Raw genomic sequence first — 57,671 nt, forward strand, 5'->3', positions numbered from 1 at the left:
CTCTACGTGAGGTGAAAAGCGATGCAGCTCTTCAATGAAGCGGCGGCTCATATCGGCATACAAGGAATAATTCGAGCTTCGCACTACCACGCCCTGCTTTTTCATTTCCCGCTCGATTTTAAACCAAGGAGCACCACGCTGAATGCCCAATGCTTTGGCCTGCTCTGATAAAGCGACACAACAGCCGTCGTTATTAGAAAGCACGACTACCGGCTTATTCGCCAGCTTTGGATCGAACAATTGCTCACAACTGCAATAAAAGCTTTTGGCATCAACCAGAGCCCATACCTGATCTCGGTACCCCTCTAACGCTTTACTCACTTCTTTGCCTGCTAATTCAACAAATCATGAATATTGCGGGTTACCACACCGAAAATTTCAGAGTCTTCCGGCAAAGGAAAAGGGGTGAATCCCGGATTTTCTGCTTTAAGCCACCAGGCATTGTTATGCCTTACCAGACGCTTGCAGGTAAATTCATCATAAATACGGACAATAACAACTCGCCCCGGAACAACGGGTTCTGCACGATCGACAACCAGCAGATCGCCATCATAAATACCAGCACCAACCATCGACTCTCCAGAGGCTCGTAATAAAAAAGTGGCATTCGGATGACGGATCAGGAAATCATCCAAATCCAACGACTCTTCATATCCATCAGCCGGAGATGGAAAACCGCATTTTACTGACTCAAGAAAAACAGGTAGGACCGTCATACTCTTACTCACAACAAATACTGTATGTATATACAGTTTAATCGAGAAGCGTTAAAATAGTCACTATTGATGTGTATTTTCCCCGTATGAATGCACAGAATTCAGACAAGCTTCAGGAAATGATGCTAATTCATACCAAAAGCGATGGAAAAATCAGCAAACGGCTTCGTTCAACTCTTTTTGTGATTCATTTATCTGTCAGCTTGTTAGACTTGCACATGAGCACTATTCCCGGTCACCCGGGACCAAATAGGGAGACATTGGATGCATAAGATTTATGCCATTATCGCGCTACTGTTTCTTGCCGGCTGTTCAACAACAGAAAGCACTTATACTAACAGTCAGTGTGTTGGCGCAATGACCACCCAGGAAGCCTACGGCCACCTCGACCCGAACCGTTACACTATTCAGGTTCTGGCGTTGAGCGAAGAGCGTGACATCCGCGACTATATTCGCGAAATCAAAGGCCAGGCTCCTATCTGGGTAAACTGGAAACACAGCCTTGGTAATCGCTGGTATGCGGTAATCTACGGTGATTTTGCAACGAAAGCTGAAGCTAAACGCGCCATTGATACATTACCGGTTCGAATTCGCCAACAAGGACCATTTGTTCGCAGTTTTGCCGAAGTGCAAAATGACAAACAGACTGATGTTTTCCGTATGCGATAACACTTTTGTATGTACTAAAATCTGACGGAATACGCAGATCAAAAAAGCCGGAGTTCGCTCCGGCTTTTTTATCTTCCCTTTTCTTCTTGGCTATATCAATCTGCCTGACAGCTAAATCGATAATGCAGAACCACTTGAGTTACCTGATTCCATCCCATTCCCGGCGAATTGTTTTTTGAGTTTCGCCAGATGTCTGAATAGCAGGATCACCAACATAACTCCGGTTGCCGCCAGACCGATTCCAAGTCCAGCCCAAACACCTCTTAGCCCCATGATATTCATCAGTGCCCAGGACGACGGTAAACCAATCAACCAATAACCGATCACAGTTGAAATTGTCGGCGCCGTTACCACCTTCATTCCGCGCAGAATACTAATGGCCGCCAGTTGCCATGCATCAACCACAAAACACATCGCCACAATAACCATGACCCCCGGTAACGCAGCAACAAGCTCAGAGGCAAGCACATCACCTTCGACGCTGAATACTGTTGTCAGAAATTCAGGCCAGATACTCACCAGAAAGCCGATTACAGCGCTGGTTGCTGTCACTGTCACCAGTCCTTGAATCGCATAACGACGAACTAAATCCGATTCTTTACTGCCGACATGCTGACTGACCAGAATCGAAGCGGCCTGAGAAAAACCAAATGCGATGTTCCATGAAAAGTTAAGGCATTGCAGCGCGATCTGGTGAATAGCCAATGATACTGCACCCAATGTTCCTGCCAGCAATGCAGCACCGGAAATCAAAGCATATTCAAGCAAGGTTGCAATCATGATTGGCACACCAATCTTCAGCAGTGGAATCATGGCACTGAGTTGATACTCTTCCAGCTTCTCGAACGGATTGTACTTTCTGTATTTAGCGTGATTAAACACCCAGTAACCATAACCCAGCATCACCAGAAAAGCCGCCAGAGCGGTTCCGTAACCAAGGCCGGCCAGACCCATACCCCAATGAAAAGCCAACAGATAATTTAGCGGCACATTCAGTACAACAGTCACAATCGACATAATCATCACTGAACGGGTATCGCCAAATGCACTGACCAGACTACGCAATACCAACAGCATCAAGCTCGGCAGCATTGACCATTTAAGTGCATCAAGATATTCGACAGCCAAAGTTACCGCTTGTGGATCCTGATCGGCTACCAGCAGAAGATCGTGCATCATCAAAAAGACGGGCTGGAGCAACAGAGTCAAAATAACAGCAAGCAAAATACCGCCCTTAAGTGATGAGCGGACTTCAGTATCACCTTTTTCCGGATGAGTAATTCGCTTACCAAACGCAATCGCAATCAAATTCGCCACACAGCCGACTGTACTGCCTGCAATAATAAACACGATCGAGTAAACCGCAGCACCTAAGCCACCTCCGGCAATGGCTAAGATACTTAATTGAGCCATCATCCAGACATCGGTAAACACAAGTAATTGTGCAACCAGCTGCGAAATAATCAGCGGAACAGCCAGGCTGATCAGTTTTTTCATATATTCCCCTTTTGTTATTAGGGTAATTTATGAATTATCCCATTGAGTTTCAAACAACTTTTATGGCACCCTTGCATTCCAAAAACTCATGCAAAAAGGGAAATGACTCATGAAATACCGACACTCTCTGCTGCCATCATCCCTGAACGGACTTCGGGTATTTGAAGCTGCTGCCCGGCATTTGAGTTTTACCCAGGCTGCTACCGAGTTGAATGTGACGCAAAGTGCTGTCAGCCGACAAATCCGTCAGCTAGAAGATCACCTTGGTTTTCCGTTATTTATCCGTCAGCACAGAAGCCTGACCCTAACTGGCGAAGGCAAGGAAATTGCTCTGCTGTTAACTCGCCAATACAGCGACTTAAACGGCATGATTCGCCAATTGAAAACAAAAGAAAATGCTCCGTTGCGGGTTAAAGTGGCAATGAGTTTCGGTGTGAGATGGCTGATCCCTCGCTTGCATTCCTTTAAGGAACAGTACCCGTCACTGGATATCGTACTGACTTCCGTTCTGGGTTTTGAGGACACGGCACTAAGGCTGGATGATGACGACTATGACGTTGCTATTTACGGTTTACATCGCGATCCCAAAAGCCAGTACCATAAGAATATGCTGCGAAAAGAGTACCTGGCTCCGGTATATTCCGAACTGCTGACCAAAACCGACAAAGCTATCAGTGTCGATGAATTACTGACTTATCCGCGACTACACCCGACCCCAGATCGTTCAGACTGGCGCGAATGGTTAAAGCGAAACCATAAGTCGGAGTTAATGAATAACTCAGGGCTTACGTTCGATACGCTGGACATGGCACTGACATCCTGTTTTGCCGGACAAGGCGTGACCATAACCGACCTGATGTTAGTCGTGCATGAACTGAAACAGGGCTATCTCAAGCTTCCCCGCTCGGCGACAATTATCGACAGCCCGTGGCAGTACTACTATCACTGCCAGCTTGAAAGTGACGCTGTCACTAATTTTATCACTTGGTTGACTGAACAGCTTGAAACCGAACAGGCTGAAATGTTCGAAATGGCAAAACAGCAAGGCTGGCAGATCATCGAGAATCAGAACTAAACTGACGAATTTGCTGATTCAATCAAGAGATTTAATCAGCTCAGGCACTAATTCAAACAAGTCGCCCACCAAGCCATAGTCTGTAATCTGGAAAATGGGCGCATCTGGATCACTGTTAATTGCCACAATGACTTTTGAATCTTTCATGCCCGCCAAATGTTGAATCGCGCCTGATATCCCGATGGCAATATAAAGCTCAGGCGCGACAATCTTACCCGTCTGACCAACTTGCAAATCATTGGAAACAAATCCTGCATCGACGGCTGCCCGCGATGCGCCAATAGCTCCACCGAGTTTATCGGCAAGCGTTTCTACCATCGAAAACCCTTCCTTACTACCAAGCCCACGGCCTCCGGACACCACAACCCGCGCCGCAGCCAGCTCAGGTCTTTCACTTTCTGATGTCTGCCTGCTGACAAACTCCGATAAATCTGATGGAATCACCTTATTCAGCTCAAGAATTTCAGCCTGACTGTCTCCAGTTTGTGCGGCATCAAAAGCGGCACTACGAATGGTGATCACCTTTATCGAATCTTCCGACTTCACCTGCGCTAATGCATTTCCCGCATAGATCGGCCGGATAACTGTATCTGGGCTCTGAATCTCAATCACATCTGATAACTGACCGACATCCAATAGTGCTGCTACTCGGGGCATCAGATTCTTACCGAATGTGGTGGCAGCCGCAAGAATATGGCTGTAAGGCGCTGCAATTTCCACAATAAGCTCAGCCATGTTTTCTGCCAATTGATATTCATAAACCGGCTCATCTGCCAACAAAACTTTATCAACACCTTTTACTTGGCTCAGCTCATCCGCTACAAAACGGCAGTTCTTTCCAACGATCAGAACAGTCACGGTTGAATCAATCGACAGCCCCGCCTGAATCGCCTTTAACGTCTCCTGAGCGACAACCTGATTATTGTGCTCTGCAATAATTAACGTCGCCATCAGATCACCTTTGCTTCGTTTTTCAGCTTATCAACCAGCTCAGCAACCGAGCCGACCCGCATTCCCGCCTGACGCTGAGGGGGCGGCGTTATCGCCAGTATTTGCTGGCGATGACTAATCCCGACACCCAGCTCATCAGGGGTGATAACCTGCATAGATTTCTTCTTGGCTTTCATGATGTTAGGCAAAGAGGCATAGCGAGGTTCATTGAGGCGCAAATCTGTGCTGATAATAGCTGGAAGTGTTAGTTTTAATGTCTCCAGGCCGCCATCAACCTCACGGGTTACCGTGACACCGTCACCTTCAGTACTGAGCATTGACGCAAATGTACCCTGCGAACACCGGGTTAGCGCAGCTAACATTTGGGCAACCTGATTATTATCAGAATCAATGGATTGCTTACCGAGAAGAACCAGTGATGGCTGTTCCTGTTTCATCACAGCACGAAGCAATTTTGCAACAGTCAGCGGTTCAAGATGGGATTCTGTATCTATGTGAATGGCTCTGTCTGCTCCCAAAGCCAGTGCTGTTCTCAATTGCTCCTGACAGCTTGTCTCTCCGGCAGAAAGGACAATAACTTCGTCTGCAAAACCGGCTTCTTTCAGCCGAACAGCCTCTTCAACCGCGATTTCACAAAAAGGGTTCATGGCCATTTTGACATTGTTGGTTTCAACGCCGGAACCATCACTTTTTACGCGGATTTTGACATAAGGATCGATGACCCGTTTTATAGCTACCAATACTTTCACAATGCATTCCTTTTTAAACAGAGATGCAGCCCGGGCAACTACACTTTGAGCCTAGTTGAATTTACGTTTACGTCAACTGGACTATATTTAGCTGTATCTGTCATGGCTCGATAATTGTTTTCGGGAAGGTAGGCATGGAAAGAGAAAGCATGGAGTTTGATGTGGTGATCGTGGGTGCCGGCCCTGCGGGACTCTCTGCAGCGTGTCGGCTCATGCAATTGGCTCAGGAGCAGAATCAGGCCTTGTCAGTTTGTGTGGTAGAAAAAGGGGCTCAGGTCGGAGCGCATATTTTATCCGGTGCCCTCTTCGAGCATCGTTCGCTGGATGAGCTGTTTCCAGACTGGGAAAGACTGAATGCTCCGCTCCATACCGCAGTATCAGAAGAAAAGTTCTGCATGCTGACCAATCAGAGTAACTATCTGAGTATTCCCGAAGAAATCACGCCAAAGCCAATGCTAAATGACGGTAATTTTGTTATCAGCCTTGGGAATTTTTGCCGTTGGCTTGGCGAGCGGACCGAAGAGCTGGGAGTGGAAATATTCCCCGGCTTTGCCGCCGCTGAAATCCTTTATACCAAACAGGGGGCTGTCGCCGGGATCGCTACCGCTGATATGGGACTCGACAAAGACGGCAACCCGAAAAGCACCTATGAACCCGGTATCGACCTTAAAGCAAAGTACACCATTTTTGCCGAAGGTGCCCGTGGCCATCTGGGCAAACAGCTTATCAGGAGATTCCAGCTTGATCATGATAAAGATCCCCAGCACTACGCTCTCGGAATCAAAGAGTTGTGGGAAATCCCGCCGGAGCAACACAAGCCCGGCTATGTTATTCACGGTATCGGCTGGCCGTTGAGCCAGTCAGATACAACTGGCGGCAGTTTTCTGTATCACCTTGAGAACAACCAGGTCGCAGTCGGACTGATTGTCGACCTCAATTATCACAATCCGTATCTCAGCCCTTTTGACGAATTTCAGCGCATGAAACACCACCCGCTCTACCAGCAATATCTTCAGGGCGGACACCGAATTTCTTATGGTGCCAGAGCGATAACCAAAGGCGGATATTCCTCTTTACCCCGACAACAATTCCCGGGCGGTGTTTTAGCCGGATGCGGTGCCGGAACACTCAATTTTGCCAAAATCAAAGGTAGCCATACCGCAATGAAATCCGGCATGCTGGCCGCCGAAGCGGTTTTTGCCGAAATCAAACAGGGATTTCATCAGACCATACCAGGCTATGAGCGTCTTTATGCAGAATCATGGCTCTATGATGAACTGTATGACTCCCGGAATTTCGGCTCTCAAATTCATAAGTTCGGCAATCTGATTGGCGGCGCACTGGCCTCTCTCGAACATAACCTGTTCAACCACCATGTAAACTGGACAGTCAAAGACGAAAAAGTAGATCATGAATGCTTAAAGCCAGTAGAGAAATGTAAGCCAATCCCCTATCCCAAACCTGACGGCCAACTGAGTTTCGATAAAGCATCGTCTGTTTACCTGTCTGCTACTCAGCATGAGGAAAACCAGCCCTGCCACCTGAAACTCAAAAATCCGGCTGTACCAATTGCTTCTCACTTACCGCTATACGACGAGCCAAGCCAGAGATACTGCCCAGCAGGTGTGTATGAAATCGTCACCATTGATGAGCAACCGGTATTTCAAATCAACGCCAGTAACTGCATCCATTGCAAAGCATGTGACATCAAAGATCCGTCGCAGAACATCGACTGGGTGCCACCAGAAGGTGGCGGCGGGCCGAACTATCCGAATATGTAGTTATACCAAACTGAATTTCATAAAAAACACCACCGCTGTTTACAAATAAACACTGCGATGGCGTTTCGTTTTTATTTTGGGTAAAGAAGTTAAATCAGCGAACGAGATTTTTCAGCCAGAGACCACGCCTCATCCGGCGGATAAACAATCCGGCCTTGAACACTTCTTCCAGAGATATACCGATAAAAGCACCAATCAGGCCCCAGTCGCACCAGATACCAAGGATGAAACTGGCCGGAGCGCCAACTACGATAAAACTTATCAGAGTGATGTTCATTACTGCTTTGGCATCACCTCCTGCTCTCAGTAACCCCGGAATTACTGAGTTGACAGAAGTGAAATACAGCGAGAACGCCAGAACCCAAATACAGACATAAGCCAGCTCGTAAGTTTCAGCCTGAATCTTATACAGCCCCAACAGCGGATGCGCCAACAACAGCAATAGCACAACCGGAATAGTCATAATCACCAATCCAGCCATAATGGCACTGTTCGCACAAGCCTGCGCCTGACGGAACTTGCCTGCTCCCAGTAACTTACCGATATGAATCGCCGTTGCCTGCTGCAAGCCGCCGACCGGCAACATAAACAGTCCCTTAAAGGTTCGGATAATGGCATACCCGGCATAAGCGACAGCACCGACAGAGTTCATCAGCACGGTGTAAAACACACGAGCCCCCTGCCAATAAAAGCCATCAATCGTATTCGGATACCCGAGCTCAATGATTTTCTTCAGGTATTCCCGGTTCGGCGTTAATAAGTTCGCAATGCTGTACCGGCGCATAAGAAAGACCAGTAGAACAAAACTTTGCCCCGCACTGGCAATCAAAGTTGCAAAGGCGGCACCTCGCAAACCTAAAGGGGTAAACAATGGCTCAGCAATACCCGGTAGCTTCAGGCCGAAAATCAGAATGTAGTTACCGGCGAAATTGACCACATTGAAAAAGACAGAGACCTTAACCGGTGTTTTCGTATCACCAGATGCATTAAATACCGCAGAAACCATCTGTGAAAGTAACATGCAAGGTACTGCAAAAGCGACAATGCGCAGATAACTCCCTGCAATTTCAGGCACGGCGGACCACTCTTCCCGCGGTTGAAAGATGTCCGTAGTCAGAATCGCAATCAGCTCTTCAGCAAAAAAGTAGAAGATTCCCCCCAGTAATAATCCGCACAGCCAGCCTGTTGAGATCATACTCTGTGCGACATGCACCAGCTTATGCGATTGATTCGCCCCAGAATACTGGGAAATCAAAATACTGCCCCCAGTCGACAGCGCAGCAAACAACAGGAAGCTGAATGAGAGAAGCTGACTCGAGTTACCCAAACCTGAAATTGCACCTTCTCCCAGCTGGCCGATCATCAGAGAATCCACAAACCCCATCAGAGTGAACAGAATTCCCTGAATCATAATTGGCAATGCCAGCCGGATAATAGGAAGCGCCAGATTTGGCCTTACATGCCGGATACTATTTTGAATCAAGTTCATCGACTACTCGCTTGATAACTGATTGCAAACCTTGCGCATCCTTGTCGCCTCGGGATAGCTCCCATTCAAACCACTCTAAATGTTCAAGGCACTCTTCTTCGCTGTTGGTTAACTCGAAGAAGCGAACAATATAAAGCGGTACTGCCTTAACAAAGAGATGAACAAAAGAAAGTTCCTGCGCCGAAAGTGAAGTTGATTTCCGATATTCACTAATTACCATCCGCCAGATCTTAGATAATATCTCGACAGCTTCATCTTCAGCTAACTCAAAATCATCAGAGTCCAACTCTTTACGGCTATATCTTTTCTTCAATTCACGGAAAAAGAATATCCGGCTACTCCAGAAAATATCAGCCAAGCGATAGTCATAACGGGAAAAATCGAAATCTATTACCTGAGTGAAATTTCCTTCCTGATCATAAAAAAGATTAAAGCAATGCAAATCACCATGGATATAGCACTTTTCAAGCACAGATAAATCCAGCGTCGATATTTCATCTTCAAGCTTATTAAGCAAGGAAAAATACTGTGGCAATAGCTCCGCCATTTTAGCCACAGAGGTTCTCGACTTATCTGCTACCTCAATTTGCTGTTGGAGGCCCAACAACCAATTGCGGCAAGCTTGCATATCAAGAAAGCCAACCCGTAATCCCGGATAAGGTTCATCAAAGTTTTTGGTGGCTTTGTGAAAATCAGCTAATGCTCGTACCGTCTCTTTATGTGCTTTGTCCGGAATATCACTTGACCAGTTATAAGTCATATCCGAAATAAATTCGGTCATCACATAAAACTGCCCGTCGAACTCTAGGAACGGGTTGCCGTGTTTATCTTTTATAATGGCTGGCGTCGGACAGCCATTACGATTCAAGTGATCAATCAAAGCCACTTCATTCGTAATTAATTTTCGGGTATTGCTTTTAAAGCAGTTCTTAAGAACGTATTTCCCCTCTTTGGTCGGCACAATAAACACTTCATTGGCCATACCGAAATAACACAGAGTGACATTGTCATTCGGGTATTTTTGATAGGCGTCTAATACAAATTGTAAACGCCGCTGTACTGGTTCTGCTGACATTATTGTTATTATTCCTGATATCAGATAAACGGGATTCAGCCCAAACAATTCACTTCTCTTCACTTAACACTAAGAAGTAAACAACGGGACAAATTAGAAGGTTAATGGTTAAAAAATAAGAGTTATTACTAGAGAATGGTGTCAGCTTGAACAATGAGGAACACTTTCAAACAGACCGAAGAAGAATAACAACAGCCCGGATCTACATAACGTGACTACTTTCACAGTTATGCCTGATTTATTTGATAAATCAGGCATTATTGTTTGTCAAAATGAGTATTAATGGAACCTGATGGCTAAATTGGCAATTTTATAGTTAATAACCTACTTACACTCATCCTTAATCCAGTTCAGATAATCCGTAAATCCAGCTGTTACTGGCATCTGAATAATCTCAGGGGTGTCATAATCATGGTTAGCGAGGATATCGGCTTCAACCTGATCATAAAGTGATGTTTTGGTTTTAATCATCACTAATTTTTCATGATCAAAATTCACCTTTCCTTCCCAGTGGTAGTAACTCTCAACAGCTTGTACCTGAACACAAGCGGCAAGGCGTTTTTCAATCAGAGAATTAATAATTTTCTTACCAATTGCTTCGTTCGCAAAGGTCGTCATGACCACACAGTATTCATGTTCCATTGTCATTGTTATATCTCTTATCTACCCGTAACCGTCTAACTATAAACCAAAAAGGGAGCCATAAAGCTCCCTTGATTCAGATTTGTTATGATTTTACTGGCACTTAGAGACCATAATCTTCTGTGGCTGACCGTCAGAACTGAACTCCAGACTCCAGACATAACGCCCGGCCTCAGGAATGGTTACTGCGGTATCTTTGCCGTAACCACCACGTGCTAACTTCCCTTTTTCACCCGGTTTCAGCGACAGGCCATCAGCGGTGAACTGAGGAGACCAGTCTTTACTCGCATACTGCATTCGGTAAGCGCCGGCTTTTTCTTCTTTCACTACCTGATAGACATTGCTGCCTTTATATTCGAAAGCCCGGGCTGACTTATGCTTCCAGCCTGAATCAGCGAAGTCACCAACAACATACAAGGTTTCGTTTACCGGACCTACGCCTTCAACGGTCGGATTATCGCACTGAGCCATGAAACCTTCTCCAGCCAGAGAAACCGCTGCAGCTTCTTTCACTTTCACTCCGGCGGCCGACGGGGTTTCAATTTTCAGGAAGCGAGCTTCAAACGCTGTCATCGGAATATAATATTTGCCGTCCTGCATTTTGAATTTATCGCCGGACATCAAATCGATTAACATGCCTTCAGAACCAATATCAGCACCATCTAACGGAATGATGTCAGCCCTTGACGTCGTGCTGACCATATACAGCAGCGCTTCATTGTCTGCTTGCTTGTGATCAACATAAATCGCATCCGTTGCCATCACATTAGTACGCTTGCCGCTTGATAATGCAGGATGACCCGCACGAAGCGTCATTAGCTCTGAAACATAATCCCGCAGCTCTGCCTGACGCTTATTCAGTGACGCTGTCACACCATCAATTTTAGCGCTTGAACGAGCCACATGATCATCACACAAACCTTTGACTGCACAGTCCTGCTCTACCTTCGCAGCATAGTTTTCTACCTGATCACCAATTTCTTCACCGTAATACATGGTAATCGGTCCGGTATAAGCAGCCAGGAATGAGATAGCAGCTTTGTTGCGTAACCAGTATTCAGCATCCTGTGGTGAAGCAATCCCACCTCGTTGAAGCAGATCCCCTAGTCTTACTAAGTCATGGTTACCCAACATCAGGTTTGGTTTGGCATGATCCGGATACAACTTATGTAAATCCATCCCTTCTGCCAGCCACTCACCGCCTTTACCACCAACAGCGTTCTCGTTAGCCGCAAATGTTTCTACAACACGGTAACGCATCGGGAAATCAAAAGCAGAGCACAGCGCCGGATCACCTTGTGGGCCATAACCAGTTTCATTGATGTAGTTTTGGTTATTCCAAATCTCTGCCACCATGTAACCCATCGGGTTCACTGTTTCACCTTTGGCATTGGTGTAAGTGACAGACTTAGAAGCTTCATCAACACTCTTACGGAGCTCTTTCCAAGCGTCAGTTGGCACCTGATACGCCTGATCCAGACGCCAGCCATCAATCTTCAGCTCTTTAATCCAATATGTCGCAACTTCTTTATAGAACTCAAGGCTTTCCGGGTAGCTCACCGGATTGTTTTCTCCCACTGGCAAACGTCCCTGTGGAGAAGGTACGACATTACCTTTATGGTGACCGAATACACCATCAAAGAAGACGTAAAGTCCTTTCTCATGTGCCTTTTCTACCAATTCGCGGGCTTTATCCATCGTACCGAAGCGCGGATCAATCGCAAAATAGTTACTGGCGAAATAACCGGTTGCATCTAAACGGTCTGCCCAGTGATCTTGACCTTCCACAGGAACAGAATCAAAAATCGGTGTCAGCCAGATTGCATTCATCCCCAATGACTGGATGTAATCCAGGGAATCAATCACACCCTGTAAGTCACCTTTATGGTGGCTTGTACCATAGCCGGTACCATGGCCAATGGCGTCATCACCATTTACAAAGCTTTCAACCATAATCTGATAAATACGCAAATCATCAGCCTGCGCAGTCATAGCGGCATCACAGACATAAGCCGGGGTTTCAGAAGAGGGTAATGAACCGGAACTGCCGCATGCCGAAAGCGATGCAGCAATAGCTAGGGCCAGACAGGATTTGATGTTCCTTGTAATCACGATGGTCTCCTTGAGTTTTCTTTTTATAAGGTACATTTGCGATTATTAATGACTTACAACTCAGAGAGACCATCCCCCGTCAGCAGCTTACCCGGCGTAGACGGGGGGAGTAGATACGATAGTTGATTTGAGTGACCAGAAATGACCATTCAGAGAAGTTCTGCCAGCCACAAAATGAGATTGGGCGCTGATTTTTGACCAGCCAACTAGCACAAACTAAATGAGCTGACTGTTATGCGCATCATAAATACATTGCAATAAAATCAGTCTGATACGTGTTCGTGAGGGTAACCACAAGTTAAGAAAAAACTGATAACTTCAAAAAAAACGGCTCCTGAAAAGCCGTACAACGTTTTAAACCCGACTTTGACTGACTGCAATTCTGGCAGCAAGACCAATCAACAGAAAACCGGAAGCACCTTCCATCACCCGGCTAAAGGCAGGAGCTTTAGCACTCTGGACTACCCAGTTACCAAGCAAGGCATAAGCAGCATTACAGCATGTTGCCAACGTACAGAACAACAAACCAAGAACCAATAGCTGATAAGATGCGGAAGCAGATGAAGTATCTACAAACTGTGGCAGAAAAGACAGGAAGAACATTGCGACTTTCGGATTCAACACACTAACGATGACCCCCTGCCGGAACACATTAGCGGGTGCATCGGATTCCTGCTCTGGCAGGTTCATTTTTGATTTGCCCCTGATGAAATTAAGCAGTGATGATATCCCCAGATACAGCAAGTATATCGCTCCCAGAAATTTCACCGCCAGAAAGGCATAGGCTGAGCTTAAAATCAGAGCTGACAGACCAAAAACAGCCGCAAGTGTATGGAAAATATATCCTACCCCCAATCCTAGTGCAGCCTGAGTGCCCGCAGAAGCTTTCCCTCTCATGGTGTTAGAGACTATATAAATCACATCCGGACCGGGAATCAGATTTATAGACAGAGAAGCTATCGCAAACAACACCAGAGTATGAATTTCCATTGAACCGTTTTCCATAAAAGTATTTCAGGCGGCTAATTATCAAACTAACAGCTCCAAATGAAAAGAATTCCGTCATGCTCTTTTTTCAAAACGAATTCTCACTGCTACAATAGCGTCATCTCAACTTTTGGTTATATAAAAATGGAACAAAAACAGTTCGAAACCCTGATCAAGTCGCTTTGTGAGAAGGAAAACCTGCCTCAGGTTTTAGATGCACTTAAAGCTTGTGAAGATAAAGATATCGCCGAAGCAGCTGAATCGCTGACAGGTCAGTTCCAACTGGCTGAAATCGAAGGCGAGCGTCGTATTTACCACGTTTCTATGCAAGAAAACGATGAAGGCGAAGAGCAGGAATACGCAGAGTGGATCATGAATGACGGTGACGATGTGATTAAATTCGTTGCTTGGTTCTTCTTCGATATGTTTGAAATCAAACAAAAAGATATCTACCAGACTGCGGGACGTACTTACCAGCAGCCAAAACGCAAATAAGCCTCACGGCTATAATAAATGCTCTGGTCATACAGCGCACTAAAGCAAAAAATGCCAGTTCTTAGCTGGCATTTTTTATGTGAACATCAAAACCATCATGAATCAAAAAATAAAGCGTTAAGGCTCTGACTGCCGGGTGGTTTGCTCAAAAGCAATGACCCTGTCTACAATCCAGCTTACTGCTAAATAAATTACGAAAAACACCCCTATCCCAACCACAGCTTTCATCGCATCAATTGGTGCAGATAGCCAACTATAATCTAAGCTGATGGCACTCCTTAAGGCCCAAGCCAGTACTGCGGTAATCAAAAGTATAACAACCTCTTTCACCGGTACCTCCTTCGTGGTCCGAACAATATGTTCTGTATATGCCTACGGGTAACGTTTGATTCCACTATAAGTAATAATCAAACCTCAAACTGTGAGAATACGGGGCATCTCAGATAATTTTCTTATCTTTCAAGCCAAGAGTTACATACAACAAGGCACAGCCTGCTAATTTATAACTATTATTTACTATGCAGTCGTTTGACACTTGTCACGCGCTTCGGCTCAGCAGCCATTGTTTGATAGCGGTAATTTTAGTCATACCAGCAGGAGACAAATGATGAAATACAAGATTGTCTGCGATAAACATGAGTTTGAGTTTGAAAAAAAAGTTAATGATTTGCTTGATGATGGGTGGAAACTCTACGGTGAGATCGTTGTTAACCTGGTCACCGCTGACGGGGATGTCACATGCTGGTATACCCAGTCGATGATGAAAGATGATTAAATAACCTCGGACTGCAAAGCTTGCATAGGCCAAGAAAAGCACAAGCATTGCAGTCCACATCAATCAGAAGGTTTTTATGTCTGTCTATACCATAATCCTGGAATACGACGGCGCTACTTACATAACACAGGTTGAGGCCTGTGATGTCCAGACCGCTATGCGGGCCTGGTCTGATGAACAGGATATTTATGCTATCGACGGATTCCCATTGAATGAGGCAGATAGAATTTTAACTAGCCTGGCCGAACAGACTCCCACTCCGGTGAATAAATTAACTAACGTGTGGAGCGTTACTTTCGTCGTCGGTCACGACCTGGCTATTCTGCACCTCATAAAGACTGAAGCTAAACTTGATAGCTAACCTTAAGCTCTCAGACTTCTTGTTCTGTCAGGATGCAACCTCAACCAAACGTTGCTTTAGGTGGTCATGAGCACTGTCAGAAATATCGTTGCCGTAAGGAACGCGGTTAAGGTTATGTGCCGCTACCATGGTTGAGCCAGAACCAAAGAACGGATCAGCAACCACTTCACCTTCGGTACTACTTTGCTCAATCAGGGTTTCCAGTAATGCAACCGGCTTTTCTGTCGGATAACCGCGATAAACCCGCTTCTCTTCAAGGATATCCGGGATACCAAGGTTATTGAGTTTCCGCTTGCCCTTTTCAAAGAACAGAATGAACTCATACCGGGCACGATAGTGATACCCCATGCCGATAGCCACTTTATCCCATACGATGGGTTTCCAGAATTTAAAGCCTACTTGTTCAGCAATCGGCTTAATGTAGAACATCGTTTCCTGATCGCAGAAAAGGTAAAAATGACTGTTTTTCTTCAGTACTCGGTAGACCTGAGTCAGTAATTCCTCAAAACGCTCATTGGGAAAAATTGAAAACCACTGGTTACTTGAACTTTTACTGTTCTTCAGGCGAGTTGTGGTACCAACCGCGCGGTGCTTTTCCAGAGATTCATATGGCGGATCCGTGATCAACAAATCCACACTTTCGTCAGGAAGGGATGACAACCAATCGACGGCATCTTGTTTATATAGCTGCATTGTTACCTAAATCTGCCAAATCCAATCCGGGCAGCTACGGGATCTGCCATCAAAATCGGTATCAAAGAATCGGGCTGAGAGTTGTATCAAATCTGATGTGAAATGGATAGTCGCATAGCAATTTAACGTTTCATAACCCTGCCACACCGACTATTTCGCGCAGAATATAACCTGTAAGGTATGCAAGCCCTGCCGCTGCTCCGCCAGTCAGTAAGGTACGTAACCCAGCCATAATTGCAGGCTGACCGAAAACGAGACTTTTTAAGACGCCGATCAGGAAAAACATCAATGCAGCAAGCCCGGCACTGATAAAGAACTGCTGAGATAAAGGCAGCGACATCATCAGAAACGGTAACAGAGGAACGGTTCCTATCACTACAAAAGCAGCGAAAGTAACGCCGGCAGAAACCCACGGATTGGTTAACGTTTTATGGATACCGTGCTCTTCCGTCAGCATGGTTTCAACCCAAAGCTTTTTGTCGTCGGTAAGAGTTTCTACAATTGCTTCAAGAATTTCTCCGTCAAACCCCTTCTGACGGAATATCTGCCGGATTTCTTCCCGCTCACCATCCGGCACTTCATCAATGTGGAACTCTTCCATTTGACGGAGGCTGTCAGCATATTCCTGCTGTGCTTTGTTTGATTCATAATTGCTGATTGCCATACTGAATCCGTCTGCCACCAGATTGGCAAAACCAAGGATCAGTGCTACTCCGGCAGGAAACCCTGCCCCTACCGCTCCGGATACAACAGCAAAGGTAGTCACACAACCGTCTATACCACCAAGAACCGCATCCGAGATGTTCTGTGATTTCGGAGACTGCTGAAGACGCTCTCTAATCGCTTCTGGCTGATGATCCCGGTGAAGCTCTTCAATCTTAACCTTCTTCATGCAAAGGCTCCGTTATTTAACTAGGGCACCCTTAAAAATGCCACGGTCATCACTGCTACTCTTTTCATTTTTAGCAATGTTATTTGCTAATGATAGACCACTTTAATAGTTGTTTGTTTTATGAATAAACAACCAAACCAACAAAAACTCTAAACCAAAGCTGGTAATCAGCCAATTTATTGACCTATTCACATAAAACACTGTGATTTTTAGGTAAAGTGGGTCTACTTCATTCCGACAGATAAAGATACTTATGACCATAATCAACGAAGAAAGATTGATCCAACATTTTATCGAACTGATTAAAATCAACAGTGAGTCACGCAATGAAAAAGTCATTGCTGAAACCCTTGCTGAACAATTAGGTCAGATGGGTTTTGAAGTGGCTAAACTGCCTGTACCGGAAGAGATTTCGAATGGCTTTAATATCTACGCTAAACTTCCGGGTGAGCTTGAAGGTAGCATTCTGATGAGCTGCCACATGGATACTGTAACTCCGGGCAATGATATTGAACCTGTTATCAATGACGGAATTATCAGCTCAAAAGGTAACACTATCCTGGGTGGTGATGACAAATCAGGCATCGCAGCCATTATGGAAGCGGTGCGTTGCATTAAAGCTCAGAACCAGCCTCACAAAACGCTTGAACTGGCTTTCACTGTCCATGAAGAAGGCGGCCTGCACGGTTCGCAGCACTTCGACATGTCTTTTGTCAAATCTCAAAACGCGATTGTTCTGGATTCAGGCGGCGATATCGGCACCATTATCACTGTGGCACCGGGCCAGCAGAACCTGAAAATCAACATTACTGGTAAACCTGCTCACGCAGGTCTAGCCCCTGAAGAAGGTATCAATGCCCTAACTGTGGCTGCTGATGCTATCAGCCAAATGAACCTATCACGTATCGACAGCGAAACAACAGCGAACATCGGTGTGGTTAAAGGCGGTCAGGCAACCAACATTGTAATGCCGGCTCTGTACCTTGAGGCTGAAGCTCGCTCTTTGGACGATGACAAGCTGGCAGCTCAGGTTGAGCACATGGTTAGCACATTCGAAACGGTTGCAGCTAAGCACGGTGCGGAAATCGACATCAAATCTACCCGCGCTTACAACGCTTACCGCATTGATGACGCTGATCCGTTCATCGAAAACGTCAAAGCAGCATTCATTGCTAACGGTGTTGAGCCTCAGACAAAATCAACCGGTGGCGGTAGTGATGCCAACATCTTCAACGGTAAGGGCCTGAAAACCGTCAATATCTCTACCGGTATGGCGAAAGTTCACACTACTGAAGAGTTCATCAAAATTGCTGATATGGTAGGCGTAACTGAATTCCTTTACACCTACCTGACTAAGTAACTCTCAGTAAAGTGTTATTCATAGCAAAAAAACCGAGGGTCAATACCTCGGTTTTTTCTTCTTTAAATTAGCCTTTGCAAACAATCAGACACATCACCGACTGTTATAAGTATCAGTCGTTTTCTGAGCATCTTCGCGACTGGTCAGTTTTCCGATCCACTTTTCAATCCGCTGATAATGCGAACCCTGCCAGTAGATTTTGTCACATCCGGAACAAACCCAGAATTTATCAAAATACTTCAGTGTATCTCTAGGAACATGTTGGGGATATCGCTCAATAAGCTCTTCTTTATCAATGGGCTGTAATTGCTGATTGCAGTGAGAACAGCGAGTAAAAGGGTGAAAACTGTTTTCCAGCTGTAACCGATTTATCACCTCAGTCAATTGCTTCCTGGTGTTGTGATTGCGAACCCAATAGCCATGAGTCACATTATTGAACTTAAAGATTCCCCTGTCCCTGGTCAAAATAATTCGTTTCTCTTTCAGGGAAATATCGACAATTTCATCATCCAAAAAATCATTTCTGTAGAGGGCATCAAATCCCAGTAAGCGCAGTTTCTGTGCCAGCCGTCCGAGGTTCACATCCACAATGAACTTTGTTTCCCTCAGAGGCTCCGCTCTCAAATGAATGACAGGTGAAATATCCAATGCTTCAAATACAGGATAAACAGAGATATGTTCACCACCACTGAGATTAAAATCGAAACCGACTGACTCACCATCGACTAATATAAGGTCAATTTCAGTATGGGGGACACCTATTGCTTCAACGGTATCTTTGACCGACGGCTTTCCGGTAAAAGAATAAGGAAAAAATACTTTTCGCTGCCCCTGTGGCAGAAAATCATTAAGCTCTTCGTAGAAACGAAAATAAGCGGTACGAAGAATTGGCGCGTGTTGATCGTCCTTCATCGGCTGACTCTTCATTCCGGGGATAGCCCCTGAAATTAATTATTGACCTCAGATCTTTGTAAGAGCCTAGTTCAGCGTTGGATAGCGGGCAAGATAGCCCAAATGAAAACAGCAGGGATTCAATACCCCCTGCTGTTTTTCTATTGTGTATTTAATTAACCTTTAATCGCCGTATAAAAACTGACATCAGCGACATTGGTTTCCGGATTATAGCTATGATAAAGCTCAAAACACGGGCGATCGTCACATTCAAAACCAGAAGCAACAACCTGATCCATCAGCTCTTGCCAAAACTGAGCATACTGACTTTTTTCAGTCACAGTCTCACGAATCGTCGCATAGCTTCCGCCCGGTAACCCCATCAGTTCAATACCATTTCCAACTTCCGTTCCTTCAGGAACAGTCAGGCAAATATCAGTGCGGCACTTATCGGCAGGCGTCACTTCAGGGTTATCATGATAAATAAACAGACATTGGCCATTCTGTAATCCATTCGCCCCGGCCCATTGGTACAGTTTGCCCGACGCTGGTTCATAATTTTCACCGTATGGCCCAGTCACACGGATATAAGCTAAATGGCGAGCGTTCAAGAGTTCTGTTTTCATCGTTTTCCTCCTATGTGGTTGTTGTCCAAAACTATAACCACCAGACGAATCCGTTGCGTGTCCTGTCTTGCGAAGCGTGTGTCCAATCTTGCTATTTTTAATCAGGTCAGAATATTCCGCGAGTGTGTTGCAGTTTCGGATGGCTGACGGTGTCACCCCGAAATAGATCCGAAAAGCCTTCGCCAAGCTCTGAGAACTTGAAAAACCATAATCAAGAGCAACTTCTGTAACACTGTGCTTTTTGTAAAACAAACACTGGGAGGCACTTGCAAGCTTAAGCCTACGAATATAATCAGCCAAAGTCTCTCCGGTTACTGCCTTAAAAACCCGGTGAAAATGGTAAGGAGAAAGGCTGGCCATTTCAGCCACTTGCTGCAGGTTAACCGGCTCAGCATAGTGTTGTTCCAAATGGCGAATAACCGGGGTAAGCTTTTGTAAATAATCCATTATTTTTTGTTTTTACCTTTTCAATGTAATGCCGCTCTGCCGATTCTCAAACTCACCGAACACAGACAACCTCATATTAACGACTAAGCTTATAGGGTGTTTTGCACTAATCCACAAACACTAAGGTTGGTCTATGTTCGATTGGCTAAAAAATATATTTTCTCACAAAACAGAAGAGACAGACGAAAATCTGACTGAGAAACAAAGAACTGAAGAAGAATCTATACGTGAAGGCAAACAAGAAAATATTGCAAGAGGGGCTTCCGACAAAGAAAATGAATGAGAAAACGAGCCAGCTCCGGCGACATCATGCCGCCGGAGTGAATATAACCAAACACATGAACTACGGTACCTATTACCTATTCCTTCACCCTACTCTGATTTAATCTCAACGTCATCTGCCTGATCTTCAATCGGTGCTGTACTCACAGGCTGTTTATCCGATTCATTTTTTGCATCAATGTTGGCTGGAGATGTTACCGGAACAGCTGGTTTCTCAGCTTCTGTTCCTTTAGGTTGCTCGAAAACCAATGTCTGTACCTGAAATGTATAAAGGTGATTGATCTGGGAATTATCAAAGACAGCCACACCAAAGTAATAAGGCTTCGTTAAGTCTTTAAACTGAACATCTTCTCTTTCTGCGTTTTCTCCCGTCGTAACCAGTTTACGCTTAAACTCAATTGACCATATACCCTCTTTCCAGACAGCTTTGGCACTGATATCACCACGGGAGCCGGTGAACGGCTCAACTAAAACCGCCGGAATTCGTTGACCGGGTTTAAACGTATCCAGGAAAGCCACCTGATCTTTAGGTAGTAATGCGTAGTTATCGACATCATTCCAAAGCCGGGTCCCCATTGCCGGCATTTCTTTTTCTTCCGCAATATTGGTGCTGTAACCGCCACTGGTTTTATGATCGTTTTTACGCCCCCAGTTCGCATGGTCTATCGGGTCAATGTTTGAATCCACATATTGATCATCAAACTGATCGGTTAGACCGGTTCGAACCGCCTTCCAGTGCCACATATCAATGGTTTCTTCAGCCAATCGGGTGAATTTCCGACCTGGGATTTGGTTTTCAATATCAGCCACTTTGCCTTCGGCATCAGCCATATGACAGGCAATATCGCAGCCCTGAATCGTGAACCCTTCTGCGTTGATATTCCAAAAAATGCTCGTCTTATCTTCGTAGAAAGTATTCTCGTGACCGGTCTTGTCCTTATTCATTAATCGCTTCCAGCTGTTATCTTGCTGCTTTTCCCACGGAAACCGTGTCACGCTTTTGGTCGGGTCTTTCCACTGCACAAAGAAATATACAAACTCATCATCATATAAAGAGCGAATCGAATAATTGGTACTAAGCACCCCTTCATACTGCTCTGGCTTATAGACGGTCTGATCCAGCACCAATTTTAATGGTGCGGCTTTTATCCATGCATCTTCTGCCACCGCATCCAATGTAATCGGCTGCTGAGTCTTGAAACTCATCAACGGAATTTGGGCGTTTACTGACAAGGATACAGTCATGCCAATAGCAAGGAATAACGACCTTACACTGAAATGCCGGTGCTGATTCATATGACTTCTCCATCCACATAACTACCGTCTACTCAGACAATTACCAGACGGCATGTAAGCGATAAATATAGTTCACACTGGTTGAGACTTTCTCTCCATTCCGAAACACCTTTCCTCACCATCCGCACAAGCAAGCTTGAAAATTGAGGAACATCAAAACGAGTAAAAATCATCCACATAAAAAGTAACCGTTAACTACACTTGAACTGGATTTAAAGCGGTTTTGACAGGAGGCATATATGAGCTTGATTCCAAGAGATTCATGGTTTGACTTCAATCAGTTTTTTGAGAACGCATTTCCGGCTTTAAGACAAAGCTTCGATATTGATACCTTCTCGCCAAGGATTGATATCATCGAAAAACCGAACAGCTACGAGATCACAGCCGATCTTCCTGGAGTGAAAAAAGAAGACATCAGCGTTCAAATTCATAACGGTAACTTGTTAATTGAAGCATCGACTTCAAAAAGCGAAGAACAAAAAGAAGGTGACCGGGTTATTCGTAAAGAGCGCTATGAGGGCAAACTGATGCGCAGCTTCTATCTTGGTCATAACCTGAAACAAGATGATATTGAAGCTTCATTTACTGATGGTGTTCTAAAAGTAGAAGTGCCAAAAGTCGAACCAACAGCACCAGCCAGTAAGAGTATTGAGATTAAATAGCAATTACTACTGGAAACTAAACCAATCAAAAGCAACAACGGCACCTCTCAGGTGCCGTTGTTTACTTATAGCAAGCATAAATAGCATGATTCAAAAGAACGCCGTCTATATTTTCAGCATGAGGAATAATTCCCTCAAATGTCATATTAAGACGTTCACAAACCGCACGACTGGCAGCGTTTTCTGTTGCTGGTGTAATTGTCACTATTTCCAGTTCTAATTCATCAAAGGCATATTGAATCAAAGCCCGACAGACTCGAGTAATAATGCCTTTATGCTGATGCTCAGCAGCCAGCCAGTATCCGATATCCGCTTTTTTCAGATTAGGAAGAATGGTATTAAATCCGGAAACACCAACAATGTTTCCTTGATACTCGATAGCACACACCATACTTTTACCGTCAGCATAGTCATGCAGCGATTTTTGGATAAATGCTTTAAAAGCATCAACCGTGGTGCAGAGACGTGGTCAAGGCAACCATTGAGACAAATATTCCAGATTCGCCTTCACTTGTTCTGCTATTGATAGTGCCAACCTCTCATTAACCAGCACCAGGTTTATCTCATCATCAACCTTTAATCGGAACATTCGCACATCCTCATTCCATTTATTTGCAATTGACATCAGATACTTAAATCCAAATTACGTCAAACATAGAGACAAAATTGTGACTTATCCCAAAAGATACACGGATATTGGATTCCTCAGTCGCCATGGTTACAATGTCGTTTTGAACTCCCTACCCACAAGGTTATTTATTGTGACAACCCAGCAGGCTGCCAATACTGTTATTGTTCTCGACTTCGAAACCACAGGCCTTTCTCCTAACATGGGTGATCGCGCAATCGAAATCGGTGCCGTAAAGATGGACAACGGTATTGTTATCGACCGTTTCCAGCAACTGATGAATCCCGGATTCAGAGTCAGTAGCTTTATTGAAGGTTATACAGGCATCACAAATCAGATGCTGCAAACTGCACCCGGCTGTGATGAAGTCATGGACCAATTTGCCGATTTTATTGCTGGTTACAATCTGGTTGCACACAACGCATCATTTGATCAGCGTTTTCTGGATGCAGAACTACAACAGATCGGCCGAAAATATGACGGTAAGTTCACCTGTTCTATGCTGATTGCCCGCCGCCTTTACCAGCAAGCGCCAAACCACAAACTTGGTACTTTGGTGGACTATAAAAATATTGATAATGACGGTGTTTTTCACCGGGCGCTTGCCGACTCAGAAATGACCGCAAAGCTATGGCTGAACATTCTTGAAGATCTGAATTCTGACTACCAGATTTCGATGCCAACATTTTTGATGATGCAGAAACTGTCAAAAACGGCCAAAGCCTCTGTGCCATCATTCTTAAGAAAACAGATCAACCGTTAAATATTGGTATAGTTCGTTCATTGGATTAATAGCAAGCGGCCATCCTCTTTTCCAAAAAAGTCTGCCGTATGGCTAAAACCAAAAAATAAGGAGCAACAATGGGACTGTTCGATGCAATTTTAGGAAATGCCGGTGAAATGAGTGCCGAGGACGCAACCGAAGAACTGGCAACAATTCTTGGGCCTGAAGAGCAAATTGAGCTGGCTTACAAATTAATCAGGGACATGATTGTGCTGACAGATCGCCGCCTGATCCTGATTGATAAGCAAGGCGTAACAGGCAAGAAAGTGGAATACCGCTCTGTACCTTATAAATCCATTACCATGTTTACCGTAGAATCAACCGGACATTTCGATCTGGATGCAGAACTGAAGCTATGGGTTTCCGGTCAGCCTTCACCGATTGCTCTGGAGTTCAACGGTAAAACCAACATCTATGACATGCAGGGGCTGCTGGCAGCCAAAATTGCAGGTAAGTAATACCTCAGATCAACTAAAGCCACTGTTTGTCATTATCAGAAATCTGACAAACTGTGGCTTTTCAATTGAAAATATACAAAGCTAATTATTCTGGTACAACTCTGGCCGTATTACCGTCAACATTTATCCGCACACGCTGGCCGACCTGAAAAATCATATTGGGATTTACTTCTTGAACGATAGCAATGGTTTCCCCACTATCCATCTTGATAGTGATGTTTACACCATCACGGCGCGAAACACCTTCAGCAGCTTTACTACCGGCAACACCACCTAACACACCACCACCAATGGCAGCAATATCAGAACCGGAACCACCACCGATTTTTGACCCCAGGATGCCACCTACAGCAGCACCGGCAATAGCGCCAACTACCTGACCTTCACCTTCGATACTAACTGGCTCAAGTTTCATGATGGTGCCGTAACGAACCTGCTGAATAGTTCGGGTATCCCCCACTCCATACGAGTCGCCATAAGGGTTATTGGAACATCCGGTAAAGCCAAATACCGAAAGTAGCAGCACAGCAAAATAAAAAACTTTCACATTATCACCTGCATAACCTAAGTAATTGACATTCTATGCCATAAGTATAGCAAGGCGTTTTTGTCTCAATATGAAGTGTGCCTCAAATACCGAATCAAAGCGAAATTGCACACTAAACAATCAATAACGATTAATTACACACCTTTACAATTGATTTTTATACCCAAAAAGCTATTTTATGCACCTCCCGCATTAACCTCTGCCCGGCATCAATGAAAAAGCACAGCCTGTATACTCACCTAATAGTGACTTCCGTTACCTGCTCTATGCTTTTCTTGCTTGTAATTACTACCAGTACACTTACCGGATATACACACCTCTCTTCCCCATTTAACTGGAAAACTGAAGTAAGGGAAATCAGCCGGGCTGAAGAATACAGCGACGAGTTTTCATTACTTGCTGCTATACCGGACAGACCTCTTTCAAACCTAAGTAATCTTCTTTTAGCACAGAATACAATAGCCCCTGATATCACATCAGATAAGCGTCAAGAACAATGTAAGTTACAACATTGGCTATGGCATACACGTAAAATTGAAAATTGCGGCATCTGGCTAGAAAACAAACAGAAAACACAGCTAGCCCAGTGGCATAGCGTTGACCTTATTACGTTCGACTTACCTGATTCAGTCACACGTTATCCCTCATCCAGTTTTCGACTAGGTGGATGGAAAGAAAGTAATGCTCTGTATAAAGCAATAAATGGACACCCCATAACAGCTTGATGCACTGATATGAAATTTAAATTTGAGGCCAACCTCTTTGTGAATTAAACAACTGATACAGATTTATGCACAACTACCGACCACGACTAGATTTGCCATTACTGATGGCCATCACCGTACTGATTTTTCTGAGTTCATTAACCGTATGGAGTGCCAGTGGATTCAGTGAATCCATGCTTGAACGACACCTGGCAAGGGCGCTAATTACGCTTAGTGCCATTGTTGTCATGTCTTCAATTCCACCAATAAAATACAAGCACTGCGCTCCTTACTTATATGGTTTAGCCGTTGTATTACTTGTTGGTGTTATTGTTATGGGTGACAGCACCAACGGCTCGCAACGCTGGCTGGCTCTGGGTCCTATTCGTTTCCAGCCATCAGAACTGGTTAAAGTCGCAATCCCAATGATGATTGCATGGATGCTGGTAACAGAAGCAGGTAGGCCTGATCTGAAGAAAATAGCCACCTGCCTATTGGTAACCGGAGTCCCGGCAGGGCTGATCTTTATCCAGCCTGATCTTGACGGCGCTATCTTCACTGTAATTTATGCGTTGTTTGTTTTGTACTTTGCAGGAATGAGCTGGAAAATCATCTCTTCATTTATGGCCGCGATAGCCACTGCTGTTCCCATCTTATGGTTTTTCGTAATGGCGGCATACCAGAAAAAGCGTGTTGTTCAGTTCCTTGATCCTGAGTCTGACCCGCTTGGTGCCGGGTACCAAATTATTCAGTCACTTATCGCCATTGGTTCTGGCGGAATAAAAGGAAAAGGCTGGACCAATGCAACACAGGGGCAATTGGGCTTTATTCCGGAAAGCCATACAGATTTTATTTTTTCGACTTATGCGGAAGAATGGGGATTCCTTGGCAGCGTGCTTTTACTTGGCCTGTATCTATTTATTACCGCTCGCGTTATCTGGCTAGCTAACCAGTGTGAGTCACCGTTTAACCGCTTGGTAAGCGGTGCACTGGCACTGAGCTTCTTCCTGTACGCATTTATTAATATTGGCATGGTAAGCGGAGCATTGCCGGTAATGGGAAGTCCTCTACCGTTCTTTAGTTATGGTGGCACGGCCATGATTACCCAAGGCGTTTGCTTCGGTATTATCATGTCACTTTGCCTGTACAAACCATACAAAAAGAAATAGCGCTATTGCCGCTTACTGATACGGTTCTCTACCCGCTCCTTTCTATTCACTACGGCCTTGCTACTCTGCAAGGCCATTTTTTCCTATCTATGTCCGTAAAACAAACATGTTAATGCGCACTCAAAACACTCGATATTTTGTTAATCATCGTTTCAGCGTTCGTTGGCTTAACAATGTAATCATTTGCCCCTAATTCGAGACAACGCTGGAAATTTTTAATGTCAGTGTAACTAGTCAACATGATAACCGGCATTTCCGCCAGTTGTGGAACATGCTTCATGGCAGCCAAGGTTTCAATTCCGTTCATGATTGGCATATCAATATCCAGGATCACCAAATCCGGTAAAATCACCTTAGATTTTAGAATTGCCTCCACACCATTCGACGCTTTCTCAACACGTATTCCCTTCGGTTCCAACATGGTAGAAATGATCTTCAACATGAAATCCTGATCATCAGCGACAACCACTGTAATACCATCAAGCCCGTTACCATGAGATTTAGAAAGGTTCGTTTGTTGTTTTTTAAGATCAGAATCCAACTCATTAAAAAAGTCATCACTCTGACTTCTTAATTCATCAAGCTGAATACCTACCTGGTTATTTTGGAGGTTTGTTAACAGACTTTCCAACTGTTTTGACTCAAGCGAATTGAATAACTTTTGCACTTCCCTCTTCAGGGCATTATCGGGCACATCACCAAAGATACCATTAAAACCGGTAATAATTTTTTCTATCAGGTTAACCTGCTTTTTACCTGCCATCTGATATTTATCTTTTAAGCCGCCTATTTCATCTGAAATATTCTGAATGTTTTTGCCAACTAACTGTGCCTGATAATCTAAGCGTTCTTTTTCAGCTTTCAACTTCAATAATTCAGCAAGCTTAATCATAGTAAAAGCGATTTTATTGTTATCATAGATGGGCTTTATCATTTCATAACTATCAAATACACCATCAATGCAAACTGAAAATGCTTTTTTCCGGTATTGTTTGTCGCATAAAACCAGTGAAGCATGTGAATGCATAAATATTTTCTCTCCAACCGGAGAACCTTGCAAGAAATGCTTTACCGCAACGGAATCCTCGATTTTTTCAAAAGCATAAATAAAAAGTAAAGGTTTTTCTTCAGCTACAAGCGAAGTGAACTTTTCACTTTGTTTTTTCCCGATAGGTTCAAAATATAGCGCAGAGAAGTAAGGGCTAAGAATATATCTAAGAATATCAACAAAGCCTTTTTTATGATAAAGCACAACAACATTCACATCATCATTTTTACTCATATTGCTACCAACCTACAAAAGCCCCTTTGACAACCAGATATGTGCGATAGTCTAGCTAACATGCTCCTTTTTTATATAATTTTCAACACGTTCTATCTCTTGTTTTAACCCTGGCTCAATTTTGCTGATTTCATCCCAGTTTTTATCTCTCGCCAAAATTTCGAGCTCTTTGAAAATCACGCCAAGACTTCCTACTCCACTAGAATTCGAAGCTCCTTTTGCAGCATGCGATGACTGACGCAGCTGTTCACTGTCATGGTGTGCTATTGCATCCTTTACTTCACTGAAATAGTCATCAAGGCATATTTGATATGATGACAAAATTGAATTAATCACATCTTGCTCATCTGTTCCTAGAATTTCCTTCAACTGCTCATAGTCAATCGGGGGATGATTCACCACATCATATTCTGTTACAGCACTGTGATTCACTTCAGCATTTAAAAATTCAGGAGATATATTTTGAGATGAAGATGCATCACCCTCCTGACTTAACCTCCCTATCCAAAGAGCCAATTTATTGCGTAACTTATTTAATTCCACTGGCTTAGACAAATAGTCATCCATACCGGATTCTAAACAATGATCAGCTTCACCAACCAGGGCATTTGCCGTAATAGCAATAACAACCGTGCGTTTTGGCAACTGATGATCTTGCTCTTCTTTACGGATTTCTGCCGTTAACTCCCAGCCATCCATATTGGGCATATGGCAATCGGTTAAAACAATTCCAAACCGTCCTGTACGCCATTTTTCGAGTGCTTCAAAGCCATCATTTGCCATTTCAAAATGATAGCCAAGCCGGCTTAGTTGCTGACCAATAACATCCTGATTTGTAGGCTGATCTTCAGCCACCAGAATCAAACTATCATAATCTTCAATATCATTTTCATACTGACTAAAACTAATTTCAGGATCCTGAGCCGTACTCTGTAACAAACCATAAGCCGGATTATTTCTGTCAGTGATAACAGAAAGTGCATGTACAAACTCTGAAGGTTTCAAAGGCTGACAACTGGCAATATACGTATTACCTCTCACTTCGCTTCTGTCTGATGCCAACTGCTCATTAAGAATTAGAAATCTTGGCCAGTCTGAAGAATGATTATCTGAAACTTTCATGAATTTGTTCGCAGTACTCTCGCGATCAACGATCACTACATCAATACTATTATCGATATAGTTACCAATCGAAGTTACCGTTTCAAACTCATCAAACTTGAAATAACAGCAGCCCATTTGTTCCAGTATATTACAAACAACTTTAGTCAAATTTTCATCTGTGAGGGCAACGAAAGCATTTACCCCTGATAAATTGACATTCGAGAACTCCTTCTCTGATACAGAATCAGTATTAACTGGAATAACAATATTAAAAGCAGAGCCAGATTCAGGCTTACTTTCAACATCGATATATCCATTCATCAAATCTACAAATGATTTTGTAATACTCAACCCCAAGCCTGTTCCACCATATTTCCGTGTTGTGGATGAATCGGCCTGAGTAAATGGCTGGAACAGTTTAGTTATCTGACTTTCTGTCATACCTACGCCGTTATCAATCACTTCAATGCCGATGCAAAATCGATTCTCTAAAGATGTTAATGTGGCGGTTCTTACGAAAACAACGCCTTGTTTATTTCTGCATTGAGAGAATTTAATGGCATTACCCAAAATATTTATAATGACCTGGCGAATTCTGATCGGATCAAGCAGCAAATAAGCTGGGGTATTAAAGTCAGGAATAATGTAGACTTTTACATTTTGGTTAACTGCATGCCCCCATAACCCTTCCACACACCGCTCAATGATGGCTAATAAGGAGACTGGAGACAAATCAAGCTCCATTTTTCCAGATTCAATTTTTGAAAAATCAAGAATCCCGTTAATGATTTCGAGTAAAGAAAAAGCAGACTCCCGAATGGTACCAATCATTCTCTTCTGGTCAAGATTGAGCTTTGTCTCTCTCAATAAATCTATCATTCCAATCACGCCATTCATCGGAGTACGAATTTCATGGCTCATCGTTGCAAGAAAATTAGATTTTGCCTCGCTGGCTTGTCGTGCTGAATGCCCTTCTTTCTCCAAAGCAATTTGTGTCAGACGTTCTTCAGTCATATCCAGATTAACACCAAACATTTTAATGGCTTTGCCATTTTCTGTAACGACATCAGCAGCAGCTTTTACCCAACGAATCTCGCCACTTTGCTTATGGAATATGCGGAATTCAGCTGAAAAAGGGACAAATTTTTCAATAGTTTCTTTCAGATTCTGCTCTGTTGTAACCAAATCATCCGGATGAACTCTTTCTCTCCAGGTATTGTAATCCAACCCTCCTTCAGCCTCAGCAACACCATAAATCTCATACATCCGCTCATCCCAGATGAGATCATTGCTGACAATATCCCATGTCCAGTTACTGATTCCGCCCGCTTCTGAAGCTAAATCTCTGCCTCGCAATAATTGTTCTCTCAACCGCTTAGATTCTTCAAGTTCGAATTCGAACTTTTTACGTTTGGTTATATCTTCAACAATCGAAATAAAATACTTTGGCTTGTGCTCTAAATCACGAACCAGAGAAACCGCTAAGCTAATCCAGATTTCCTTGCCTTGTTTAGTATAAAAACGTTTATCAAGTCGATAGGTTTTAATTTCATCAGACAATACTTTTTGCAGCATATTCAGATCATATTTCAAATCATCCGGATGAGTAAGCGCCTGAAAGTTTGTCTGCAGCAGCTCTTCTTTCTCATATCCCAGTGTGTCGCATAACCTTTGGTTTACATCAATCCAGCGACCGTTGATATCTACCTGTGCTATCCCTACGGCAGCTTGAACAAAAGCGGCTCGATAAAATATTTCATGCTCTATTTCTGCATCCGAATCAGAACAACTTAGCTGTTCAGTCCCGTTTCTTTCTGGGGTACCTGGCGAACTTTCGGCATGCTTTTTAAGTAAAGTACGTAGTGAAAAAACAAATAACCCCCCTAGCCCCAGAATGCATAGTAAATTAAGGAAACTAACCGAGAGGACAAAGAGGTCTGCTCGTTTTAACGGCTCCGCGTCTGAATGTAAAACAATAGAAACAATCGCATAACCACTTACAGCCAAAACCAATCCGATAAGCATAAGGAATAAAAAGAGCTTCTTTGATTTCATACCATTTCTGCCCTGATAGTACCCGGCTCTCTGTACTGAGTGATCCGTCCCGGCTAAGGGTAAGACTACTCATAAGCCAACAAACATCATATGCAACAATAGTAGTACCTAATTTTCAAAGTACTTAAATTACGCTTGTTTTTCTGATAGATGGCACGTTTGACTAAAGTGAATTCAGCATTAACACTTTCCTTAACTGCATTGTTTTTGATACTAATAAAGTGCATACCTATTCAGGGATATCAAGGAAGAAGAATGAAAGACGAAACGCTATCGATCCATTACGGTTACGAAACCGATCCGACGACAAAATCTGTTGCCACTCCAATCTATCAAACTGTTGCCTATGAATTTGAGAATGCGCAACACGGCGCGGATCTGTTTAATCTTGAGGTACCGGGAAATATCTACACCCGCATCATGAACCCGACGAATGATGTTCTCGAACAACGCATGGCAGCATTGGAGGGAGGCATTGCCGGATTAGTTGTCAGTGCAGGAAGTGCGGCTATTAACTATGCCATTCTTACTCTTGCTGAATCCGGAGATAATATTATCTCCACACCTCAGCTCTATGGTGGCACCTATACTCTGTTCGCCCATATGCTACCGAAACAAGGTATCGAAGTTCGTTTTGCCAAAGATGATAAACCTGAAAGTCTGGCCGAACTTATTGACGAGAAAACCAAAGCCGTTTACTGCGAAAGTATCGGTAATCCAGCAGGTAATATCGTTGATATTGAACGTATTGCCGAACTTGCACACGCTCAGGGCGTGCCAGTGATTGTCGATAATACCGTTGCCACACCAATTCTTTGCAAACCGATTGAGTTTGGTGCTGATATTGTTGTTCACTCCCTTACTAAATATGTCGGCGGCCACGGTACAACGCTGGGTGGTGTCATTGTAGACTCCGGTAAATTCCCGTGGGCTAAGTATAAAGACCGTTTCCCGGTTCTTAACCAACCTGAGCCATCCTACCATGGCGTTGTTTATACAGAGGCTTTTGGTGAAGCCGCGTTTATTGGTCGTGCTCGTACAGTACCGTTGCGTAATACAGGCTCTGCATTATCGCCAATGAATGCTTTTATGCTAATTCAAGGACTTGAAACGCTGGCATTGCGAATGGAAAGGCATACAGAAAACGCACTCAAGGTTGCGGAGTATCTTAAGAACCACGATAAAGTTAGCTGGGTAAGCTATGCTGGCCTGCCAGACTCTCCGTTTTATCCATTGGCTGAAAAGTATATGAAAGGCAAACCGTCTGCGATTCTGTCCTTTGGCCTGAAAGGCGGTTATGACGCTGGTGTACGATTCTATGACAGCCTGGAGATCTTCAAACGCCTGGTAAATATCGGCGATGCCAAATCCCTGGCCTGTCACCCGGCTTCAACTACTCACCGCCAGCTAGGTGAAGACGAACAGCGACAAGCCGGAGTCAGCCCGGAAATGATCCGTCTTTCAGTAGGTATCGAACATATTGATGACATCATTGCTGATCTGGAACAAGCGCTGGACGCCTGAGCTTCATAACTGACAGCTTTCATAAACGTAGATGTGGCAGCTCTGTGAAATGCTGTCACATCTCAAACTACTCCTGCAGTCTGTCTTCATTAATTTTGCAACATGCTGATATACTGAGTTATATCTCAATTTATTACTGGCTTTCTGAAGCCTTATTCAATCAGCCGAGACATCCCCTTTGACTCAGAATCAGACACCGTACAAGGTTCAACAAAATCTCATTAAAGTGGCGACATTTAACCTGTTCAACTATATGGAGCCACCGTCAGCATATTATGATTTCGAGAACATTTATGATTCTGAGCAGTGGCAGAAAAAGCAGCGCTGGATTCGTGATTACCTGTCCGAATGCCAACCGGATGTGATCGGGTTTCAGGAGGTGTTTAGCCCTGATTCGTTACAACAGTTACTGAGTGAACAGGGTTACCCGTATTTCGCTGTTGTTGATCAGCCAACACTTATCACTGATTACATTTTTAAAAGTCCTGTTGTCGCTATCGCTTCGCGCTACCCGATCCAATCTGTTGAGGCCGTTATCGCAGACAAAGAAAAAGCCACAATGATGGGGCTAAATGAAGGGTTTAGCTTTAGCCGAAAACCACTTCGGGCAACCATTGAGCTGCCTGACCTTGGTTTATGCGACTGCTATGTTGTTCACTTCAAATCTAAGCGTCCGACAACTGATGATGCTGATATCGATGCAAAAAACAATGCAGATAAAAACAGTGAGGCTGATATTACTCAGATTCTCACTCAAGCTGTCACAGGAAGCTGGGCATCATCAATCCAACGAGGTTCGGAAGCCGCCTTACTGCTAACTCACATTATTGAACGACGCATTCAAACCAAGAATCCGGCGATGTTAATGGGCGACTTCAATGATGACCTTAAAGACGGGGTTTTACGACACTTACTGACATATACAACCGCAGGAGCGTCCGAGACAAAAGAAGGCTTTGTACCAACACAATTACAGGACAGTTGGGAACTGTTCAAAAAAGTCCTGCTTCTGAATGAACAAGATGCCTCATCCCTACCCAATTTAGCCACCAAAGCCGATAACAATTCATCAGACAACCGGACTGACATAATCGCCCGCCCCTTCAGTCATTATTACGCTAACAAAGGCTCTGTAATTGATTATATTTTGCTGTCTTGCGAATTCGATACTGAATATCTGGAAAATATGGCAGAAGTTATTGCCTATCACACCTATGACAGGCATTTGATTAATCCTATCTTTGACCGGGACAGCCACAGCACAGATCATGCTGTTGTTATGATTTCTATTAAAACTCGCAGTTAGATATTAATCGAACCTGACCATAACAGGTAAACCTTCCACTTTAAGCTTTTCCGGTAAAGGATCATCAAAAATGATTTTAACCTTCAACATGCTTTTCTGCCCTTCAAACGGGCCGGCCAGCTGAGGAGGGATTTTATCAGCTAGTTCAACTTCCCTACCAACTCTGGCTTCAATGGATTCACCACTGGAAAACTGGATCACCGCTTTATTGCCCTGCTGAACTTTCTCTATGTGTTTGGGCAATACATAGGCATTTACCTGATACTCTCGCGCAGTAGCAATTAACAGCAATGGCGTTTCTTCAAACACCCAATCTCCCGGCTTAATCAGCAGGTCCACAATTCTACCGCGGCTAAAAGCCACTGGTTGCAGCTGTGTCAGGCTGCTTTCCAGCTCCGCTAGCTCCCTTTTTATCTGGTTCAGCGCTATAGATTGCGGGCCGGCTGAAGCCAGCTCCTGAATTTTCCTCATCTCGTCAATTTTGCGCTGCAATGCCTGCTGGTAGCTGAGTTGTGACTGGGTTCGAATCTGTAGAACAGCGGCAAAATCAGCACTCGATACCATGCGCTGCTTTTTGTATTTTTCGTATTCTTTAAATACCTTCTCCTGATTTTCAGCCCCTTCTCGTGCAATTCTTATCTCTTCATCCAGGGCTGCCATCTTTGCCTGGTTGTAGTTTTTCCAGTCAAAAAGCAATTGAGAAAGTTGAAATCGCCGCTCAGCAATACCAGCTCTCAGTAGTGGTGAGCTGACTCGCATCAATGGCGTGCCTGCTTCAACATCATCACCAACAGCAACAAACACATCATCGACCTGACCTTCTCCGCTCGCAACGACAAGCTGAGGCTCTGTAGTCACGATACCCGGAGCCGTGGTTATCACCCAATCCCGCCCGACATACCAAAGCAGGAAGACAACCGGACTGAATGTCAGTGCCAGAATCAGATACCAGCGTATACTGAAAGCCACCCGCCTTGCTGGCGCATAAGGAACTCTGACTCCTTCATCTCTGGTCGCATCCTGCTGTTTCGGAGAATTAAATACGACCTTCACTTCTGCCTCTTATCACGGCGGAAATGCCACCAGCGAAAGTGCTGGCCACGTTTAAGAACCCACCACGGTGCCATGCTGCTTTCTTCATGAGCCCGGCGGAAAAGCTCATTTAAGATGGCAACTGCGGCCCACATCCTGGTAAGAAATGTATAAACAGGAAACAGCGGTAACCAAGGCAGAATTTTCAGGTCCTTGCATGGCTGTTCTGAAATCGCAATGACAAAGACCAAAAGGTTGATAAGTGAAAATAGAAGATAAATAAAATAAAGCCCGATCATCAGTGCGGCAACAAACTGGGACGGATAACTGAACACCAACCACCAAAGGTAAATCGCTACAAGTAAAGGAAGAACGATATTCTGACCAATACCGAACACAAGTGTATATATGAAGGTTTTCCAGCCCAGTATTCTGGGGGTCATTGAATAGATGTGCTTACGTAAATATAAAAACAGTAAATCACCATCCCAGCGCAACCTTTGCTTACATAAATCCACAACGGTCGCCGGAACGTCAGTATGACCAATAGCCCTGGCGGCAAAGCCAATTGTCATTGCCGGATAACGACGCAGGTAGTGTTTGATCCTGACAGTCAGATCGAGATCTTCTGCCGTGTGTGTATCCCACCCGCCAATACTTTTAAGAAAGTCGCGACGAAACGCACCGAATGCACCGGAGATATTATTAATAAGATTCCATTCACTTAAACCTGTTTTGCCTCCATGCATAGAAATCATGTATTCGATACCCTGCATTCGGGTAACAACACTCTGGCTTAAATTTCTCACCCGCAGTGCACCGCCAACAGCCGGCACATTAGGATCATCAAAACACCGAACAATTTCATCGACCATATCATTATCAAAGGAAGTATCGCCGTCTGCGTTAATGATGATCTCGCCAGTCGCCACTGCCAGTCCCGAATTCAGTGTTGATACCCGACCACCGCGCTGCCATTTTGGTAACAGCACTAACTTCCGGTTCGTTACGCCGTCAAAATCATAAATACAGGCACGGGCAGCTTGGTAGGTATGTTCATTTTGCTGAGCACCATCAATCACAGCAATAATCTCAATCTGTCCAGGATATACCTGCTCACGCAGTGTATCCACCGTGATCCTGATAGCCTCACCCTCTGAATAGCAGGTAATAATGCAGGAGACTTTAGGCAACGGGCCTTTTCGCCTGTTGGCATCTTTACCATATTGCCTGCTGAACCACTTTAAAATGCCGCTCAGGGTAAGAATCATCAGAGGTACTTCAAACGCGAGCAGCATAGGCAGCAACATTGCCATCACCAAAGGCGTATTGGCGATGTTACCGCTCAAATCAGTCAGCAGATAGCGAACCGTGAACCACCATTCACTCATAATGAACCACTTCTGCCAGCCAGGCTTTCAACCAGTCTTCCGCTATCTGGTCCTCTGGTACCGGTAACGCTTTCACTTCAACAATCAGTTTTAGTTGTTCTAAACCTTCTACATCCCCCAGTGTGGATATCCGATTTCTTAATACCTCCCAAACTTTGTCACTGGTATGCGACAGTAATAGAATCAGAACATCATCTGAATACTGACAAACAACATCAGTTTCCCTGAAAAGCTTCTGCATCCGTTTAACTAACTCTGTGATTCTTTCCTGAGCTTTCGTCAAACCAAGACTGATCTTCACCTCGGCTAAATTCGACAACCAAATCATCATCATCGTATTGTCGCCACCGTAACGACGCTGATTGGAGCTGACCCACTGCATTAGCCAGGGAAGATGATCGACCGTCAGTGGCGCTCCCCAGGTCAACGGCAGGTGCAACATATGTGAACCTTCGAGAGCTATCTGGCGAGCCAGTTTGCCGAGGGTAAATTCATGAACTGGCGATACAGTCAAATCATCAGGGCTTTGTATTTCTCCACAATCATGGCAACGCGCTTTGACCGGAGCTTCAATGAACCTTGCATAGCAGGATAAGCAACTGTATCGCTCTAACGGCCGATCGTAGTCCACACCGATATGACGCAGCCTGGTGGAGCATTTCGGACATTGCATGATCCCAGACTGCATGAACACATCCTGATCATCAACATAACCGCAAATAAAACAGTGGACGCCGGGCTTCAGGTGAATGTCGATACTGTTACACTCAGGACAAACATCGACGAAATTTATTCGTGAACCGTGACATACCCGGCACAAACGCAGCCGATCAATTAACTTTCCTGGAACAAGCAAGTGATGATCAACTGCCCGGCTCAAAGCCAGTTCTGCTTCTCCCCCGAGCAGACAATCCAGTAACGGATAGGAATAACCTTTCTGATATTCTGCCGACCAAACAGGGTGAACATGAAAATATGACCTTGGCCAGCAATACCATGCGATTAAATCGAGCGATTCAGGGTGTGGACTGAAATGAAGCAATGCCAACCTGTCCAGTACTTGCGGGATTCGTTCCCACATATCACCGAGATAACCATCTGCTAATACATCAGACAGCTTACTTTTAACAACGCAAAAAACAGGCTGAAGGCGACGCATGTCATCACAGCGGATCTCAACCAACAGCTCATCCTGTCGGGAAGGTTCAACATTGAGCAAAACAGAAGGATGACTGTCAATATCCCATAAGCTAACCTTGTCGACACAGTCCATCATGTCCTGTACCGGATCTCCGATAACCTGCACCTTAGTATAATTTTCGGCAACTCTTGTCATTACGCTTCCCGCCGCAACGTCTAACAGAAAGACAGCAATATGACCGACATTTGTGCATTACGCATCGACTGCCAGTACCTGTTTATGTTGTTCACTTTCTGACAGTTTAGGAAGTAATGATTAGGATAATGCGACTTGTTTATAAGAAGCTCATGATTTCAGTCAGGAAATATTGAGGTCAATGCGAGAAAAAACATGAGATAAGACGGATACAGCGAAATTGAGTTAGCTAAATTACGCTTTTTTTTGGCATAATCCCGGTATCTTTATTCTGAATGAGCATGAAAGCAAACCAATGAAAATCCTGTCCCTGACCAAACGACTGTGTAGCATCGTGCTGCTAGCCGCTTGCGGTCTGAGCTCAACCGTTAGTGCCGCCAACTTCCCGTACAATTATCTTGAAGTTCGCGTACCGTTAAGCCCTGGGGGGTTAGGTGGGGCTTATAGCCAGCAATTTCATGAAAATGCCCACATGATTTTCGAAGCAGAAAGTACTTTTGAAGACGACTGGCATCTGGGTGGTGGTGTAGGCTTTAATGCTCCTGTTAATCAGTTCACCGATCTTACCGGGCAGCTGAAGCTGTTATCGATTAAAAATAAAGAGAGTGACACAGGAGAATTTGACAAAAAACTAGGCCGTTTCGCTACCGAACTGAACTTCACTCTTCATGCCTGGATCCTGCCTCAATTAGAAACAGGTGCAACGCTTGGTGTTATTACAGCCGAGGAAGACTATAACCTGTTTAGCGTTTTCGCCCGACTACATACCAGTGATGCCTTCTCAATGGGAGCAGAATTCAAAGTCAGCGGTATAGAAGATAACCAATTCGTGGTTTCGGTTCGCTATCCTTTCTAAGGAAATTATTCCAAATTCAAATACTTGAAGCGCGGTATATATGGCTAATAATCATATATACCGCGTTTTTATATCTTACTAATAAATAAAGATTTTACTTATAACTGGTCGTATTTTACCCGCTCCTATTTGCATCATTAATCTATCCGGCAATATTCATTCGATTGAAGTGCGACTCAACTCTCAATTTTGTAATGCAAATGGATAAGTTGCACAATTAAAGCGATCCAGATCTACCCATACCCCTTCATTTGTCCTTACTATCGGCAGCCATTCCCCCAACTGACAATAAGAACGACATAATGAAAAAGCATCTTTTAGCCTCAGCAATTTTTCTTTCGCTGGCAGGACCAACCTTCGCCGCAGACGGCGACATTGTAGATGTCACTATTCTCGGTACATCTGATATACACGGCCACTTCATGCCATGGGATTATGCTAGTGACAAACTGAATATGCGCGGCAGCCTGAGTCAGATAGCTACCAAGGTTAAAAAGATTCGCGGTGAGCAGGACAACGTTATTTTAGTTGACGCCGGTGACACCATTCAGGGCAACTTTGTTGAAACATTTAAAAATGAACCGGTTGATCCTATGATGCTCGGCTTCAACGAAATGAAGTATGACGTCTGGGTATTGGGTAACCACGAGTTCGATTTTGGCCTGAACGTACTAAACCGTTCGCTGACGCAATTTAAAGGCACATCACTGGGTGGCAACATCAAACGTCCAGACGGCAATCCGTTCCTGCCGGCTTATACCATTATTGAAAAACAAGGCATCAAAATTGGCGTGATCGGCATGGACACACCGATGACTCAGGTCTTTGCTGAAGGAACTAACCGCCTGGAAGGTGTCACCTTCACTAACCCTTCGCTTGAAGTGAAGAAAGTGATTAAACAGATCGACGATAAAGTCGATGCGATTGTGCTTGTCGCCCATATGGGCCTGGATAACGAAAACAATATCCGCGCAACAGGTGTTACCGATATCGCCAATGACAACCCTGAGCTTGATGCTATTGTTGCAGGCCACATGCATACCCGCATCGATAAAGCGACAGTAAATGGCGTGATCATCACAGAACCAGATAAATACGGCCGCGCCCTGTCCCGCATTGATCTTCAATTTGAAGAAAAAGGCGGCAACTACACCCTGATTAACAAAGACAGCTTCACCTACAAGATCAAAGGCATTTCCTCTGACAAGAAAATGGAAGAGCTGTATGCGCCATACCACAAACGCCTGCGCGAAAATGCTAACCGTGTTATTGCCGAGCTAAGCGGTGTTGATCTGGTACCTGAAAACGAAATCAAAGGCATTCCACAGGTGCACATTCAGGATACCGGTATCAGTAAGCTGTTCCAGGAAGCCAGCATGTACTACGCGCCTGTTGCTAACGTTGTCGCATTGCAGATTGACAATGACAATGCTGAGCTGGATGTCGGCCAGATCAAAGCTAAAGACATCGCATACAACTACCAGTATGCAGGTGGTGAAATTACCGTTTATGAAATGACGGGGAAAGAGCTGAAGACTTACATGGAATGGTCAGCTGGCTATTTCAACAGCGTGAGAGACGGTGACGTAACTTACAGCTTTAACGCTAAGCGTCGCGCATCTAAATACTCCACCAACGATTTCTTTGCCGGTGTTACTTACACCATTGATTTGACGGAACCAGCAGGCCAACGAATCAAAGATCTTCAGTTTGCGGACGGTAAGATGATCACCGATACCACACCTATCCGCCTTGGTATGAACAGCTATCGTATGGGTCACCTGACCAAAGCAGGTGGCATACTGGAAGGCCAATCGTTCCCTGTTCTGTTTGATACTGAAGCTGAATTTGGTGAAGAAGCAGGTACCATCCGTAACCTGACTATCCGCTACCTGACCGAAGTGAAGAAAGGTCACTATGAAGGCAAGCCGACGCATCGCTGGACGCTAAGCGGCCTTAACGGTTACAGCAAAGAACGCGAAATCGTTAAACAACTAATCAATGAAGGTAAGATCTCCGTACCTACCAGCAAAGATGGCCGCTATACCAACGTTGCTTCGATCAACGTTAAAGACAAGATCTTTACAGATAAAGCTGAGTTTACAAACTACATTGGCAAACTTGAAAAGCAGTTGAAATCAGCAAAATCGGCAGCTGACAAGCAGCAGATCGAGCGTGATATGGTAATTGCCAAAGCGCTAAATAAAGCCTGATAACGAATCTTTAATTATATAATTCTTTATATTCTCTTCTTGCCTCCGGTTATGCCGGAGGCTTTTTTGTCCTAACTTTCTATTTGTTGAGTGAAATTTGCTCGCTGTCTCAATTTCGAATTTATCTGCAATCAAGATAATATGATTGTGATATCCAGCCGTATTTTAATTGCTCCTTACAATAAAATCCCACACTAGCTAGAGTTGAATAGTTATTTACTCTGACTAATTTAATTTCTGCAAAACTAGAAACTAACCTGAATAAATCCACACTTCACTCAGACTGATTTACAAGGGGTTGTTATGAGTACCGAAGGAGCAACAGTCGACAGACCAGCGAAAAAGAAACTCAGTTTCCCTTCCGCCTACACGGTTCTGTTTTGTGTCGCCGCAATTGTGGCATTACTGACCTGGTTCGTAGATGCCGGTGTCTATAATAAGTTGTCCTATCAGGGCGACAGTTTCATGATCACCTATGCGGATGGCAGCACCAAAGATCTGCCCGCAACACAAGAAACGCTGGATAGTGTCGGCATCAAAGCTGACCTCGAAAAATTCGTCAACGGCGATATTTACAAGCCAGTAGGTATTCCTAACTCCTACACTCCGGTTGAACCTAATCCACAGGGAATATTGGAACTGTTTAAAGCCCCTATCCAGGGTATGTATCAGTCTATTGACGTGGTATTTTTCGTCCTGGTTATCGGTGGCTTCATCGGTATTGTGAACCATTCAGGTGCATTCGGTGCCGGTATTAACCGCCTGTCACAAGTGATGACCGGCAGGGAAAAATGGCTGATCGTGATTGTAACGGCGCTGATCTCCCTTGGTGGTACCAGCTTCGGTATGGCTGAGGAAACCATCGCCTTCTACCCGATTCTAGTGCCTATCTTCATCGCCGCCGGATACGACGCGATTGTTGCACTGGCCGCCATCTACCTTGGTTCTTCAATCGGTACTATGTGTTCTACCGTGAACCCATTCAGTACCATCATCGCGTCCAACGCTGCGGGTATTAACTGGACGCTGGGTCTGACTTCCCGTATGGCCTTGCTAACGGTCGGCACCATTGTTTGTATTCTCTACATTATCCGTTATGCACAGCGTGTTAAGGAAGATCCAACCAAATCTCTTATCTACAGCCAGAAGAAAGAGATTGAAGAACGCTTCCTGAAAAACTTCAATAAAGACGGTGGCACAACCAAGCTTGATAAGAAGCACAGCATCATCCTGACTCTGTTTGCTTCAACCTTCTTTATCATGGTTTACGGTGTTTCCAGCTTAGGCTGGTGGTTTGAGGAAATGACCACCCTATTCTTCGTTTCTTCTATTGTGATTGCACTGGTCGACCGCATTCCGGAAAAAGAGTTTGTTCGCGAATTTATTCAGGGTGCTAACGACTTACTCGGTGTAGCTCTGATCATTGCTATTGCACGTGGTGTAACTGTTCTGATGGACGGCGGTATGATCAGTGACTCTATCCTAAATGCCAGCGCCTCAATGGTTGATGGTATGGATAAAGGCCTGTTCATCGTTGTGATGATGTTCCTATTTGGCGGTGTCTCTTTCTTCGTGCCTTCTTCATCCGGCCTGGCTGTACTTTCTATGCCAATCATGGCTCCGCTGGCTGATGTCGTTGGTATTCCTCGCGACAATATCGTCAGCGCTTATCAGTTCGGTATGGGTCTGATGGCCTTCATTACACCAACCGGCCTGGTACTGGCATCACTGGCAATGGTGAATGTGACTTTCGATAAGTGGCTGAAGTTTGTTATGCCGCTACTGGGTATTCTCATTGCACTGTCTGCGGCGACACTGTTGATTAACGTCTATATCTAATCCTTATCACTTAGCATTGGCTAATTTCAAACACTCAACACTACAAAAAAGTGTTGAGTGTTTTTCTTTAAACCAGAATCCTCAAGTGTTCCCACTTCTGAGTCAATTTGAAAAACATCTCGTAACCATCGGTAATTCTTCCATTTTCAGCACAGAAAAAACCATCCGCGGCTATGATTAATAAATTACTTAAACCAACTAAAGCGAAAAGCGATGTCGGAAAACCAGCCTGAGCCTTTGGCACCCCAATTTACCGTTACTGCACTGCTCTATGATGAATTTGATTTACTGGAAGTTGCTGGCCCACTGGAAATGTTTGGCTTATTGCCTGAGTATTTCACCATTCAGCTTGTTTCTCAGCACGGCAAACCAGTGTGTAGTAAACAGGGCCCTCAACTGGTAGCTGATTACAGCGTTTACCACACTTTTCAAACCGATATTTTATTAGTGCCGGGAGGCCCCGGCGCACAAGATGCCATCAGAAACACAGTAATCATGAACTGGCTACAGCAACACAGCAGCAAAACAGACTATATCTGCTCGATATGTACAGGTGCCGCCCTGCTTGCCCATGCCGGGCTGTTAAAAGAAAAGGCAGCAACAACCAATAAAAAGCGTTATCGCTGGGTTACCGGTTTTGGCAGTGAGATAAACTGGTATCCGGTAGCCCGGTGGGTTAAAGACGGACGGATCTATACCTCTTCAGGTATCTCCGCAGGAATTGATGTATCGCTGGCAATCATTTCACAGTTACTTAATGAAGACATTGCTCGTAAAACCGCAATTGAAGCTGAATATATCTGGGTCAACGACCCGACTGAAGACCCTTTTGCACCATTACATATTGTTCAATAACAACTGATTGATCCATAGGCTATTCCCACATGATATAGCACTCCTCCTTCTCGGCTTCTTTCAGCATTTCAATCAGGGGAATAGCACGGTTATAGAGGCCAATCATCGGTTCGACATCCTGGTCATCACAGTCATCAATATTCATCGCCGGATCATCACCGGCGTTCTGCTCAATTTCACGAACCCAATTAACCGCCTGCTGTAAGTTAACCAGTGCCTGAGGCACATTTTCAGCATCAATTGCACCGGGAATGTTTTCGCAAAATCCCATTAGCCTTAGCATTTGTTTGGCAACATCACCAAACATGATGATATTTCCGCTCACTTTACAATGAAAAGTCACCAACATAATAAGCTCCGATAAATTCTGCTTTCAAACAGTGAAACAATATAATTAAGACACTGTCTCTCTGCGTTTGTCTTTTCTTGCCAGGATATAACCAGTAACGGCCCCGGCTAAAGCACCGAACAAGTGACTTTCATAACTAACCCAGCTGTGATTCGGTATGAAGCCCCACACCATTGAGCCATAAAAGAACATCACAATGAGGGCTATCGCTATAGATTTTACGCTCCGGTACATAATGGCGTATACCAACAAATACGCCCACAAACCATAAACAATACCACTCATGCCAATGTGATAATTCATTCGCCCGAAAAGCCAGACTCCAATTCCGCTTCCGATCCAGCTAACCAGAAATACCCCCATAAAGCGGGCAAGACCAAAACTGGAAACCAAAAAACCGAGAATACAGAATGACACTAAATTGCTGACTAAATGAGCTATGGAGCCGTGCAGAAACGGGTAGAAAATGATGCCGATAAAATGGCTAAAGTGACGAGGTAACACACCGAAATCATTCAGTTGCCCCCGAAAGAAAATATTCACAACATGGATAAGAACAGTAAAAAGGCATATAAAGCCAATTACTTTCAAAGAATCACCAGAACTCCGACGCAATGCCATTCCCTCATCAGACCAAAAACCATATCTCTACTTTCTTAAGTATAAATGGCAGACTAACAATGATGTGGGATATTGCGCAAAGAGTTCTCTGATATTAGCAAGTTATATTTACCAAAATGACTGGCGTTGCTGGTAATCAATGTCTGTTTTTGAGCGCTGCCGCTTACCGGCTATAAAGAAGTTTCGTCCCAGCAGCAGGCGAATCTGACTCAGTGTCTCTCTGGCCAGCAGCCTCCGCTCACTGCCATTCCAGCAACGATTTGTTGTGTGTTTGATAGCGGCAAGTGCATCCGGTGAGGCCAGTTCTATTCTGCGACAAAACTCAAGTGCCGCAACCATAGGATCATCACTGACATCAGTAACAAGAGATAGCTTCAGGGCCTGCTCACCAGATATGATTTCTCCCGTCATGGTTAGCTTCATGGCGACATCCTTGGAAACCACTTCCCTTAATGACATCAAACCCGCCATATCCGGCACCAGCCCCCAACGCACTTCCATGATGGATAATTCTGTGTCTGGCTTAACAAACCTGAAATCTGCACCCATTACAACCTGTAAACCACCACCGTAACAACGCCCTTCAATAACCGCTATCACAGGAACCGGAATCAAACGCCAGTTCCTCGAAACTCTCTGAGCTAAATTTGCATTACCGGGTAACCATTTTGCCAGCAAACGTAAGGCTTTCTGCTTTGATGTCGCAACGCTTTTGATATCAAGACCGCTGCTGAAAGTTCCGCCGTTACCGGTAAGGATCACGGCCCGAATGTCTTTACGCTTACGTAACTGTTTACTGATCAGATCCAACTCAATAAACATTTCCATATCCAGCGCATTTAGTTTATCCGTCCGGTTTAGTGCTACAGTGACGATTCCCTGGTGTTCTGTCACTTCAAGTCTTTTCCAAGCCATAACAGTCATCCTTATCTGGTCTGTCCAGTTAAATCTAACACACCATAAACAAAAGACTAAATAACAACCAGCAAAGAGATTGCAACAAATCAGCATAAAACCCTAACAATTAAAAGGTTTATGAGTCTTTTTTGCCCATGCAAATCAAACGACAATACAAACCTGTTGCATATTAATCTTTTCGCAGTACACTTCACTTTTATAAGAACGTAGTACGGTTAGGTTACACAAGACATGAAGCTTATTAGCAAACTTAGCTTGATATCTGCCCTATGTGGACTTGTGGCATGTAATGCGGAAAGCCGAATCGAACTTAAATCATTTGATATGGCTTCCGAGCGCCACAATGAGATCATTAGTGGCTATATTGTTACGGAGCAAAAGGACCTGCTATCCGTTCCTGAAGAATTTATTAAGATACACAATCTTTCACATCATCTTCTTGAGCAGCACTGGCTTCAGAACCCGAATTTCATCGGCGATGTGACTGAGCTAAAACGACTGTTCCGGGAAACTCGTTTGCCGGAAGCAGCCTCTTTTATTGCAACTTTGAATGCCACTAAACAGCGTTATCTGAACAACCTGGATAATGTAAACGCCATTGCCTTCGCGATGCAACGTGACGTGGACAAAGATCTGGACGGTTACCAAAACACACTAGAGCAGTTGCAACATAAGATCCAATTGCTGGAAACACCTGAAGAGGCATACCATAAAAAAGTGGCCAGCCTTGAGAAGGAAATACGTATCGAGTCCAAACGATATGGAGAGTTGAGTAAGTCGTTGCACGGTTCATTACAGAAAATCCTCGATGACTATATGCCCGGCTCTCAGCTGATTCATCAGCTCAAGTTTAATTATGACAACCTCCCTCATGCGATGTGCCGCCAATTTAGAGGGATGTCTGAACTTGTAGCGTCAATCAGTAGCAACTGTGTTTATATTAATCGCGACCAGATGTTGTCCGCTTTTCCTGCATCACTCGCAGATGAAGCTAATAAGGTCATTAATGAACACGTTCCTGATCTCTGGCGCAGCATGACAAGGTTGAATGGCTACTTTGATACCTCAACAAACAGTCAGTTTTTCAAAGACAATCTGAGAAGCCAACTGGCTAAAACACGTCAGGCTCTACGTGAAAAGCGGTATCTGGATCAGCAACAGTCAGAAAAACTACTCGAAAATTTCAAAATGCAACTAGCCTCTATAGAAGGAAAACGTAGCAAAGTGATTGATAAAGGTTACCTTGATCAGGAGCTGCGTGTTGATACAGCCTCAAAAGCCTTTATCCGGCTGATGAAAAAGGCGCAGTCACCAACTTTGCCGTATTCCGAAGTGTATTATGATGCAGGGCTTCAGGAGAGTTTCACTAAAGCCTATGCGAAGAAGTTGCTGACTGAGTACCCGGCAGAGCTGTATTTTACGGTTTCCTCTGACGGCGTATTCTCAATTCCCCGTGAGGCTGGTGCACAACAGCTTGTATTTAACTTTGCTGACAGCAGCCAGTACCTGACCTACGACGTTGTGATACAAAGCTCGCTGCCACAAGTCATTGATTCACAGGATCAGCACGCAGAAATGAGTTCACACTCGTTGTTAGATGAATTGAAAGGTCAGCTACAAAAACTCTGGGATTCTAAAGCCATTGCTTCTGCATCATATTAAGAGGTAATGAAAATTTCTCATTGTTAACACACATCTGAATATCGCGTCCCCCCTACACTCAATTTTGAGTACGACTGTGAAGGGGGACAAGCTTGGAAGATAAAGTACTGATTGCTGATACTAAAGATATTCTCGATGCATTTGTTGATAACGGACTGCACAAAGAATTTGCCATCTATTGCCAGTTTCCCCATACAGGTAAAGCGCTGGAAGATATTCAATTAAGAGATGCTCATTCCATTGAATTCAATGACGGATTCAGAATTCAAAACAACTAATCTCATTAAAAAAGCCTCCGATTAATACCGGAGGCTTTTTTATCAATGCTCTCAATAATTCCTAAAACATGTCTTACTGTAGTATCTCTTCAGCGACAAAATCATTCCTTGTTTTATTCGCATAAGCTACCAGCGATAACATCACAGGCACTTCAACCAAGACACCAACAACGGTGGCCAGTGCCGCACCAGAATGAATTCCAAACAGGCTGATCGCCACAGCTACCGCCAACTCAAAGAAATTGGATGCACCGATCATACTGCCCGGCGCAGCAACACAATGTGGCTGTTTCCATTTTTTCATCCAGCGGTATGTGATGATGAAAATCAGATATGTCTGCACCAGAAGCGGAATCGCAATCAGCACTATATCTACCGGATTATCAAGGATAGTCTGAGCCTGAAAACCAAATAGTAGAATAACAGTACCGACAAGACCCATAATCGAAAGCGGCTTCATGCTTGCAGCCAAGTGGTTTAGCTTTTCTGGTTGTTTCACAAAATGGCGGGTTACAACACCGGCTACCAGCGGAATCACAACAAACAACGCGACTGACAACAGCAAGGTATCCCATGGAACAGTCACATCGGTAACACCCAGTAAAAATGCAGCAATCGGCGCAAAAGCCACAACCATAATCAAATCGTTAATCGCTACCTGCGCCAACGTATAGTTGGCATCCCCTTTCGTCAGCTGGCTCCAGACAAATACCATTGCTGTACAAGGAGCCACGCCAAGCAGGATCATGCCGGCAATATACTCTTCTGCCAACGCCGAAGAGATGAAATCACCAAAAACATAGCGCATGAAGAACATAGCTAGCAGAGCCATTGTGAATGGTTTAATCAACCAGTTCACAACAATAGTGATCATCAAACCTTTAGGACGACGATGTATATTACGAACAGCGGTAAAGTCCACCTGCATCATCATCGGGTAAATCATTAGCCAGATAAGTACCGCTATCACCATATTGATTTGTGCGTACTGCAAATCGCCAAGGAAAGAAAATGCTTCAGGAAAAAATGCCCCACCGACAAGGCCGGCTAGCATACCCAGCCCTACCCACACACTTAAAAAACGTTCAAAGATACCCATATTTTCACCACTAGAAAACAATCAAATAGTTAATCGTCGATAGACGATGTTTATTTTCTCAAAAAAGGCCATCGTAGATGACCCTTAACTAACCTGTTGAATTACAAATAAGACAAAAGCTCACGGAATTGATCCAGCCTTGCCTGATCGACAGAGAAACATGTTCTCGGAGGATTCGGCTCTGCAATGACAAAACCCGCAACCTTTAAAATTCTAAGATGTTCAGAAACGGTAGACTGCGCCAGCCCCAACTCGCTTACCAAATCGCTGTTCAGGCAACCTTGTTGCCGTGCCAGAATGCGTAGAATTCGAATTCGGGCCGGATGAGCCAGCGCTTTTGCTGCATTAGCTAGCGCCTGCTCCTTCACTTCATCTACTTCAACCACAGCCAGATCGGTAACACAAGGCATAAGAACATCTCATTTCGATAATCGTCGAAACACGATGATAATCCCTTAACCGAAGCTATGTCAATGATCAGTTGGCTATACTTAAACGCATAAACAATATCAATCAACGAACTGGAAACAACTTTATGGCTACTGTATTGCGAGCTGTCGTTCTTATATCTTCCCTGACAGCATGTAGCTCAGGTGTTGTCACTGATTACAACATTCAGTGTAGCGCGCCGTGAACTTTGAAAAACGGAACCGCATAGATTGAAAAACAGTTTTTCTCATTTTATGCGGTTTGGTATTGATGGCAACTTAACTGCGTAGAATCTTAAACAACACTTAAACAGGTTTTAATGGATGTTCAATGGCAACCTCATGAATGTAACTCTGCATTGCATCGTTACCTGATCGGGTGGCAGTGAGTGTAAGTCGAACAGCTCTGATTCCTTCCTTTATAATCTGGTTATCAAATGTCAGCTCGGTGCCTGTGATTATTTCATGATGGATGACAGTATCTGTATCCACATCAACTAGAGTCACTTGGATTTTGGTCCCCTTCTCTGGCAAACCATTGCTAAACCAGTCTGTAAGGTACTGAGGCTCTGTAACTTCGCTAATACGGTCTCGGTGTGACAATGTAACCTTAAGTGGCAACTCTGAACTCATAGGCCAGTACTCATCATTAAACCGCACGTTCGTAACACAAAGTGGCTTGGCAGCCCTACCAACCAACACGATTTCTTCTTCTGTGGCTTTGGCTTCATCAAGTGTCCCTTTGGGCGTTACAGATAAGCCTCTCAGGGTAACTCGTTCACCAGCTGTAAACTCAGCTTCGAGTGCATCTGCATCTAATACAATCACTGGCGTCATCGCATTGTGCTCTTCTGGCATTGTATCAAGCACACCTCGCTTAACTCTGACGATATCACCATCCAAATCCATAACCACAATCAACTCATTCCCAACCAAGCAAATCATTGGTAGCTCCAGCCCAACCAAATCACTACCAACAACCTGCCACTGGACATCAGTCCTGCCAGCCGACTCCAACAACAGCGAACGTGGTGAGAAGCTGGCTCGATGGCTATATAACCAACGATTAAAGTGGTTATAGTAAAGATCAGCTCCCACTGTATCGCTGGTTGGTTTGGCTGCGTACCAGGCTATAAAACTACTAAATTCATTAATGGTCGCCAATTCAGAAGGATTCAACGTGTTGGCCAAAAGCCAGTAAGGCAATTCAACCACTTTCTGTTCACTGATTGGCATAGGAGTATTGATAGGTTCTTTCCAGTTACTTGGCGGTGGCGGCGTGTAGTCCCCGGTTGCTGAAGAGAAAATATCTTCCATTACCTCCAGCTTTACCTCGGGATTTGCCAAGCTTCCCCGACGTTTTTTCTGAATCCTGACAATATGGTTCAGACCTGCTTTGGGATAAACGACTCTTACCACATCACCAGGCTGATAAACTGCTGTAGATGTATCGCAATACAACTCGCATGTCATCAACCGCGCCGACAACATCCGTAATTCTCGCATAGCTACCCGATAAGCCAGCTTGTCATCATAAATCATCGGGAAATCAACCGACTCACCGATGGTACGCCCAGTGGCTTGGAGCAATGCTGAATTCATTACGGTAACAGCGGCTTTATCGTATGTATTCCAATTGGTATAAGTTACTGTCAGAGTATTGATGAGATCAGCCTGGCTTCGACGGCGAATATTACGAGCAGACTTAATATGCTTAACGGTCAGCACAGGGATGTTTCCCGACTCATAATCATCCCTAGCAAGGCGCATAGTCACTTTGCCCGTCGCCTCATCAGTGAACACATAACCGTTAATGTAGCGACAAATGTCTTTAATAAACTGCTCCACCGGCTGTTGCTTAACCCAATGTGCATTAAGCCCAAAGCCTTCAGCATAGAGAATGTCGGCACATCGACGAAAGGCAAACTCATCAATATTGCGATTACCCGTTCCCCACTCCGGACACTCAATTAGCTCATGAATGATATGGGCGGCATTAAGGCCACCGGCACCGAACGCTGCAGCATTGTTGATATCTCGTCCGTCACCAATAATTGCCTTTTCCAGGTACCACATCGAGTTTCCATCCCAACCGGTTTTCAACCGAGCCACTTCCACCGAAACAGGCGGCGGATAGCTGGAATTCCCCATCTCCGGCTTACGAAATACCAACGCAGCCAGATAACGAAACGCACTAACCACCTTCTGGCCATCAATTTCCTGAGAACAATGCCGAGCCAGGTAATCATTTACCCCCTGACTTGCATGCCCCAGACAAAAATCGATGTCCCCGACAACACCACCATGTTGGTCACGATCACCAAACAATTCTGGCTCATTAACAGTCACACGGCGGTTATTCGCTATACGGGAACCAAGCCCTACCTTTTCACCGAACCATATCCGCTGAATAAAATCGACCGGACCATGACAAAGCACTAGATGCTGTCCCCACGACCAACGATAACCGACGGTTTGTCTTTTTTTCCTTCCCATGATGCCTTCCTGTACCTAGTCACAACCTCAGTCACCAATGGGTCACCGAGTGCCAGCAACTGTTCACAATCCGCCCCACAACGAACAAAATCAGCCCAACTGAGGCCATACGTAACAAACACCCTTCGTGCGCCGGAACAGCAAATCCCTAACGGAGCCAAGTCAGACGGGTATATACGGTTATTTTCTGATTTCACTGTGTGATATGTCTCCCCACCAATAGACAGTGCCACTGGTAATTTTGACCTTGCCAAACACCACACCAAGCGGCTTTCCCTTTTCGATGACCGGCGCTTTTGGCTCTTGCGCATCCGGAGCATCATGGCTCTGATTCATAGCGCGATAGCTGATAGCAATTGAAGCCACCGCCATAACGACAGCAATCCAGACCATACTGACTCCTTATAAGATTCTTTATAAACGGGAATTAGCGATCGATGGGATCGCCGACATACGGGTTCTTGGTCGGCAAATTAACCGCCCCACCAAAATTGACTGCGTTATTAAAACGTCGATGACAGGTTGTCAGCGTCCGGTCACAGCCTCGGGTAATTTCGGCTCTCTCACCCTCGGCCAATAAAGCTGGATGAAGAAGCACCAAAGTCAAACTATCAGGCTGGCGGTCGATAAAATGAAAGTTCTGACCTTGCTTCAGATAACCAAAGGCGTATTCCTCCGGCACCGGATAAACCAGCGATACCCGACTGCCTTCAACACGTTCGATTATCACCACTCGCGGTTTTTCAAGCACACCACACTTTCGGCTACCCAGTGAATAACGACATTGAGGAGTGATAGTTTCAGTCAAGCCGGTTACTTGCAGTTCAGTGTGAACCGCTTCCAACTCCACCGTGACAAAGCCATCATTCCAAACGCCAGCCATCAGCCGTCCAGCAAACACGGTATAAAATACTCGACCGCCGTCTTCCGAACGGAGGATAGTCACCCTGGGGGCGACATTAAGCGGCGGGTTCAATGCCAGATTGGCTAACTCACTCCCGGCAGCAACCTCAAATGATGTATCAGCCCGAAGCGGATCATCCGACTGCTCGATAGAAGCGTCCCTCGCTATCATATGGGATTGCCAGTGATAGCCATTTGCCAACACATCACTCTGATTGGATGTAAAACGCCACACTTCATCGTGAAGCTCTATCTGATACAACTCAATAACTACCATCGGACACCTCTTTCATAGGCATTACGGCCCGCATCCGATGGCGTGGCAGATAACTAATCTTGACCCGATCATCATCCGGTCTCATCAAGCGCATCACATGCCCACCAAGCAAATCTCCCGGTTCAACGGGTATATTCCCGTCTCCGCCAATATCGAGGATTTCATTTCCGGACGAATCAACCCCATCCGACTGGGCAAAAACGAGCTGAGTACCATCACGCCACCGCAGGTACACATGACAACCATCGGATAATGCAAAGCCTGCAGGCTTTACCAAAATACGCTTTCTGCTCCCTTTTCCGGCCAGGCAAATTTCATTGTTAAAACTCACCCACCAACACGTGTTTAAACGCCCTTTAAACCGGAGTAAAAACTGTCTGAGCTGCCAACATGACTCACGCCCGTCAGCTACCCACTCAATGGTAGTGCTATGGTGGCCTAACTCCCGACCAGCTATCATCATCTGCTGACCACTGGCTGTGGTTTTGTCATACCAAGTAAACGCCATATCATCCCTGACACCACCGGACTTACCACGTTTAACGATCACCGGCCTACCAAGATATTGCTGTGTAATAAGCCCCTGTAATTGGGGCGAAGAATCAAACGATAAAGGCTCACTATTTACCCAACAAATTTGTTGCTCTATACGAGCCCCACGACGAACAGAATTAAGGCCGTCGGGGGCAATAGCAGCGATTGCAGGCATAACGACGGCCCCTGCAAGGTCAAACATCAACGGTCGCTTTAAGACCAGAGCACTCTCTGCCACCTTGTCGATAAAAGCGACCTCATAACGATTCGCATCTTTATAAACCACAACCATACCGTCTGCTTTGAAGTCTCGACCTGTAACCTCGGTATGTATCACTTTATCTCCGGCCGTAACGGTCACCGGCGGTGTGGCATCTATCCACACCGGCACCACATGGCGGTTTGTCCCCTGGGCTTCGTAACGTTTGATTTGCTCTGCCGCAACACGAAGCGGCAGATTATAGCGATAATCAAGTTGTTGGATTGGCTTACTACCATTACAAAGGCGCTGCTCACCGACACGGGTTTCAATTATGGCGGTGAACCACTGCCAGGATTCGGTAACCGGATAAACAGGAGGATATGGCCACAACGCAACTCGCGAACCAAGTACATTCAATGTTGACTTAACAGCAGCATGGTTAAATTGCCATTCAAACTGAGCTTCAACGTTCATTTCAACATCGAGCGATACATCTAACGTATAGTCCCAGTGCCCGCCATAAGCTGCCAATATGGACACGGGGTGCTGCCCTTTTAGTAACAACCCCTTATCTTTTATTTTTTTTAGCTGATTAAGCGTCAACGGCTTGGTATACGAACTCCAAATTTCAATAGAATGATGTGACGGAGTCGCTATGTAACCGAGGCTAATCATCCCCGGCTGAATGAAGATATTGTCTTTGAACTCACTGTCCCAAAAGCCATCAATAAAGTTCGCTCTGGCCTGGCCAGATGGCACTGAAGGCAAAGTGCCCGTCTCTGATACGGACACCATGGTGATTGACTGGATATCTTTAGACGGAATATCTGGAACTACTGGCGGCGGAGGTATGTTATAAGAAAAACACAACTCAATTGGGTAAGAGATTTTCATACGGCCATAGCTACTTCATTTGACGTCGGAACAACATCTCTGGCCTCTAATTTAATCGCCAGACCATATTTATATTTGTTCCAATCAAAGAGCTGAATAACCAACCAAGGTATTCCTCTGTACTCAATAAAATAAGGTAACGTCGTTACCTCAATCCCCTCTACTGAGGTTATCCGCATCGTACCCAAAGCAAAAACAGGTGCATACCGTCCATTCGCTTGCTTTGAAGACAATAACCAGGGTAAAAACAATCTTGTATTACTTAGTTCAAACCGCATGTGCTTTGACATTGATTCGCCGGTCGCGCCATGCCTTCCGTATATTGAGTCATTGCCAGTCCCTTCATAGATTGGTTTTAAAGACCCAATCTTGCAGGAACCTGTCCTCTTCATTTCAAGCATTACATTAGATGCCTCAGAATAAACTAAACTACTTTCACCCTGCCCGAAACGATGGATATTCCACGAACCGAATTCACCATCATCAAAGTCTGTACCGATGAAAAAACCACTGTTATCACCAGCAAAACCTGCTCCAACACCTAATGGACGAGAACATATAGCGAAATATGGTTGATGATTTGACAGGTTAACCAGGCATAAGCCGAAAAGCTCTTCATTGGCAATAATGTGAAGATAACACGGTAAGCTCATACCCAAGTTTTGATTATTGCGTCGATATTTAGAGGAAATAGCACGCTCATTAACTAAACCAGGCCAGCCACTCGAATAACCCGTTCCACCATAAACATTAATATGGTTTTTAGTCATCCAGTGATATTCAAAACCAAATGCCGCAGCCAAAGGTAATGTCTTATGTGATACTGAAAATCGTGTCGTTTCATTATCACACTCAAGTTTCCAGTGAGATGCAGGATTGTTTAAAAAGAAGTTTTTAACCTGTTCAACTAATTGCTTCCGTTCATTAATTACTGTCTTCATGTACGCCATTACAATAACTCCAGACACATAAAATCGTTATCGCTCGTGCGATAGACATTTTGCACAACCAGGAAAGTTCTCAGGTGGTCTCTTGTTTTGAGTAATTGCCCTGTCGAGGCATTCGGCCCACTCATCAAATAGGAACCAATAAATTCTCCCAAATTTCTATGGGTGTTACTGCCGGGATGAATGGGTATCATCCAATGGTCAAGGCCAGCAAAGCTGGTCTGATAGCCGTCATACAAACCAAAAAGCCACTTCGGCTGCATTGGCCATGTCAGTTCAGAATTTACCCAAACATTACCTAACCAATGAATATGTCGAGCATCATTCCGTGCATATTGATATGTGGATATTCCATTGCCGGTACTATTCCATTTTAAATTTGCGTCAGTACCCTCACCAAAACAGCAATATTGATCCGGCCAATGTTTAATTGAGGCGTACATGTTGATTCGCCCCATGTAAATAACATGGGTGGTTGTTGATACTTGCGCAATCACTTTTAAATGCCGGTGCTCGGCATCCGTAATGAAATAATAGGTAATCGCTTCATCCCAGAGATACATATAGTGATATGGGTTTTTATCTGGGATCTGTTCAAACGTTAAAGTATCGTAATATAAAGGAGCGCAATACAACGTCCAATTATAACGGTCGGCCACATCATCATCCGTTGCTTTAAAAGCCGCAATAAACGTCTCTCTTGATACTGCATCAACAGATTCAAGAATCAACTCATCACTTTTTTTCTCTACCGTTCGAGGCTTCCACCGTTTGACCGTCCAACCATGCTTTTCAGCAAACAACTTAAGCTTTGCTAATAAATCAGCATGTCCTTCAGCTGTACCCGTTTCCCATGCCATCTCACTTTCCTTTTAAAAATTCGATTTATTTCGCTGGACGATTTTCACTATGGCCTGCTCCCCGGCATCGCTGCGCAGGTAGGCGTTTAACTGCTCTTGGTTATCCAGGAACGCGACATGCACCGGGGGGGCGGCGACGTTGATATTGGGATGGCCGCCACCCGCCACGGCCTGTTGCTGCAATTGCTGGTTTTGCATTGCCTTCATTTGCTGCATCACGGTAACCATCCAGCGGAAGTCTTCAGCCTGCCGGGTGTTGAGCACCATCTCGTTTTTCTTCAGCATCCAGGTGCCCTCGTTTTCAGCTGGCACCCGCCAGATACCGTCGTGAGCCTGTCCGGCCAGCGCCTGCCCGGCGACAATCCCGACTGAGGCATAACCCATGGTGCGCACTGCCGTCGAAAGCGCCATGCCCACCGGCGGCGGGCCAAAACTTAGCGCTTTGGTGGCGGCTTCTTCAGTAGCAACGATCATCGACGGGATCGCCGCCAGTTTCTGGGCCGCAAACAAAACCCGATAAAGGCCGCTTTGTTCTTCTCCGGCCTGCTTCAGAAAGTTGGTGGTAATACTGAGCTGTTGCTGGGTAAAATTCAGGGTCGATTGCGCCACCTGAGCCTGATAAGCCTGGCGCTCATCCTCCGCCTTACGGTTAATGTCGGTCAGATTGGCTTCATGGTCAGCCCGCAGTATTTCCCGATTAGCAAAATACTCACGCTCCAGCTCATCCTGCAGTTGCTGGTTTTCCTGTGCCTGAGCGTAGGCCGCCTGGAACGATTCCGACATCCGTTGCAGACGTTCGTTATAGGCATATTCTTCGCGGATCTTTGCCTCATTCTCACGATCGGCCATGATGGCCAGCCGCATCATCCAGCCTTCATTAAGGGCGTCGGTTTCTGCGTAAAAGCTCTCTATCGCTTTATTGTTGCCCGGTTCGGTAGCATTCAACTTGTCGAGCTTTTCCGCTTCCAGCAGCAGGTTCTTAGCCAGCTCCTCATTGATCCCCTTAAGGCCACCGTACTCAATGTCATAACGCAGCTGGGCCGCTTCACTCGTGGTGCCATGCAGCGCAACCTGCTGACGAAGCTGAGCCAGCTGATCACTGCCTTCTTGATTCAGAGCCCTGGCCCGCTCAAGGGCATCGGCTTCAGCGGTCTTGTTGTCGAGCTTTTTGGCCTCAAGCTGTAGTTGCTGCTTCAAGCCGTCATTAATGGACTTGAGCGCACCGTGTTCAAGTTCGTAAGTTACTTTGGCCAGCTCGCTTTTCTCACCATAAAGTGCCAGCTGGCGTTTCATCAGAGCCAGCTGTTTCTTGGCTTGCTCATCGCCATCGTCCAGTCCGAGTGATGGTGGTGTTTTAGATGATGACGCAGAGGTTTTCCCCGCCTTCACCTCCGCCAGTTTCTTCTCCAGGGCCAGCAAATCAGCCGTGGCTTTTTCCATTGCTGATTCAATGGTGCTGACTTCCCTGGCATAAGCGGATGAGGCATCACGCTGCTTATCGCGAATTTCACCGGATGACAACAGCATCCTGTCCCACCAGGCCACTCCGGCTTTAGGGGCCAGCGCGACCTGACGGTATTCGTTTTCCAGCTCGGTC

The 57,671-nt window shown here is 44.8% G+C and carries 55 protein-coding genes and 1 pseudogene (2 of these 56 cut by a window edge); 21 read left to right on the forward strand and 35 right to left on the reverse strand.

Annotated features, from left to right (window positions below; all coding sequences use genetic code 11):
- Nucleotides 1-321 carry the 5' end (the start) of a Y-family DNA polymerase gene (locus tag C942_RS11395; RefSeq protein ID WP_007465831.1) on the reverse strand. 984 nt of this gene lie to the left of the window's left edge, so only the first 321 of its 1,305 coding nucleotides appear in the window; the start codon lies at nucleotides 319-321; its stop codon lies off the left edge, out of view.
- Nucleotides 322-332: 11 nt separating this feature from the next.
- Nucleotides 333-716 carry a LexA family protein gene (locus C942_RS11400; protein ID WP_036799692.1) on the reverse strand — a complete coding sequence of 128 codons (384 nt, stop codon included), beginning with the start codon at nucleotides 714-716 and terminating at the stop codon, nucleotides 333-335.
- A gap of 264 nt (nucleotides 717-980) precedes the next feature.
- On the opposite strand from C942_RS11400, the gene C942_RS11405 reads away from it, so the two are divergent.
- On the forward strand, nucleotides 981-1,385 hold the full coding sequence (locus C942_RS11405; protein ID WP_007465836.1) for an SPOR domain-containing protein: 405 nt from the start codon (nucleotides 981-983) through the stop codon (nucleotides 1,383-1,385).
- 111 nt (nucleotides 1,386-1,496) lie between these two features.
- Here C942_RS11405 and C942_RS11410 read toward each other — a convergent pair whose 3' ends face one another.
- A complete protein-coding gene (locus tag C942_RS11410; RefSeq protein WP_007465838.1) occupies nucleotides 1,497-2,882 on the reverse strand; it encodes an MATE family efflux transporter in 1,386 nt (461 codons plus the stop codon).
- A gap of 109 nt (nucleotides 2,883-2,991) precedes the next feature.
- On the opposite strand from C942_RS11410, the gene C942_RS11415 reads away from it, so the two are divergent.
- Nucleotides 2,992-3,957 (forward strand): LysR family transcriptional regulator, encoded by a 966-nt coding sequence (locus C942_RS11415; RefSeq protein WP_007465840.1) that lies wholly within the window; start codon nucleotides 2,992-2,994, stop codon nucleotides 3,955-3,957.
- A gap of 18 nt (nucleotides 3,958-3,975) precedes the next feature.
- Here C942_RS11415 and C942_RS11420 read toward each other — a convergent pair whose 3' ends face one another.
- Nucleotides 3,976-4,908: an electron transfer flavoprotein subunit alpha/FixB family protein gene (locus C942_RS11420; protein WP_007465843.1), complete on the reverse strand. Its 933-nt coding sequence runs from the start codon at nucleotides 4,906-4,908 to the stop codon at nucleotides 3,976-3,978.
- On the reverse strand, nucleotides 4,908-5,657 hold the full coding sequence (locus tag C942_RS11425; protein ID WP_007465845.1) for an electron transfer flavoprotein subunit beta/FixA family protein: 750 nt from the start codon (nucleotides 5,655-5,657) through the stop codon (nucleotides 4,908-4,910). Before C942_RS11425 ends, C942_RS11420 begins: the two co-directional genes overlap by 1 nt.
- A 134-nt stretch (nucleotides 5,658-5,791) precedes the next feature.
- On the opposite strand from C942_RS11425, the gene C942_RS11430 reads away from it, so the two are divergent.
- Nucleotides 5,792-7,438 (forward strand): electron transfer flavoprotein-ubiquinone oxidoreductase, encoded by a 1,647-nt coding sequence (locus C942_RS11430; RefSeq protein WP_036799694.1) that lies wholly within the window; start codon nucleotides 5,792-5,794, stop codon nucleotides 7,436-7,438.
- A gap of 94 nt (nucleotides 7,439-7,532) precedes the next feature.
- Here C942_RS11430 and C942_RS11435 read toward each other — a convergent pair whose 3' ends face one another.
- The 5 genes from C942_RS11435 to C942_RS11455 form a co-directional block, all read right to left on the reverse strand.
- Nucleotides 7,533-8,927 (reverse strand): MATE family efflux transporter, encoded by a 1,395-nt coding sequence (locus tag C942_RS11435; protein ID WP_157372618.1) that lies wholly within the window; start codon nucleotides 8,925-8,927, stop codon nucleotides 7,533-7,535.
- Entirely contained in the window at nucleotides 8,908-10,002 is a 1,095-nt protein-coding gene (locus C942_RS11440; protein ID WP_007465851.1) for a phosphotransferase enzyme family protein, read from the reverse strand. Before C942_RS11440 ends, C942_RS11435 begins: the two co-directional genes overlap by 20 nt.
- Before the next feature lie 324 nt (nucleotides 10,003-10,326).
- A complete protein-coding gene (cutA, locus tag C942_RS11445) occupies nucleotides 10,327-10,650 on the reverse strand; it encodes a divalent-cation tolerance protein CutA (protein WP_007465853.1) in 324 nt (107 codons plus the stop codon).
- An 87-nt stretch (nucleotides 10,651-10,737) separates the two neighbouring features.
- A complete protein-coding gene (locus tag C942_RS11450) occupies nucleotides 10,738-12,792 on the reverse strand; it encodes an alpha-amylase family glycosyl hydrolase (protein WP_051035795.1) in 2,055 nt (684 codons plus the stop codon).
- A gap of 318 nt (nucleotides 12,793-13,110) precedes the next feature.
- Entirely contained in the window at nucleotides 13,111-13,746 is a 636-nt protein-coding gene (locus tag C942_RS11455; RefSeq protein ID WP_007465858.1) for a LysE family translocator, read from the reverse strand.
- 141 nt (nucleotides 13,747-13,887) lie between these two features.
- Here C942_RS11455 and C942_RS11460 point away from each other — a divergent pair, with 141 nt between their 5' ends.
- Nucleotides 13,888-14,238 (forward strand): hypothetical protein, encoded by a 351-nt coding sequence (locus C942_RS11460; protein ID WP_007465860.1) that lies wholly within the window; start codon nucleotides 13,888-13,890, stop codon nucleotides 14,236-14,238.
- A gap of 117 nt (nucleotides 14,239-14,355) precedes the next feature.
- Here C942_RS11460 and C942_RS11465 read toward each other — a convergent pair whose 3' ends face one another.
- Complete coding sequence (locus C942_RS11465; RefSeq protein ID WP_036799697.1) at nucleotides 14,356-14,568, reverse strand: hypothetical protein; 213 nt, start codon at nucleotides 14,566-14,568, stop codon at nucleotides 14,356-14,358.
- A 274-nt stretch (nucleotides 14,569-14,842) separates the two neighbouring features.
- On the opposite strand from C942_RS11465, the gene C942_RS24670 reads away from it, so the two are divergent.
- Both C942_RS24670 and C942_RS11470 read left to right on the forward strand, forming a co-directional pair.
- The gene (locus C942_RS24670; protein WP_083882336.1) at nucleotides 14,843-15,013 is read left to right on the forward strand and encodes a DUF1737 domain-containing protein; all 171 of its coding nucleotides are present in this window, start codon (nucleotides 14,843-14,845) and stop codon (nucleotides 15,011-15,013) included.
- Between the two features lie 76 nt (nucleotides 15,014-15,089).
- Nucleotides 15,090-15,374 (forward strand): hypothetical protein, encoded by a 285-nt coding sequence (locus tag C942_RS11470; protein WP_007465867.1) that lies wholly within the window; start codon nucleotides 15,090-15,092, stop codon nucleotides 15,372-15,374.
- A 27-nt stretch (nucleotides 15,375-15,401) separates the two neighbouring features.
- Here C942_RS11470 and C942_RS11475 read toward each other — a convergent pair whose 3' ends face one another.
- Together C942_RS11475 and C942_RS11480 are read right to left on the reverse strand one after the other, a co-directional pair.
- Nucleotides 15,402-16,067 carry a DNA-methyltransferase gene (locus C942_RS11475; protein WP_007465869.1) on the reverse strand — a complete coding sequence of 222 codons (666 nt, stop codon included), beginning with the start codon at nucleotides 16,065-16,067 and terminating at the stop codon, nucleotides 15,402-15,404.
- A 130-nt stretch (nucleotides 16,068-16,197) separates the two neighbouring features.
- On the reverse strand, nucleotides 16,198-16,959 hold the full coding sequence (locus C942_RS11480) for a VIT1/CCC1 transporter family protein (RefSeq protein WP_007465871.1): 762 nt from the start codon (nucleotides 16,957-16,959) through the stop codon (nucleotides 16,198-16,200).
- 253 nt (nucleotides 16,960-17,212) lie between these two features.
- Here C942_RS11480 and C942_RS11485 point away from each other — a divergent pair, with 253 nt between their 5' ends.
- Nucleotides 17,213-18,319: a M20/M25/M40 family metallo-hydrolase gene (locus C942_RS11485; protein ID WP_007465873.1), complete on the forward strand. Its 1,107-nt coding sequence runs from the start codon at nucleotides 17,213-17,215 to the stop codon at nucleotides 18,317-18,319.
- A 93-nt stretch (nucleotides 18,320-18,412) separates the two neighbouring features.
- Here the strand turns inward: C942_RS11485 and C942_RS11490 are convergent, their stop codons facing one another.
- Nucleotides 18,413-19,231 (reverse strand): Mut7-C RNAse domain-containing protein, encoded by an 819-nt coding sequence (locus C942_RS11490; RefSeq protein WP_198287485.1) that lies wholly within the window; start codon nucleotides 19,229-19,231, stop codon nucleotides 18,413-18,415.
- Nucleotides 19,232-19,386: 155 nt separating this feature from the next.
- Nucleotides 19,387-20,283 carry an AraC family transcriptional regulator gene (locus C942_RS11495; RefSeq protein ID WP_007465877.1) on the reverse strand — a complete coding sequence of 299 codons (897 nt, stop codon included), beginning with the start codon at nucleotides 20,281-20,283 and terminating at the stop codon, nucleotides 19,387-19,389.
- Between the two features lie 133 nt (nucleotides 20,284-20,416).
- Between C942_RS11495 and C942_RS25095 the strand changes: the two genes are divergently transcribed.
- Nucleotides 20,417-20,566 carry a hypothetical protein gene (locus C942_RS25095; RefSeq protein ID WP_007465880.1) on the forward strand — a complete coding sequence of 50 codons (150 nt, stop codon included), beginning with the start codon at nucleotides 20,417-20,419 and terminating at the stop codon, nucleotides 20,564-20,566.
- 89 nt (nucleotides 20,567-20,655) lie between these two features.
- Here the strand turns inward: C942_RS25095 and C942_RS11500 are convergent, their stop codons facing one another.
- Nucleotides 20,656-21,861 (reverse strand): ethylbenzene dehydrogenase-related protein, encoded by a 1,206-nt coding sequence (locus tag C942_RS11500; protein ID WP_007465882.1) that lies wholly within the window; start codon nucleotides 21,859-21,861, stop codon nucleotides 20,656-20,658.
- Between the two features lie 239 nt (nucleotides 21,862-22,100).
- Between C942_RS11500 and C942_RS11505 the strand changes: the two genes are divergently transcribed.
- The gene (locus tag C942_RS11505) at nucleotides 22,101-22,523 is read left to right on the forward strand and encodes an Hsp20/alpha crystallin family protein (RefSeq protein WP_007465884.1); all 423 of its coding nucleotides are present in this window, start codon (nucleotides 22,101-22,103) and stop codon (nucleotides 22,521-22,523) included.
- A 61-nt stretch (nucleotides 22,524-22,584) separates the two neighbouring features.
- On the opposite strand, the pseudogene C942_RS11510 reads toward C942_RS11505, so the two are convergent.
- Nucleotides 22,585-23,112: pseudogene (locus tag C942_RS11510) on the reverse strand (GNAT family N-acetyltransferase).
- A gap of 172 nt (nucleotides 23,113-23,284) precedes the next feature.
- Here C942_RS11510 and C942_RS11515 point away from each other — a divergent pair.
- A complete protein-coding gene (locus C942_RS11515; protein WP_007465885.1) occupies nucleotides 23,285-23,914 on the forward strand; it encodes a 3'-5' exonuclease in 630 nt (209 codons plus the stop codon).
- Between the two features lie 98 nt (nucleotides 23,915-24,012).
- Complete coding sequence (locus tag C942_RS11520; RefSeq protein WP_007465887.1) at nucleotides 24,013-24,393, forward strand: PH domain-containing protein; 381 nt, start codon at nucleotides 24,013-24,015, stop codon at nucleotides 24,391-24,393.
- An 85-nt stretch (nucleotides 24,394-24,478) separates the two neighbouring features.
- On the opposite strand, the gene C942_RS11525 is transcribed toward C942_RS11520, so the two are convergent.
- On the reverse strand, nucleotides 24,479-24,940 hold the full coding sequence (locus tag C942_RS11525; RefSeq protein ID WP_007465889.1) for an outer membrane lipoprotein: 462 nt from the start codon (nucleotides 24,938-24,940) through the stop codon (nucleotides 24,479-24,481).
- Nucleotides 24,941-25,152: 212 nt separating this feature from the next.
- Here C942_RS11525 and C942_RS11530 point away from each other — a divergent pair, with 212 nt between their 5' ends.
- Both C942_RS11530 and rodA read left to right on the forward strand, forming a co-directional pair.
- On the forward strand, nucleotides 25,153-25,665 hold the full coding sequence (locus C942_RS11530; protein ID WP_157372619.1) for a hypothetical protein: 513 nt from the start codon (nucleotides 25,153-25,155) through the stop codon (nucleotides 25,663-25,665).
- Nucleotides 25,666-25,730: 65 nt separating this feature from the next.
- A complete protein-coding gene (rodA, locus tag C942_RS11535; RefSeq protein ID WP_036799704.1) occupies nucleotides 25,731-26,813 on the forward strand; it encodes a rod shape-determining protein RodA in 1,083 nt (360 codons plus the stop codon).
- Between the two features lie 109 nt (nucleotides 26,814-26,922).
- Here the strand turns inward: rodA and C942_RS11540 are convergent, their stop codons facing one another.
- Nucleotides 26,923-28,095 (reverse strand): response regulator, encoded by a 1,173-nt coding sequence (locus tag C942_RS11540; RefSeq protein ID WP_007465895.1) that lies wholly within the window; start codon nucleotides 28,093-28,095, stop codon nucleotides 26,923-26,925.
- Between the two features lie 51 nt (nucleotides 28,096-28,146).
- Nucleotides 28,147-31,254 (reverse strand): hybrid sensor histidine kinase/response regulator, encoded by a 3,108-nt coding sequence (locus tag C942_RS11545; RefSeq protein ID WP_083882337.1) that lies wholly within the window; start codon nucleotides 31,252-31,254, stop codon nucleotides 28,147-28,149.
- A gap of 255 nt (nucleotides 31,255-31,509) precedes the next feature.
- Here C942_RS11545 and C942_RS11550 point away from each other — a divergent pair, with 255 nt between their 5' ends.
- Nucleotides 31,510-32,778, forward strand: a complete 1,269-nt coding sequence (locus C942_RS11550; protein WP_007465899.1) for an O-acetylhomoserine aminocarboxypropyltransferase/cysteine synthase family protein — start codon at nucleotides 31,510-31,512, stop codon at nucleotides 32,776-32,778.
- A gap of 178 nt (nucleotides 32,779-32,956) precedes the next feature.
- Entirely contained in the window at nucleotides 32,957-34,084 is a 1,128-nt protein-coding gene (locus C942_RS11555) for an endonuclease/exonuclease/phosphatase family protein (protein ID WP_007465901.1), read from the forward strand.
- 3 nt (nucleotides 34,085-34,087) lie between these two features.
- On the opposite strand, the gene C942_RS11560 is transcribed toward C942_RS11555, so the two are convergent.
- From C942_RS11560 to C942_RS11570, 3 genes are read right to left on the reverse strand one after another with little or no spacing between them, the layout of a single operon-like run.
- Nucleotides 34,088-35,137, reverse strand: a complete 1,050-nt coding sequence (locus C942_RS11560; protein WP_007465903.1) for an HlyD family secretion protein — start codon at nucleotides 35,135-35,137, stop codon at nucleotides 34,088-34,090.
- Nucleotides 35,134-36,507 (reverse strand): glycosyltransferase family 2 protein, encoded by a 1,374-nt coding sequence (locus C942_RS11565; RefSeq protein WP_007465905.1) that lies wholly within the window; start codon nucleotides 36,505-36,507, stop codon nucleotides 35,134-35,136. Before C942_RS11565 ends, C942_RS11560 begins: the two co-directional genes overlap by 4 nt.
- Nucleotides 36,500-37,843 (reverse strand): TackOD1 domain-containing metal-binding protein, encoded by a 1,344-nt coding sequence (locus C942_RS11570; RefSeq protein WP_007465907.1) that lies wholly within the window; start codon nucleotides 37,841-37,843, stop codon nucleotides 36,500-36,502. The genes C942_RS11565 and C942_RS11570 overlap by 8 nt, the downstream gene beginning before the upstream one ends.
- Nucleotides 37,844-38,138: 295 nt before the next feature.
- On the opposite strand from C942_RS11570, the gene C942_RS11575 reads away from it, so the two are divergent.
- From C942_RS11575 to C942_RS11590, 4 genes are all read left to right on the forward strand, one after another.
- The gene (locus tag C942_RS11575) at nucleotides 38,139-38,699 is read left to right on the forward strand and encodes a hypothetical protein (RefSeq protein WP_007465909.1); all 561 of its coding nucleotides are present in this window, start codon (nucleotides 38,139-38,141) and stop codon (nucleotides 38,697-38,699) included.
- 302 nt (nucleotides 38,700-39,001) lie between these two features.
- Nucleotides 39,002-40,912, forward strand: a complete 1,911-nt coding sequence (locus tag C942_RS11580) for a bifunctional metallophosphatase/5'-nucleotidase (protein ID WP_007465910.1) — start codon at nucleotides 39,002-39,004, stop codon at nucleotides 40,910-40,912.
- Between the two features lie 303 nt (nucleotides 40,913-41,215).
- Complete coding sequence (locus tag C942_RS11585; RefSeq protein ID WP_007465912.1) at nucleotides 41,216-42,751, forward strand: YfcC family protein; 1,536 nt, start codon at nucleotides 41,216-41,218, stop codon at nucleotides 42,749-42,751.
- Between the two features lie 213 nt (nucleotides 42,752-42,964).
- The gene (locus tag C942_RS11590) at nucleotides 42,965-43,606 is read left to right on the forward strand and encodes a DJ-1/PfpI family protein (protein ID WP_007465915.1); all 642 of its coding nucleotides are present in this window, start codon (nucleotides 42,965-42,967) and stop codon (nucleotides 43,604-43,606) included.
- A 19-nt stretch (nucleotides 43,607-43,625) separates the two neighbouring features.
- On the opposite strand, the gene C942_RS11595 is transcribed toward C942_RS11590, so the two are convergent.
- The 3 genes from C942_RS11595 to C942_RS11605 all read right to left on the reverse strand — a co-directional run bounded on the left by C942_RS11595 (nucleotide 43,626) and on the right by C942_RS11605 (nucleotide 45,491).
- Nucleotides 43,626-43,955: a DUF1840 domain-containing protein gene (locus C942_RS11595; protein ID WP_036799706.1), complete on the reverse strand. Its 330-nt coding sequence runs from the start codon at nucleotides 43,953-43,955 to the stop codon at nucleotides 43,626-43,628.
- Nucleotides 43,956-44,000: 45 nt separating this feature from the next.
- The gene (locus C942_RS11600) at nucleotides 44,001-44,576 is read right to left on the reverse strand and encodes a rhomboid family intramembrane serine protease (protein ID WP_007465919.1); all 576 of its coding nucleotides are present in this window, start codon (nucleotides 44,574-44,576) and stop codon (nucleotides 44,001-44,003) included.
- A 108-nt stretch (nucleotides 44,577-44,684) separates the two neighbouring features.
- Nucleotides 44,685-45,491, reverse strand: a complete 807-nt coding sequence (locus C942_RS11605; protein ID WP_007465922.1) for a crotonase/enoyl-CoA hydratase family protein — start codon at nucleotides 45,489-45,491, stop codon at nucleotides 44,685-44,687.
- A gap of 282 nt (nucleotides 45,492-45,773) precedes the next feature.
- On the opposite strand from C942_RS11605, the gene C942_RS11610 reads away from it, so the two are divergent.
- Nucleotides 45,774-47,156 carry a hypothetical protein gene (locus tag C942_RS11610; protein WP_157372620.1) on the forward strand — a complete coding sequence of 461 codons (1,383 nt, stop codon included), beginning with the start codon at nucleotides 45,774-45,776 and terminating at the stop codon, nucleotides 47,154-47,156.
- A 92-nt stretch (nucleotides 47,157-47,248) separates the two neighbouring features.
- Entirely contained in the window at nucleotides 47,249-47,434 is a 186-nt protein-coding gene (locus tag C942_RS11615; RefSeq protein ID WP_007465926.1) for a hypothetical protein, read from the forward strand.
- Nucleotides 47,435-47,507: 73 nt separating this feature from the next.
- Here C942_RS11615 and arsB read toward each other — a convergent pair whose 3' ends face one another.
- The 9 genes from arsB to C942_RS11660 form a co-directional block, all read right to left on the reverse strand.
- Nucleotides 47,508-48,533: an ACR3 family arsenite efflux transporter gene (arsB, locus tag C942_RS11620; RefSeq protein ID WP_007465928.1), complete on the reverse strand. Its 1,026-nt coding sequence runs from the start codon at nucleotides 48,531-48,533 to the stop codon at nucleotides 47,508-47,510.
- A gap of 101 nt (nucleotides 48,534-48,634) precedes the next feature.
- Nucleotides 48,635-48,943: an ArsR/SmtB family transcription factor gene (locus C942_RS11625; RefSeq protein WP_007465930.1), complete on the reverse strand. Its 309-nt coding sequence runs from the start codon at nucleotides 48,941-48,943 to the stop codon at nucleotides 48,635-48,637.
- Nucleotides 48,944-49,267: 324 nt separating this feature from the next.
- Nucleotides 49,268-51,457 (reverse strand): phage tail protein, encoded by a 2,190-nt coding sequence (locus tag C942_RS11630; RefSeq protein ID WP_007465931.1) that lies wholly within the window; start codon nucleotides 51,455-51,457, stop codon nucleotides 49,268-49,270.
- Nucleotides 51,458-51,637: 180 nt separating this feature from the next.
- Nucleotides 51,638-51,850, reverse strand: a complete 213-nt coding sequence (locus tag C942_RS11635; protein ID WP_007465936.1) for a hypothetical protein — start codon at nucleotides 51,848-51,850, stop codon at nucleotides 51,638-51,640.
- Between the two features lie 34 nt (nucleotides 51,851-51,884).
- Complete coding sequence (locus C942_RS11640) at nucleotides 51,885-52,637, reverse strand: phage BR0599 family protein (protein ID WP_007465938.1); 753 nt, start codon at nucleotides 52,635-52,637, stop codon at nucleotides 51,885-51,887.
- On the reverse strand, nucleotides 52,624-54,267 hold the full coding sequence (locus tag C942_RS11645) for a hypothetical protein (protein ID WP_007465940.1): 1,644 nt from the start codon (nucleotides 54,265-54,267) through the stop codon (nucleotides 52,624-52,626). Before C942_RS11645 ends, C942_RS11640 begins: the two co-directional genes overlap by 14 nt.
- Entirely contained in the window at nucleotides 54,264-55,217 is a 954-nt protein-coding gene (locus C942_RS11650; protein WP_007465943.1) for a hypothetical protein, read from the reverse strand. Before C942_RS11650 ends, C942_RS11645 begins: the two co-directional genes overlap by 4 nt.
- A complete protein-coding gene (locus C942_RS11655) occupies nucleotides 55,217-56,074 on the reverse strand; it encodes a hypothetical protein (RefSeq protein WP_007465945.1) in 858 nt (285 codons plus the stop codon). The genes C942_RS11650 and C942_RS11655 overlap by 1 nt, the downstream gene beginning before the upstream one ends.
- A gap of 12 nt (nucleotides 56,075-56,086) precedes the next feature.
- Nucleotides 56,087-57,671, reverse strand: partial view of a tape measure protein gene (locus C942_RS11660; RefSeq protein WP_007465947.1) — the 3' portion only. 1,409 nt of this gene lie beyond the right edge of the window; 1,585 of the gene's 2,994 nt are visible here — the last part of the coding sequence; the start codon falls outside the window, past its right edge; the stop codon is at nucleotides 56,087-56,089.

Origin of the sequence: Photobacterium marinum, from assembly GCF_000331515.1 — a bacterium.
Classification (GTDB): domain Bacteria; phylum Pseudomonadota; class Gammaproteobacteria; order Enterobacterales; family Vibrionaceae; genus Photobacterium; species Photobacterium marinum.

Bases quoted from the DNA above. Each gene is read 5' to 3' on its own strand.
- C942_RS11400 (WP_036799692.1), bottom strand. From the start codon at position 716: ATGACGGTCCTACCTGTTTTTCTTGAGTCAGTAAAATGCGGTTTTCCA.
- C942_RS11405 (WP_007465836.1), top strand. From the start codon at position 981: ATGCATAAGATTTATGCCATTATCGCGCTACTGTTTCTTGCCGGCTGT.
- C942_RS11410 (WP_007465838.1), bottom strand. From the start codon at position 2,882: ATGAAAAAACTGATCAGCCTGGCTGTTCCGCTGATTATTTCGCAGCTG.
- C942_RS11415 (WP_007465840.1), top strand. From the start codon at position 2,992: ATGAAATACCGACACTCTCTGCTGCCATCATCCCTGAACGGACTTCGG.
- C942_RS11420 (WP_007465843.1), bottom strand. From the start codon at position 4,908: ATGGCGACGTTAATTATTGCAGAGCACAATAATCAGGTTGTCGCTCAG.
- C942_RS11430 (WP_036799694.1), top strand. From the start codon at position 5,792: ATGGAAAGAGAAAGCATGGAGTTTGATGTGGTGATCGTGGGTGCCGGC.
- C942_RS11435 (WP_157372618.1), bottom strand. From the start codon at position 8,927: ATGAACTTGATTCAAAATAGTATCCGGCATGTAAGGCCAAATCTGGCG.
- C942_RS11440 (WP_007465851.1), bottom strand. From the start codon at position 10,002: ATGTCAGCAGAACCAGTACAGCGGCGTTTACAATTTGTATTAGACGCC.
- cutA (WP_007465853.1), bottom strand. From the start codon at position 10,650: ATGACAATGGAACATGAATACTGTGTGGTCATGACGACCTTTGCGAAC.
- C942_RS11450 (WP_051035795.1), bottom strand. From the start codon at position 12,792: ATGTACCTTATAAAAAGAAAACTCAAGGAGACCATCGTGATTACAAGG.
- C942_RS11455 (WP_007465858.1), bottom strand. From the start codon at position 13,746: ATGGAAATTCATACTCTGGTGTTGTTTGCGATAGCTTCTCTGTCTATA.
- C942_RS11460 (WP_007465860.1), top strand. From the start codon at position 13,888: ATGGAACAAAAACAGTTCGAAACCCTGATCAAGTCGCTTTGTGAGAAG.
- C942_RS24670 (WP_083882336.1), top strand. From the start codon at position 14,843: ATGATGAAATACAAGATTGTCTGCGATAAACATGAGTTTGAGTTTGAA.
- C942_RS11470 (WP_007465867.1), top strand. From the start codon at position 15,090: ATGTCTGTCTATACCATAATCCTGGAATACGACGGCGCTACTTACATA.
- C942_RS11475 (WP_007465869.1), bottom strand. From the start codon at position 16,067: ATGCAGCTATATAAACAAGATGCCGTCGATTGGTTGTCATCCCTTCCT.
- C942_RS11480 (WP_007465871.1), bottom strand. From the start codon at position 16,959: ATGAAGAAGGTTAAGATTGAAGAGCTTCACCGGGATCATCAGCCAGAA.
- C942_RS11485 (WP_007465873.1), top strand. From the start codon at position 17,213: ATGACCATAATCAACGAAGAAAGATTGATCCAACATTTTATCGAACTG.
- C942_RS11490 (WP_198287485.1), bottom strand. From the start codon at position 19,231: ATGAAGGACGATCAACACGCGCCAATTCTTCGTACCGCTTATTTTCGT.
- C942_RS11495 (WP_007465877.1), bottom strand. From the start codon at position 20,283: ATGGATTATTTACAAAAGCTTACCCCGGTTATTCGCCATTTGGAACAA.
- C942_RS25095 (WP_007465880.1), top strand. From the start codon at position 20,417: ATGTTCGATTGGCTAAAAAATATATTTTCTCACAAAACAGAAGAGACA.
- C942_RS11500 (WP_007465882.1), bottom strand. From the start codon at position 21,861: ATGAATCAGCACCGGCATTTCAGTGTAAGGTCGTTATTCCTTGCTATT.
- C942_RS11505 (WP_007465884.1), top strand. From the start codon at position 22,101: ATGAGCTTGATTCCAAGAGATTCATGGTTTGACTTCAATCAGTTTTTT.
- C942_RS11520 (WP_007465887.1), top strand. From the start codon at position 24,013: ATGGGACTGTTCGATGCAATTTTAGGAAATGCCGGTGAAATGAGTGCC.
- C942_RS11530 (WP_157372619.1), top strand. From the start codon at position 25,153: ATGAAAAAGCACAGCCTGTATACTCACCTAATAGTGACTTCCGTTACC.
- rodA (WP_036799704.1), top strand. From the start codon at position 25,731: ATGCACAACTACCGACCACGACTAGATTTGCCATTACTGATGGCCATC.
- C942_RS11540 (WP_007465895.1), bottom strand. From the start codon at position 28,095: ATGAGTAAAAATGATGATGTGAATGTTGTTGTGCTTTATCATAAAAAA.
- C942_RS11545 (WP_083882337.1), bottom strand. From the start codon at position 31,254: ATGAAATCAAAGAAGCTCTTTTTATTCCTTATGCTTATCGGATTGGTT.
- C942_RS11550 (WP_007465899.1), top strand. From the start codon at position 31,510: ATGAAAGACGAAACGCTATCGATCCATTACGGTTACGAAACCGATCCG.
- C942_RS11565 (WP_007465905.1), bottom strand. From the start codon at position 36,507: ATGAGTGAATGGTGGTTCACGGTTCGCTATCTGCTGACTGATTTGAGC.
- C942_RS11570 (WP_007465907.1), bottom strand. From the start codon at position 37,843: ATGACAAGAGTTGCCGAAAATTATACTAAGGTGCAGGTTATCGGAGAT.
- C942_RS11575 (WP_007465909.1), top strand. From the start codon at position 38,139: ATGAAAATCCTGTCCCTGACCAAACGACTGTGTAGCATCGTGCTGCTA.
- C942_RS11580 (WP_007465910.1), top strand. From the start codon at position 39,002: ATGAAAAAGCATCTTTTAGCCTCAGCAATTTTTCTTTCGCTGGCAGGA.
- C942_RS11585 (WP_007465912.1), top strand. From the start codon at position 41,216: ATGAGTACCGAAGGAGCAACAGTCGACAGACCAGCGAAAAAGAAACTC.
- C942_RS11590 (WP_007465915.1), top strand. From the start codon at position 42,965: ATGTCGGAAAACCAGCCTGAGCCTTTGGCACCCCAATTTACCGTTACT.
- C942_RS11595 (WP_036799706.1), bottom strand. From the start codon at position 43,955: ATGTTGGTGACTTTTCATTGTAAAGTGAGCGGAAATATCATCATGTTT.
- C942_RS11600 (WP_007465919.1), bottom strand. From the start codon at position 44,576: ATGGCATTGCGTCGGAGTTCTGGTGATTCTTTGAAAGTAATTGGCTTT.
- C942_RS11605 (WP_007465922.1), bottom strand. From the start codon at position 45,491: ATGGCTTGGAAAAGACTTGAAGTGACAGAACACCAGGGAATCGTCACT.
- arsB (WP_007465928.1), bottom strand. From the start codon at position 48,533: ATGGGTATCTTTGAACGTTTTTTAAGTGTGTGGGTAGGGCTGGGTATG.
- C942_RS11625 (WP_007465930.1), bottom strand. From the start codon at position 48,943: ATGCCTTGTGTTACCGATCTGGCTGTGGTTGAAGTAGATGAAGTGAAG.
- C942_RS11630 (WP_007465931.1), bottom strand. From the start codon at position 51,457: ATGGGAAGGAAAAAAAGACAAACCGTCGGTTATCGTTGGTCGTGGGGA.
- C942_RS11635 (WP_007465936.1), bottom strand. From the start codon at position 51,850: ATGGTCTGGATTGCTGTCGTTATGGCGGTGGCTTCAATTGCTATCAGC.
- C942_RS11640 (WP_007465938.1), bottom strand. From the start codon at position 52,637: ATGGTAGTTATTGAGTTGTATCAGATAGAGCTTCACGATGAAGTGTGG.
- C942_RS11645 (WP_007465940.1), bottom strand. From the start codon at position 54,267: ATGAAAATCTCTTACCCAATTGAGTTGTGTTTTTCTTATAACATACCT.
- C942_RS11650 (WP_007465943.1), bottom strand. From the start codon at position 55,217: ATGGCGTACATGAAGACAGTAATTAATGAACGGAAGCAATTAGTTGAA.
- C942_RS11655 (WP_007465945.1), bottom strand. From the start codon at position 56,074: ATGGCATGGGAAACGGGTACAGCTGAAGGACATGCTGATTTATTAGCA.